54 protein-coding genes and 1 tRNA gene (1 of these 55 only partly in view) are annotated in these 57,671 nt (G+C 45.1%); 22 read left to right on the top strand and 33 right to left on the bottom strand.

Translation table 11 applies throughout. The annotated features are described in order from the left end of the window. The 8 genes from ACFSRY_RS04340 to ACFSRY_RS04375 form a co-directional block, all read right to left on the bottom strand. A partial coding sequence (locus ACFSRY_RS04340; protein WP_377503540.1) for an acyl carrier protein occupies positions 1 to 185 on the bottom strand: 185 nt, incomplete at its 3' end. 6 nt (positions 186 to 191) lie between these two features. Next, a complete protein-coding gene (locus ACFSRY_RS04345) occupies positions 192 to 3,611 on the bottom strand; it encodes an efflux RND transporter permease subunit (RefSeq protein ID WP_377503541.1) in 3,420 nt (1,139 codons plus the stop codon). Between the two features lie 23 nt (positions 3,612 to 3,634). Continuing rightward, positions 3,635 to 4,786, bottom strand: a complete 1,152-nt coding sequence (locus ACFSRY_RS04350; protein ID WP_377503542.1) for an efflux RND transporter periplasmic adaptor subunit — start codon at positions 4,784 to 4,786, stop codon at positions 3,635 to 3,637. Between the two features lie 35 nt (positions 4,787 to 4,821). After that, positions 4,822 to 6,189: a TolC family protein gene (locus ACFSRY_RS04355; RefSeq protein WP_377503543.1), complete on the bottom strand. Its 1,368-nt coding sequence runs from the start codon at positions 6,187 to 6,189 to the stop codon at positions 4,822 to 4,824. Positions 6,190 to 6,213: 24 nt separating this feature from the next. Beyond that, a complete protein-coding gene (locus ACFSRY_RS04360; protein WP_377503544.1) occupies positions 6,214 to 6,846 on the bottom strand; it encodes a TetR/AcrR family transcriptional regulator in 633 nt (210 codons plus the stop codon). A gap of 232 nt (positions 6,847 to 7,078) precedes the next feature. Beyond that, positions 7,079 to 7,822 (bottom strand): LytR/AlgR family response regulator transcription factor, encoded by a 744-nt coding sequence (locus ACFSRY_RS04365; RefSeq protein ID WP_377503545.1) that lies wholly within the window; start codon positions 7,820 to 7,822, stop codon positions 7,079 to 7,081. After that, entirely contained in the window at positions 7,797 to 8,843 is a 1,047-nt protein-coding gene (locus ACFSRY_RS04370; protein WP_377503546.1) for a sensor histidine kinase, read from the bottom strand. The genes ACFSRY_RS04365 and ACFSRY_RS04370 overlap by 26 nt, the downstream gene beginning before the upstream one ends. A gap of 24 nt (positions 8,844 to 8,867) precedes the next feature. Next, entirely contained in the window at positions 8,868 to 9,689 is an 822-nt protein-coding gene (locus tag ACFSRY_RS04375) for a LiaF transmembrane domain-containing protein (protein ID WP_377503547.1), read from the bottom strand. A 277-nt stretch (positions 9,690 to 9,966) separates the two neighbouring features. On the opposite strand from ACFSRY_RS04375, the gene pheS reads away from it, so the two are divergent. The 4 genes from pheS (at position 9,967) to ACFSRY_RS04395 (ending at position 12,558) form a co-directional block, all read left to right on the top strand. Continuing rightward, a complete protein-coding gene (gene pheS / locus ACFSRY_RS04380; protein ID WP_377503548.1) occupies positions 9,967 to 10,992 on the top strand; it encodes a phenylalanine--tRNA ligase subunit alpha in 1,026 nt (341 codons plus the stop codon). A gap of 92 nt (positions 10,993 to 11,084) precedes the next feature. Continuing rightward, the gene (locus tag ACFSRY_RS04385; RefSeq protein ID WP_377503549.1) at positions 11,085 to 11,942 is read left to right on the top strand and encodes a 3-hydroxyacyl-CoA dehydrogenase NAD-binding domain-containing protein; all 858 of its coding nucleotides are present in this window, start codon (positions 11,085 to 11,087) and stop codon (positions 11,940 to 11,942) included. Then, entirely contained in the window at positions 11,935 to 12,351 is a 417-nt protein-coding gene (locus tag ACFSRY_RS04390; RefSeq protein WP_377503550.1) for a hypothetical protein, read from the top strand. Before ACFSRY_RS04385 ends, ACFSRY_RS04390 begins: the two co-directional genes overlap by 8 nt. A 133-nt stretch (positions 12,352 to 12,484) precedes the next feature. Continuing rightward, a tRNA-Asn gene (locus ACFSRY_RS04395) sits at positions 12,485 to 12,558 on the top strand. Positions 12,559 to 13,392: 834 nt separating this feature from the next. On the opposite strand, the gene ACFSRY_RS04400 is transcribed toward ACFSRY_RS04395, so the two are convergent. Further along, on the bottom strand, positions 13,393 to 14,286 hold the full coding sequence (locus tag ACFSRY_RS04400) for an ATP-grasp fold amidoligase family protein (RefSeq protein WP_377503551.1): 894 nt from the start codon (positions 14,284 to 14,286) through the stop codon (positions 13,393 to 13,395). Positions 14,287 to 15,069: 783 nt separating this feature from the next. On the opposite strand from ACFSRY_RS04400, the gene ACFSRY_RS04405 reads away from it, so the two are divergent. Next, positions 15,070 to 18,891: an SBBP repeat-containing protein gene (locus ACFSRY_RS04405; protein WP_377503552.1), complete on the top strand. Its 3,822-nt coding sequence runs from the start codon at positions 15,070 to 15,072 to the stop codon at positions 18,889 to 18,891. Positions 18,892 to 19,263: 372 nt separating this feature from the next. Next, on the top strand, positions 19,264 to 19,434 hold the full coding sequence (locus tag ACFSRY_RS04410) for a hypothetical protein (protein WP_377503553.1): 171 nt from the start codon (positions 19,264 to 19,266) through the stop codon (positions 19,432 to 19,434). A 54-nt stretch (positions 19,435 to 19,488) separates the two neighbouring features. On the opposite strand, the gene ACFSRY_RS04415 is transcribed toward ACFSRY_RS04410, so the two are convergent. The 4 genes from ACFSRY_RS04415 to ACFSRY_RS04430 form a co-directional block, all read right to left on the bottom strand. After that, positions 19,489 to 20,097, bottom strand: a complete 609-nt coding sequence (locus ACFSRY_RS04415) for a sterol desaturase family protein (RefSeq protein WP_377503554.1) — start codon at positions 20,095 to 20,097, stop codon at positions 19,489 to 19,491. A gap of 99 nt (positions 20,098 to 20,196) precedes the next feature. Then, the gene (locus ACFSRY_RS04420; protein WP_377503555.1) at positions 20,197 to 20,706 is read right to left on the bottom strand and encodes a shikimate kinase; all 510 of its coding nucleotides are present in this window, start codon (positions 20,704 to 20,706) and stop codon (positions 20,197 to 20,199) included. Continuing rightward, the gene (locus tag ACFSRY_RS04425; protein ID WP_377503556.1) at positions 20,703 to 21,800 is read right to left on the bottom strand and encodes a BT_3928 family protein; all 1,098 of its coding nucleotides are present in this window, start codon (positions 21,798 to 21,800) and stop codon (positions 20,703 to 20,705) included. Before ACFSRY_RS04425 ends, ACFSRY_RS04420 begins: the two co-directional genes overlap by 4 nt. Before the next feature lie 31 nt (positions 21,801 to 21,831). Continuing rightward, on the bottom strand, positions 21,832 to 22,386 hold the full coding sequence (locus ACFSRY_RS04430; protein ID WP_377503557.1) for a DUF1599 domain-containing protein: 555 nt from the start codon (positions 22,384 to 22,386) through the stop codon (positions 21,832 to 21,834). 44 nt (positions 22,387 to 22,430) lie between these two features. Here ACFSRY_RS04430 and folP point away from each other — a divergent pair, with 44 nt between their 5' ends. Together folP and cdaA are read left to right on the top strand one after the other, a co-directional pair. Then, entirely contained in the window at positions 22,431 to 23,288 is an 858-nt protein-coding gene (gene folP, locus ACFSRY_RS04435) for a dihydropteroate synthase (protein WP_377503607.1), read from the top strand. Then, positions 23,285 to 24,133, top strand: a complete 849-nt coding sequence (cdaA, locus tag ACFSRY_RS04440) for a diadenylate cyclase CdaA (RefSeq protein ID WP_377503558.1) — start codon at positions 23,285 to 23,287, stop codon at positions 24,131 to 24,133. Before folP ends, cdaA begins: the two co-directional genes overlap by 4 nt. 7 nt (positions 24,134 to 24,140) lie before the next feature. Here the strand turns inward: cdaA and ACFSRY_RS04445 are convergent, their stop codons facing one another. The 3 genes from ACFSRY_RS04445 to ACFSRY_RS04455 form a co-directional block, all read right to left on the bottom strand. After that, a complete protein-coding gene (locus ACFSRY_RS04445; protein WP_377503559.1) occupies positions 24,141 to 24,341 on the bottom strand; it encodes a PLDc N-terminal domain-containing protein in 201 nt (66 codons plus the stop codon). 120 nt (positions 24,342 to 24,461) lie between these two features. After that, complete coding sequence (kbl, locus tag ACFSRY_RS04450) at positions 24,462 to 25,652, bottom strand: glycine C-acetyltransferase (RefSeq protein WP_377503560.1); 1,191 nt, start codon at positions 25,650 to 25,652, stop codon at positions 24,462 to 24,464. A gap of 33 nt (positions 25,653 to 25,685) precedes the next feature. Beyond that, positions 25,686 to 26,759 carry a hypothetical protein gene (locus ACFSRY_RS04455; protein WP_377503561.1) on the bottom strand — a complete coding sequence of 358 codons (1,074 nt, stop codon included), beginning with the start codon at positions 26,757 to 26,759 and terminating at the stop codon, positions 25,686 to 25,688. Positions 26,760 to 27,149: 390 nt separating this feature from the next. On the opposite strand from ACFSRY_RS04455, the gene ACFSRY_RS04460 reads away from it, so the two are divergent. The 3 genes from ACFSRY_RS04460 to ACFSRY_RS04470 all read left to right on the top strand — a co-directional run bounded on the left by ACFSRY_RS04460 (position 27,150) and on the right by ACFSRY_RS04470 (position 30,757). Continuing rightward, positions 27,150 to 28,133: an NAD-dependent epimerase/dehydratase family protein gene (locus tag ACFSRY_RS04460; protein ID WP_377503562.1), complete on the top strand. Its 984-nt coding sequence runs from the start codon at positions 27,150 to 27,152 to the stop codon at positions 28,131 to 28,133. A gap of 218 nt (positions 28,134 to 28,351) precedes the next feature. Continuing rightward, entirely contained in the window at positions 28,352 to 28,990 is a 639-nt protein-coding gene (locus ACFSRY_RS04465; protein ID WP_377503563.1) for a hypothetical protein, read from the top strand. Between the two features lie 312 nt (positions 28,991 to 29,302). Further along, a complete protein-coding gene (locus ACFSRY_RS04470; protein WP_377503564.1) occupies positions 29,303 to 30,757 on the top strand; it encodes a DUF4403 family protein in 1,455 nt (484 codons plus the stop codon). A 72-nt stretch (positions 30,758 to 30,829) separates the two neighbouring features. On the opposite strand, the gene ACFSRY_RS04475 is transcribed toward ACFSRY_RS04470, so the two are convergent. Further along, positions 30,830 to 31,591 carry a hypothetical protein gene (locus ACFSRY_RS04475; protein ID WP_377503565.1) on the bottom strand — a complete coding sequence of 254 codons (762 nt, stop codon included), beginning with the start codon at positions 31,589 to 31,591 and terminating at the stop codon, positions 30,830 to 30,832. Between the two features lie 157 nt (positions 31,592 to 31,748). On the opposite strand from ACFSRY_RS04475, the gene ACFSRY_RS04480 reads away from it, so the two are divergent. Beyond that, a complete protein-coding gene (locus ACFSRY_RS04480) occupies positions 31,749 to 32,711 on the top strand; it encodes a YihY/virulence factor BrkB family protein (RefSeq protein WP_377503566.1) in 963 nt (320 codons plus the stop codon). A gap of 73 nt (positions 32,712 to 32,784) precedes the next feature. Here ACFSRY_RS04480 and rlmN read toward each other — a convergent pair whose 3' ends face one another. Further along, positions 32,785 to 33,858: a 23S rRNA (adenine(2503)-C(2))-methyltransferase RlmN gene (gene rlmN / locus ACFSRY_RS04485; RefSeq protein WP_377503567.1), complete on the bottom strand. Its 1,074-nt coding sequence runs from the start codon at positions 33,856 to 33,858 to the stop codon at positions 32,785 to 32,787. A 21-nt stretch (positions 33,859 to 33,879) separates the two neighbouring features. Beyond that, on the bottom strand, positions 33,880 to 34,308 hold the full coding sequence (locus tag ACFSRY_RS04490; protein ID WP_377503568.1) for a thioesterase family protein: 429 nt from the start codon (positions 34,306 to 34,308) through the stop codon (positions 33,880 to 33,882). 129 nt (positions 34,309 to 34,437) lie between these two features. On the opposite strand from ACFSRY_RS04490, the gene mnmD reads away from it, so the two are divergent. The 3 genes from mnmD to ACFSRY_RS04505 all read left to right on the top strand — a co-directional run bounded on the left by mnmD (position 34,438) and on the right by ACFSRY_RS04505 (position 36,918). Further along, complete coding sequence (mnmD, locus tag ACFSRY_RS04495) at positions 34,438 to 35,115, top strand: tRNA (5-methylaminomethyl-2-thiouridine)(34)-methyltransferase MnmD (protein WP_377503569.1); 678 nt, start codon at positions 34,438 to 34,440, stop codon at positions 35,113 to 35,115. Between the two features lie 159 nt (positions 35,116 to 35,274). Continuing rightward, positions 35,275 to 35,607, top strand: a complete 333-nt coding sequence (locus ACFSRY_RS04500) for a hypothetical protein (RefSeq protein ID WP_377503570.1) — start codon at positions 35,275 to 35,277, stop codon at positions 35,605 to 35,607. 216 nt (positions 35,608 to 35,823) lie between these two features. Continuing rightward, positions 35,824 to 36,918, top strand: coding sequence for an endonuclease/exonuclease/phosphatase family protein (locus ACFSRY_RS04505; protein WP_377503571.1), 1,095 nt, complete (start codon positions 35,824 to 35,826; stop codon positions 36,916 to 36,918). Positions 36,919 to 36,922: 4 nt separating this feature from the next. Here ACFSRY_RS04505 and ACFSRY_RS04510 read toward each other — a convergent pair whose 3' ends face one another. Further along, positions 36,923 to 37,501: a 5-formyltetrahydrofolate cyclo-ligase gene (locus ACFSRY_RS04510; RefSeq protein WP_377503572.1), complete on the bottom strand. Its 579-nt coding sequence runs from the start codon at positions 37,499 to 37,501 to the stop codon at positions 36,923 to 36,925. After that, the gene (gene bshC, locus ACFSRY_RS04515) at positions 37,501 to 39,063 is read right to left on the bottom strand and encodes a bacillithiol biosynthesis cysteine-adding enzyme BshC (protein WP_377503573.1); all 1,563 of its coding nucleotides are present in this window, start codon (positions 39,061 to 39,063) and stop codon (positions 37,501 to 37,503) included. The genes ACFSRY_RS04510 and bshC overlap by 1 nt, the downstream gene beginning before the upstream one ends. A 259-nt stretch (positions 39,064 to 39,322) precedes the next feature. Between bshC and ACFSRY_RS04520 the strand changes: the two genes are divergently transcribed. Continuing rightward, the gene (locus ACFSRY_RS04520; RefSeq protein ID WP_377503574.1) at positions 39,323 to 39,703 is read left to right on the top strand and encodes a PH domain-containing protein; all 381 of its coding nucleotides are present in this window, start codon (positions 39,323 to 39,325) and stop codon (positions 39,701 to 39,703) included. Positions 39,704 to 39,791: 88 nt separating this feature from the next. On the opposite strand, the gene rimO is transcribed toward ACFSRY_RS04520, so the two are convergent. From rimO to ACFSRY_RS04565, 9 genes are all read right to left on the bottom strand, one after another. Next, on the bottom strand, positions 39,792 to 41,105 hold the full coding sequence (rimO, locus tag ACFSRY_RS04525) for a 30S ribosomal protein S12 methylthiotransferase RimO (RefSeq protein ID WP_377503575.1): 1,314 nt from the start codon (positions 41,103 to 41,105) through the stop codon (positions 39,792 to 39,794). 6 nt (positions 41,106 to 41,111) lie between these two features. Then, positions 41,112 to 41,645, bottom strand: coding sequence for a carboxypeptidase-like regulatory domain-containing protein (locus ACFSRY_RS04530; protein WP_377503576.1), 534 nt, complete (start codon positions 41,643 to 41,645; stop codon positions 41,112 to 41,114). 11 nt (positions 41,646 to 41,656) lie between these two features. Continuing rightward, complete coding sequence (gene ftsY, locus ACFSRY_RS04535) at positions 41,657 to 42,616, bottom strand: signal recognition particle-docking protein FtsY (protein WP_377503577.1); 960 nt, start codon at positions 42,614 to 42,616, stop codon at positions 41,657 to 41,659. 113 nt (positions 42,617 to 42,729) lie between these two features. Continuing rightward, the gene (locus ACFSRY_RS04540; RefSeq protein ID WP_377503578.1) at positions 42,730 to 42,882 is read right to left on the bottom strand and encodes a DUF4295 domain-containing protein; all 153 of its coding nucleotides are present in this window, start codon (positions 42,880 to 42,882) and stop codon (positions 42,730 to 42,732) included. A gap of 2 nt (positions 42,883 to 42,884) precedes the next feature. Then, positions 42,885 to 43,073, bottom strand: coding sequence for a 50S ribosomal protein L33 (rpmG, locus tag ACFSRY_RS04545; protein ID WP_377503579.1), 189 nt, complete (start codon positions 43,071 to 43,073; stop codon positions 42,885 to 42,887). 135 nt (positions 43,074 to 43,208) lie between these two features. After that, complete coding sequence (locus ACFSRY_RS04550) at positions 43,209 to 44,825, bottom strand: aminopeptidase P family protein (protein WP_377503580.1); 1,617 nt, start codon at positions 44,823 to 44,825, stop codon at positions 43,209 to 43,211. Beyond that, positions 44,825 to 45,064: a 50S ribosomal protein L28 gene (rpmB, locus tag ACFSRY_RS04555; protein WP_377503581.1), complete on the bottom strand. Its 240-nt coding sequence runs from the start codon at positions 45,062 to 45,064 to the stop codon at positions 44,825 to 44,827. Before rpmB ends, ACFSRY_RS04550 begins: the two co-directional genes overlap by 1 nt. 176 nt (positions 45,065 to 45,240) lie before the next feature. Beyond that, the gene (locus ACFSRY_RS04560) at positions 45,241 to 46,125 is read right to left on the bottom strand and encodes an arginase family protein (protein ID WP_377503582.1); all 885 of its coding nucleotides are present in this window, start codon (positions 46,123 to 46,125) and stop codon (positions 45,241 to 45,243) included. A gap of 18 nt (positions 46,126 to 46,143) precedes the next feature. Then, complete coding sequence (locus ACFSRY_RS04565; RefSeq protein WP_377503583.1) at positions 46,144 to 46,326, bottom strand: DUF5522 domain-containing protein; 183 nt, start codon at positions 46,324 to 46,326, stop codon at positions 46,144 to 46,146. Positions 46,327 to 46,474: 148 nt separating this feature from the next. On the opposite strand from ACFSRY_RS04565, the gene ACFSRY_RS04570 reads away from it, so the two are divergent. The 6 genes from ACFSRY_RS04570 to ACFSRY_RS04595 all read left to right on the top strand — a co-directional run bounded on the left by ACFSRY_RS04570 (position 46,475) and on the right by ACFSRY_RS04595 (position 54,261). Then, entirely contained in the window at positions 46,475 to 46,789 is a 315-nt protein-coding gene (locus ACFSRY_RS04570) for a hypothetical protein (protein WP_377503584.1), read from the top strand. Positions 46,790 to 46,932: 143 nt separating this feature from the next. Next, positions 46,933 to 48,174, top strand: a complete 1,242-nt coding sequence (gene rocD, locus ACFSRY_RS04575; protein ID WP_377503585.1) for an ornithine--oxo-acid transaminase — start codon at positions 46,933 to 46,935, stop codon at positions 48,172 to 48,174. 123 nt (positions 48,175 to 48,297) lie between these two features. Beyond that, positions 48,298 to 48,543: a putative signal transducing protein gene (locus tag ACFSRY_RS04580; protein WP_377503586.1), complete on the top strand. Its 246-nt coding sequence runs from the start codon at positions 48,298 to 48,300 to the stop codon at positions 48,541 to 48,543. 117 nt (positions 48,544 to 48,660) lie between these two features. Next, on the top strand, positions 48,661 to 49,632 hold the full coding sequence (gene hemB / locus ACFSRY_RS04585; RefSeq protein ID WP_377503587.1) for a porphobilinogen synthase: 972 nt from the start codon (positions 48,661 to 48,663) through the stop codon (positions 49,630 to 49,632). Positions 49,633 to 49,833: 201 nt separating this feature from the next. After that, positions 49,834 to 53,592, top strand: a complete 3,759-nt coding sequence (locus ACFSRY_RS04590) for a S8 family serine peptidase (protein WP_377503588.1) — start codon at positions 49,834 to 49,836, stop codon at positions 53,590 to 53,592. Positions 53,593 to 53,703: 111 nt separating this feature from the next. Further along, the gene (locus ACFSRY_RS04595) at positions 53,704 to 54,261 is read left to right on the top strand and encodes a hypothetical protein (RefSeq protein WP_377503589.1); all 558 of its coding nucleotides are present in this window, start codon (positions 53,704 to 53,706) and stop codon (positions 54,259 to 54,261) included. A gap of 59 nt (positions 54,262 to 54,320) precedes the next feature. Here ACFSRY_RS04595 and ACFSRY_RS04600 read toward each other — a convergent pair whose 3' ends face one another. The 3 genes from ACFSRY_RS04600 to ACFSRY_RS04610 form a co-directional block, all read right to left on the bottom strand. Continuing rightward, entirely contained in the window at positions 54,321 to 56,888 is a 2,568-nt protein-coding gene (locus ACFSRY_RS04600) for a DUF5916 domain-containing protein (RefSeq protein WP_377503590.1), read from the bottom strand. A gap of 305 nt (positions 56,889 to 57,193) precedes the next feature. Then, on the bottom strand, positions 57,194 to 57,571 hold the full coding sequence (locus ACFSRY_RS04605) for a co-chaperone GroES (RefSeq protein WP_377503608.1): 378 nt from the start codon (positions 57,569 to 57,571) through the stop codon (positions 57,194 to 57,196). A 17-nt stretch (positions 57,572 to 57,588) separates the two neighbouring features. Beyond that, a protein-coding gene (locus ACFSRY_RS04610) for a hypothetical protein (RefSeq protein WP_377503591.1) crosses the window boundary here: on the bottom strand, positions 57,589 to 57,671 show its 3' end. It continues 445 nt past the right edge of the window; the window shows 83 of its 528 coding nt (coding positions 446-528); its start codon lies off the right edge, out of view; the stop codon is at positions 57,589 to 57,591.

Raw genomic sequence — 57,671 nt, forward strand, 5'->3', positions numbered from 1 at the left:
ACCTCATCCGGAATGGTGATCTTAAAGTTCTTCTCCAACTCCAGAATTATATCCACTAAATCAACAGTATCAAAGCCAAAGTCCTGCAGCAATCTCTCTGCATACAAACGATCCGCTTTTATCTCTTTTGTTTTGCTAATGATACGGATAACCTCTTTCTCAATAGCGTTATTTGTAGCAATCATAGTAGTTTAAACTGTGTATTCTTCTCTAACTTTTCCGTTCAGGTGAAGCTCGCGCTGCTGTTGTATCTTTTTCTCTTCACGCTTCTTCTTCCCGATCAACTTATCTTTCAGATTCTCATTTAACAAATACATTACCGGCACGACCAGCAAAGTGATAAGAGTAGCAAAACTCAAACCAAAAATGATCGTCCAGGCCAAAGGCCCCCAGAAAGCAACACTGTCACCGCCCAGGAAGAAGCCGGCCTCAAACTCTCTGAACAGCGTAAAGAAATTCAGGTTCAAGCCTATTGCCAAAGGTATAAGACCAAGTATAGTAGCCGTGGCTGTAAGCAACACCGGGTTCAGACGTGTTTTACCCGCCTCTACAATGGCTTCTTTTAAGGTCATTCCCTCTTCCAGCAGCTTGTCCGTGAATTCCACGATCAGGATACCATTCTTCACCACGATACCAGCCAGCGCCACTATACCAACACCTGTCATTACCACTGATGTATCCATCCCGAAGATCGAGAAGCCTAACAGCACACCAATGATCGAGAACAACACCTCAGAGAGGATAATAAACGGCTTGGACACTGAGTTAAACTGTGTTACCAGGATCAGGAAGATGATCAGGAAAGCTGCAACCAGTGCAATTAACAGGAACTGCATTGTTTCCTGCTGCTCTTCCTGCTGCCCGCCCATTCTAACTTCATATCCCTCTGGCGTCTGGAAGCTCTGCAGCGACTCTTCTATCTGCTGCACCACTTCGTTCGGGTTATAGCCATCCAGCACATTAGACTCCAGGGTTACCATCCGCTTCAGGTTCTTCCGCTTAACACCACCATAAGTAGTGGAGTAATCTAAGGTAGCCACCGATGAAAGCGGAATCTGACGCACCTGACCGGAGTTCATGTCACGGTATGTGATACGCATATCCAGTAACGCATCTATGTTATCACGATAAGGCTCTGCATAGCGCACTTGTATCGGATACTCTTCTTCATCCAGCTTAAACTTAGATGCCTCTGCACCGAAAATTGCTGTGCGCACCTCCTGTCCAATCTGGCCGGTACTAATGCCTTCGCGGTTAGCACGTTCCCTGTCAATGTTTACCACTATCTCAGGCTTGCTGTCTTCCAGGTCGGAGCGGAGCTCTTCAATGCCTCCAATGCCTTGCTGGTCTATGTACTGCTCTACCTGCTTCGACAAAGCAATAAGTCCTTCGAAGTCTTCGCCTGCTATTTCCACAGATATTGGTTTACCAACCGGAGGGCCGCTTTGCTCCTTATCCACTGTAATATCAGCTCCGGGAATTCCCTGCACAGCCTCTCTGATCTGGGTCAGGTAGTTACTGGTTGAAACGTCGCCTTCACGGTCTTTATACTCAACAAAGGCAACGGTAACCTTTCCTTTGTGAGATTGTGGTGTTGCACTGCGGTCATTCTGGTCGCCGGCACCAATGGCTACGTTTGAAATTACCGATTCAACGTTCGGGTTATTTTCCCCTATCACATTATACACGCGCTTCTCCACAATCTTCGTAACAGAGTCTGTCACAGCCTGATCTGTACCTATCGGCATGTTGATGTAAGCATACACGAAGTTTGGATCGCCTGATGGGAAGAACACCATTTTAGGAGGATTGATGGCCGTTAAAACAACTGAAAAAATCAGTAAGCCGATCACTCCTAAAAATACGCCCACCGGCCTTTTACCTATCAACATCCAGCGCAACAACCTCTCATAGCCTGTCATGAAACGAGGCAGTATTTTGTTCTGGAAGCTATTGATCATGCCCGTGAACACAAACTTGTTAAGCAGCACCAATACCACAATGAGCATCACCAGGTTAGCTGTACCAAACCATCCGGTAATGTAACCGACAATAGCTATGGCAAAACCGATTGCGATCAGTACCCAGAAAGCCTTGCCTGAGCTTGGGCGACTCTCCGCATGCTCATCCTTCTTCATGAAAGACACTGCAAAAACCGGATTAACTATAAAAGCAACCAGCAGTGAAGACACAAGCGTTACGATAAGGGTAATAGGCAGATACTGCATGAATTTACCCACTATACCCGGCCAGAACAGCAGCGGGAAGAAAGGTGCAATAGTAGTTAATGTACCGGCCAGAACAGGTATGAATACCTCTCCGGCTGCCACCTTTGCCGCCTTTACAATACTTAAGTTAGTAGTATGATAGATGCGGTGCGTGTTCTCAATCACCACGATGGCATCGTCTACTACTATACCCAGGGCAAGCAGGAAAGCGAACAGCACAATCATGTTCAGTGAAATACCCAGGAAAGAGAACGTAAGAAAAGCCACGAACATGGATATCGGCACCGACAGACCTACGAAGATAGCATTGGTTGTACCCATAAAGAACATCAGCACCAACGTTACCAGCACAAAACCGATAATGATGGTATTGATCAGGTCGTTCAGGGTATGACGCGTCATTTTTGACTGGTCACCGGTAATCGTGATCTTCAGGTCTTCTGGCAATACAGAGCCTTCCATTTCCTCAATCGTCTCACGAATATTGTCAGATGCCTCGATCAGGTTCTCACCACTACGCTTGATAACCCTTAATGTAATTACAGGCGCATTATCCAGGCGGGCAAAACTTTCCTGCTCCTCAAATCCTTCTTTTACCTCGGCAATTTCTTTCAGCTGAATGTTCGCTCCGGACAGGGATTTCACTACAATGTCTCCGATTCTATTTGGGTCTACATACTGTCCTACCACACGCACTGATCGCTTGGCCTCGCCAACAGTTATGTTACCGCCTGATATAGTTATGTTCTCACGGGCAATGGCATTTGCTATATCATTGAACGTTACCTTGGCAGCCTGCATCTTGTACAGGTCCACGTTCACCTGCACCTCTTTATCCAGGGCACCTACAATATCCACACGGGTAATCTCCGGGAAAGCCTCCATCCTGTCCTGCAGGTCTTCGGCATACTGCTTCAGCTTATCCAGGCTGTAGTTTCCTGACACGTTCACAAACATGATCGGAATTTCGGAGAAGTTTACCTCCTGCACATTCGGCTCCTGGGTAAGGTCTGTTGGCAGGTCTACGCGCACTTTGTCTACAGCATCTTTTACCTGCTGTTTTGCCACCGCCACTTCTACATCGGTATTAAATTCCACGGTGATCATGGAGAAGTCCTGTACCGAGTTAGAGGTTACTTTCTTAACACCATTTATACCTTTAATCTCCTTTTCAATAGGACGTGTTACTAGGTTCTCCATGTCGGAAGGTGAGGTTCCGGCATAAATGGTACTCACAAAAACCGTTGGGATAACAATATCAGGGAAATTCTCTTTCTGAAGATTTATATAGGAGAATATACCCGCCAGTGTGATAATGATGGTTACGATATAGATACTCGTCTTATTATCGATAGACCAACTGGTTGGCTTGAACTGTTTCATAGTTTATACTTTAAAAGGCACTCTTACTTTTTCGTCAGGCTGTTGTCCTGCGTAAAAACAACAGGCTGCCCCTCATTTATATTCTGATATCCCGCCGTAATCACCTGATCGTTTGCAGACAATCCACGCAGCACCTCTATTTTTCCTTTGTAGCTCATACCCGTTTCTATTTCCTTTCTGGCCGCCACATAACGATCACCCTCTTTTTGGGCAACATATACATACTCTGTTTTCTCATCCTTCTGCACCAGGTTTATCGGAAGTACAATTGTGTCTTCGTTCTTGTAATCCTGGATGCGTACAACAGCTACCATGTTAGGGCGCATGTTTATGTCTTTAGCATCCTTCAGGCGCAGCTCTACGGTAAAGGTTCGGCTGGTAGGGTTAATATAATTTCCGACAACATCCACTGTCGTTTCTACTTCCTTGTTCAGGTCAGGGAAGTATATAACAGCTGCATCGCCTTCATTTATTTTCGCCTGGTAAGCCTCTGATACTTCAGCCACAATTTTTCCACCCTGTGTGTTCACGACACGGATGATACCCATACCCGGAGCGACAGACTCACCTGTGTTCGGCACCACCTCGTCAACAACTCCTGAGATAGGAGCCTTCACATTGTATTGGTCACGCTGCTGCTGCAAGGTGGCCAGACTACGCTCTAAAGCTTCTTTGTTATTCTTGGCTGTCAGGTATTGCATTTCAGTGCCAATCTTCTGATCCCACAGGTTCTTCTGCTTTTCGAAACCAATTCTTGCCAGTTCCAGCCGTGTTCTAAGTTCAGCTATATTCTGCTCCAGAACCTGTGCATCTATGGTAGCCATGGTTTGTCCTTTAGAAACACGGTCGCCACGCTCCACGCGCACACTTGTTAAAACACCCGGCACTTTTGCACTAACCAACACGTTCTGGTCGAAATCTACTTTACCCTGTACCTCCAGGTAATGGCGGAAAGTATCTTTATCTACAGCTGCTACACTAACCGGCACTGTCTTCTTTTCTGTGGCCACAGTCTTTCCTTCTGCTTTCAGATCAGCTTCCAGCACCTCAATCTGCTCCTGCAACTTAGCCTGCTGCTCTTTCAGCTCTTTTAACTGTGCTTCTTTATCATTACCACCGCAAGAGGCAAGACCAAGCAGGATAGCCATAGATGATATTCCTAGTATTCTTTTCATTTCAGTTTTAGCAATTAGGTAGTTCTTCAATAGTTTTATTTAGTCAGTAATGATCCGGTAGCTTTTTCCAGGTTTACTTTAGCAATCAAGGCGTCGTAAATAGCGGCGTAATAGTTTGTCTGGGCCTGGCGAAGGTCTGTTTCTGCCGTAATTACCTCCAGGTTGGTGCCTACACCCTCCTGAAACTTAATTTTAGCAACTCGTGCGATTTCAGCTGCCAGCTCCAGGTTCTCTTTCTGCGAATCCAGCACGCTTAGTGCATTGGTAAGCTCAGTAGATGACTGCTCTATCTGCAGATCTATGCTTTGGCGCAATGTTTCAAAGCCATACTTGGTGTTCTCCAATGCCAGCTTCGCCTGCTGTATCTGGTAGTGTTTGCGCAAGCCGTCAAAAATCGGCACTTGCAGCTGCCCTCCTACATAACCATACTCTAACCAGTTACCAGTCTTGGTTACCTCACTGAACTCGTTACTTGCAGCATTGTAGCCATAGCGCGCATTCAGGTATAGCTTCGGCAGGTAGCCTGACCGACGATTGCGCAAATCCAGTTCAGCCAGATCACGTTGCGTCTCAAGTATTGAGTATTCGATGCGGCTACCGTAGTTAAAGTTCTGTGGGGCAAGCTGCGCAATATCCACTTCTACTTCGGCAAGATTACCCGTTAACAGAATAGGCTGGTTCTGCTCCAGGCCTATCTGAAACTTTAGCAAGTCTTCACTTAGCTCCATCAGGCGTTCTGCTCTCTGCTTTTCAACCTTCAGGTTGTTAAGCGACACGCGCAGACGGTCTACGTCCAGCTTCTCTGCCACACCATTTTCAAACATTACACTTGTCTGGCTCAGCAGTGTATCCAGCCTTACCAGGTTCTGGTTGAGCAGTTCCATACGCTCACGATTAACCAGTACCCCATAATAGGCCTTGGCCACTTGCTCTGCAATTTCAATTTCGCTCTGCAAAGTGCTTTTGCGTGATAATTCAGTATAGGTTTTAGCGGCCTTCAATCCAATCAGATAGCTACCGTCAAATAAAAGCTGATTACCAGTTACAATGGCATTTGCGGTATAGGCGGGGGTGAAAGTAACCGGAACAAAGGTGCCTGGCGGTGGAGAGTTAGGGTTATCAGGATCCTGGAAGAACTCGGATGGCAGGAAAGACTGTTGCTGAATGAAGTTATCACCCACATCCAATGAACCATTGATCTGTGGTAAACCCATAGCTCTTATCTCGCCGACACGTGCTTTCGCTATCTTTTCTTCGTTACGGGTAGCTTTCAGGCTAGCGCGGTTTTGCAGCGCATAGTTTATACTTTCCTGCAGGCTAAACGGCCTAGCGTTCTGGTCTTGTGCGTAAGATGTGCCTAACAGCGCAAAGCAGGTCGCTATCAAGCTTATTGTCTTTTTCATAATTATAGGTAGTAGTCTGGTAGTTTATTCTTCTTCAACTCTATGCTTGAACTCGTTTATCATTTTGTGCCCTCTAAGCGTGGCCATCCCCAGCATATAATGCTCCAGCATGTCTATCTGCACCTTTTGAATATTAAACTCATGAGGAGGGAACAATTTGCTATCGTATGCCATCTCGATCATCCCTAAGCGCATGCGGCCCATTATCTCCACATCCAAATCGCCCCTGTACAATCCTTCTGCCACACCACGAAGAATGTTCAGCTTTATCTTGTCCAGGATAAAGTCATACTTGTGTGCTACCCAAAGCTGCCAACTGTCTCGGTGATACTTCTGGATATCATGGAAAATAGAGGGATGGACTCTTGCGATAACATGCTTTGTCATCTCCATAAGACCCCAAAGCTCCTCAATGGCATTTTTTGCGCCAACCATGGAGCATTCACAATCCTGCTCCAAAGACTGAAGAAAATCCCGACAGGCATCATACACTACTTTGTCTTTGTTGTCAAACCACTTGTAGATTGTCTTCTTCGACATAGACAAGTGCTGCGCAATGTCGCTCATTGACACGCTTTTGACCCCCCTCTGACAAAAAAGCTCAAATGCCCCCTGCAGGATCTTCTCTTTGATTTCTATGCTCTCTTCTGTTTCCATTGCAATGCAAAACTATGGAAACGTTTTCAATCACCAAAGTTTCCAATGTTATTTTTTAGTAACCAAAGCAGAGCCCACATGTTTTAAAAACTGCTCCTAAGCAGCAAGATTTTTCCCAACCTGTACAGCCGTTGCAGGGTGTAAAATGAAGCAAAGACGCAGTTGCGGGAGCTAAAGCCAGGAGGAAGTATAGGCAAACAGGGTGGTTAAGGCTAAAAACCATTTTATGGCATTACAGCCCCAGTACTGATCTTAACCTGGTATAGCCGCTTTTGCTTAAAGGTATTCTTATACCACTTTTTAGGAGCGCTATATGATTGTCTTTTTCAAGAGGTTCTATTCGGGTGAGTTGGGAGAGGGCAAGAATATAAGAACGATGTACCCGCACAAACTGGTCCGTAGCCAAGGTATCTTCGTAGTAGCTCATTGTTTTCTTTTTCAAAAACATACCGTCCTTAGTATGAATCTTCACATAATCGTCATAGGCTTCCAGGTACTGCACATCAGACACGGGTATGATTCTAATGTTGTTACCTGCTTTTACCACAATTCGGATTTGTTCTTCAGGCTGTTTGACAGGAATATCTGTTAACTGCTGCAGCTTTGACTCCGCAGATGCAGCACTTCGTTGCTCCTGCCACTTGTGTACAGCCGCATTAAAACGATCTTTGCTGAAAGGTTTTAGAAGGTAATCTACAGCACTGGCTTCAAAGGCTTTTAATGCGTACTCATCGAAAGCTGTTGTAAAAATCACCGCAGGAGCTTTATCTACCAACTCCAGCATTTCAAAGCCATTGATCTTGGGCATCTGAATATCCAGAAAAATAAGGTCTGGTTGGTGTTGCATAATAGCTTTTACACCCTCAAATCCATCCCCGCACTCCTGCACCACTTCTATAGAAGGATACTCCTGCAGGTATTCCGCCACTATGCTTCTGGCTAGCGGTTCATCATCTATTATCAGGCACTTGTTCATAGTTTTGTGGTATTTTGATGGTAGTGATAAAAGTATGATCCTGCTGCTGCGTGCGGAGCAGGTCCTGTCTTGCATAAAGTAAATAAAGCCTTCTACGCACGGAGCTAAGCCCAAAACCGGTGCCATGTTGTGGTCGTACTGTTTCAGGATCGAAAGGATTTTTAACCTGCAGCAATAGGTGATTGTCTTCAGCGGAGGCTTTTATAGTTATCTCAGTCTCACCAACTGTGTCGTAAAGGCCGAACTTAATAGCATTCTCCACAACAGGCTGCAGTAGCAGAGCAGGCAAGCGCATGTTCATTGTTTCATTTTGTACTTCAATGGCTGTTTTCAGGCGGTGCCCAAAGCGCACTCTCTCAATATCCAGATAAAGCTGAAGGTGCTTCAGTTCATCTGCCAGGGCCATTACTTGCTGATTGTCTTTCCTGAGGGTGCCTCGCAGGAAGTCCGAGAGTTGTTGAATCATAGTTCGGGCCTGCTCCGGCCTTGCTCCTATCAGAGCACTGATTGAGTTAAGGCTATTAAACAGAAAATGAGGCTGCAGTTGCTGGCGCAGGTTAAAAAGTTCTGCCTCGCGAGCCATTTTTTCAGTTGTAGCCCTTCTGTCTTCATCCTGCTGCCTGTTTTGCAAATAAAACCACATCCAGCTAAGCAGTAAGATCAGCAGCACCATCAGCCAGGAGTACACAAAACGTACCGGCAATGTCGTATCAACAAACTGCAGGTAATCAGCATAACCTGCATATACTTTACCAATCAGCCAATAGAAAACAGCCACACAGATGCCTGCCAGTGCTACACTCCAACCTAGCAGGTGCGCAGCTTCTCTTGCACTAGGTTGATAGTAACGCAGCCCTTTACTCGTAGCATACCCTCCTCCAACCAGCAACAGATTAGTCAGCAGGGCATCCGTTGTTGCTACTCCCCATGCCGTACCAAAGAACCTGAGCAATATAGTTTGCACCAGAACCCACAACAGGGCCCACCCCAGGTAAATGGATATGATTCTTAAAGAAGGCATACGAAGTCTGTTTATAACTCTTCCCTAGTAGCTTTTTATTTGCAGTCCGCCAAAGAAGGTGGTTCCTTTCAAAATCAACACTTTCTGCGGGTCATACCCACCAGGCATGATCGGTCGTTTATCATCTATTCCACCCAAAATGGCTACCATTTCAGATTTTACCTCCCAGTGTGCAGGCACGATCAGTGTAGTGCCTCCAAATATTTGAGTAGCCTCCAACACTACAGGCTGCTGCATATCTGCCTGTGTCATATTAAGCTCGGTGCCCCCAAAAACACTTACCACTTCTCCGCCCCTGAAATTTTTGGAAATTATGTTTTTCTTCACCCCTCCGAATACGGCAGTAGAGTCTACATAGTCTTCTGTGGAGGCATCATTGCCCAATCCGTAAGAGCCTGTATCTGGCTCGGGGGCAGCATCAGCCGTGTTCATGTGGTTGTGTGGTACAGGCCTTGGACGTGGCGGCATATAATGTGTATGGCGCCCCTTAGGCTTTAGCATAATCCAAAGGCCCAAACCTATCAGCAGTATTGGCCAGAAATAGAACTTAATGTTAAAGCCGGTTATCAGGTCATTTAACAAAAACACTGTGCCTATGATTACCAGTACCAGCCAGGCCGGTTTTCTAAAATTATGCCGGAAGCCAACGAAAAGCCCCAGAACGATCAGTAGCATCTGCCATGAAAACACCCATCCTGGCAGAAAAAAATAGTCCAGTTTTGTTGCCAGCACTACAAGTCCTACTACAATCAGTAGCAGGCCTGCCATTACTTTACCACCACCTCCACGTTGCGGAGATTCCCAGTTGCCGCCGTAGTTATTCATGTGTGATTCTTTATTTTCCATAGTTCCTTCTTGTTAATTTATATTTCAAAGGTACTCGATACAGCTATCCGCGTCTATAGGTAATAGGCCACCCCCAAGCAGAAGTCGGTAAACGAAGGGTTTTCGTCGGTAAACTTACAAACTATATTAAGGTTTTACTATGTATACTTGTACTGACAAGGCTACAGGCTGTATCAATCTTGTTCTGCCCCTCCTGCTAAGAGAAAGAGAACAAACGGAGGCAATTAGCCCATAGAAAATACGTAGATTTCCTTGGGTAATTTTATCTTTGCATATTATGGTGGAGAACATACAACGAGTAGCACAAGAAATAGAGGAAGCACAACTTACCAGTGCTGCCGAACTGGAGCAATTCCGCATAGCTTATATTGGCCGCAAGGGCCGCATAGCCGATCTTTTCAATAACCTGAAAGAGGTAGCACCTGAACAGCGCCGTGAGGTGGGTCAACAGTTAAATACATTAAAGAACCGCGCCCAGGAACGTTTTGACATGGCGCAGGAGCAATTAGCAGGTGCAGCCGACACAGCTGGTGACACCGGTTTTGATTTTAGCCTGCCTACTGTACCTAACACGCTTGGCACGCGCCATCCGCTATCACTGGTGCGCCGCGAAATTGTTCGCATTTTTGAGCGTATCGGATTTAATGTGGCCGAGGGTCCTGAAATGGAGGACGACTGGCACAATTTCTCTGCCCTGAACTTCCCGGAGAACCATCCTGCCCGCGAAATGCAGGACACTTTCTTCCTGAGCGAAAACAAAGATAAGCTGCTTCGCACCCATACATCTACAGTGCAGGTGCGCCTGATGGAGAATAACCAGCCACCGCTGCGCAGTATCATGCCAGGGCGTGTATACCGCAACGAGGCTATTTCGGCACGGGCTCACATGGTGTTTCACCAGGTAGAAGGCTTGTATGTAAATACAGGGGTTAGCTTTAAAGACCTGAAGGAAACACTCTATTATTTTGCCAAGGAAATGTTCGGACAAGGCACTGAGATTCGTTTCCGTCCTTCGTTCTTCCCGTTTACTGAGCCAAGCGCTGAGATCGATATAACCTGCTTTATTTGTAAAGGCGAAGGCTGCAACATCTGCAAAGGCAGTGGTTGGGTAGAGATCGGTGGTTCCGGTATGGTTGACCCTGCCGTACTCCAAAGCAGCGGCATTGATCCAAAAACATACTCGGGCTTTGCTTTCGGCATGGGTATTGAGCGTATCTCCATGCTGAAGTACCAGATAAAGGACCTGCGTCTTTTCACTGAGAATGATGTGCGTTTCCTGCGCCAGTTTGAAGGCGTTATTTAACTTAAAGCCATAAATAAAGGATGAGTGAATGTTTTGACGTATAACCGCAGCAAAGCATTCACTCATCCTTTTTACAGCAAATAATAAGAACTATGAAGCTAGAGGATATAAAGACTATAGGTGTAGTAGGAGCCGGAACCATGGGTCAGGGAATCGCACAAATTTGTGCGCAGGCTGGTTATACAACCCTGCTTTTCGACATTAATGCACAGGTGCTTAAAAAAGCGGAGGCCACAACTATAAAGAATCTGGACAAAGGGATTGAGCGCGGCAAATTAACACAGGATGATAAACAGACAGCCATTAGCAACCTTACCTTCACGGGTGATACGCTACAGTTGAGCTGTGACGTGATCATTGAAGCCATCGTGGAGCGCCTGGAAGTCAAACAGAGCATTTTCAAGGAATTAGCTGCCATAAACACACCAGACACTATATTAGCCTCTAACACCTCTTCTATTCCAATTACCCAGATAGCGGCTGCCGTTCCTCATCCGGAGCGTGTGGTAGGCATGCACTTCTTCAATCCTGCTCATATCATGAAACTTGTCGAGGTAATTTCTGGTGCTGCCACATCACCGGAGACTGCCGAAACCATTAAGCAGTTGGCTGAGAAACTTGACAAAACAGCTGTCATGGCAAAAGATTCTCCTGGTTTCATCGTTAACCGTGTAGCACGCCACTTTTATGTGGAGGGACTGAAGTTGTTGGAAGAAGGTGTGGCCGATGTAGAAACCATTGATAAGCTGATGCAGGCAAGTGGTTTCAGGATGGGGCCCTTTGAACTTATGGACCTGATTGGTGTTGATACTAATTATTCAGTAACGACCTCCATGTTCGAGGCCTTTCACTATGACTCTAAATTCAGACCGAGCCGCATACAGCAGCAAAAAGTTGATGCCGGGCACCATGGCCGCAAGTCGGGCAAGGGCTTTTACTCTTATGAGTAGAATATGGCCTCTGCTAGTGCTGTTATTCCTGGTAAGCGCTTGCAAAGACACATTTAACGGTCCTGCCATACCTGAAGTACCGGTAAGCGAGCAGATAAATGTGAGCAGCTTACAGTACCCTGCCCTCCGCCAGGATGGCGGCTATGTTTACCTTAACGGTGGCTATAAAGGAATTCTGGTTGTTCGGCAAAGCGCCAGCTTGTATACTGCTTTTGAGCGTGCCTGCCCCTACGACCCTACCGCCGCCTGCTCTCAGGTAAAGGTAGATCCATCTAACCTGTTCATCGTGGATGATTGCTGTGGTTCGCAGTTTAACTTACAGGGTGGTGTAATGGCAGGACCAGCCGTTTATGGCCTCAAACAATACAAAACATCCTTATCTGGCTCTGTGCTGTATATTTCTAACTAAAAATTTCCGTTTGATTTACAGCAGCTTATGGTTTTATAGAAGATTTTTTTTGCAACACACTTGCGTAGTAATCAAAACCGCCGTAATATTGCACCATCAATCAGCGAGAAAGTCGCAGATGATATGTCGAGATTCCTCCTTAGCTCAGTCGGTTAGAGCACCTGACTGTTAATCAGGGGGTCCCTGGTTCGAGCCCAGGAGGGGGAGCTTTAAAATCAGCCACTTACGAGTCACATCGTTAAGTGGCTTTTTTGTTTTTATACATTTTGCATGCTCTTGTATCTTTTTTACTACTGAAGGCTCTGTTTTACTCTTCTCTGAAGGAATTTTTTACAACTTGTAACAGTTTGATTAGTAAGCCTTTCTCACTAAAGTTACCCTAATACTCAAAAACTAAGCTTTATTACCAATGCCCTGTTTATTTACATCTTCTTATCAGCTTTTTGCAGGACACTTTAGAACCTGACATATAGAGTCTGTGGTTGTTCCATAAAAAATTAGTGTACAGCGTATGCACAGGAAGCTAACCTTGGAAGCTTCTACAGTTAGTTTCTCTCAAGTGGTTTTAGAATATGATTATTGCGTTAACCACTATTTATCCCCTATTCTGCACCTTAATGCTTTAACTGTGCTATGTTAATCTTAATGGCGCCTGGTGTAATTCTATGAAGACTGTGACTTGTGTAAGATTAAAATAAAGCATAAAGCTTCTCCTAGGGAGATCTGATATATCCTGGCTGCATCAAGATTTCATTAAGTTGCAGCTTAACCTACCTGCTGGAGTAAATTAGTCTAACAAAAACATTGCACACATGGAGCACCCAGTCAGCCTGAAGAAATTTGATTTACCTCAGACTCCGACCACTTAAAAACCAGCTCCTGAAACCCGAGCCTATGTTTTTCTTAGCAGATCATTCCTCTCTGACCCAGAGAACGGTCTTCTACAGTTGAGTTGTTGGGCAGGTAGACAGGCACGATGGCGGCCGGAATAAAGCTAAGGACAAGGCGCCCCGCTGCTTTGGTCACTGCTTCCCTGCCAGCTTAAACCGTGCCCTTGCAAAGTCTGTCCCAGTAACCGATAAACAGCCTATCAGCATAAGGGCTGAAGCCTTTACCCATACCGGGGGTAGGGGTAAACTCCCCGAAAACGGCTCCCTTATCCGTGGCATAGAAATCTATCCTGACAAAGATTCCATAGGAGCGGCCTAACTCCTTGGCGCGCGCTATGATTTCCTGAAGGCACTCAGGCGGTTGCTGATAGGTCGTCTCCGGATACAGAGTGTTCATATTCTCCAGCAGATCCCAACTCTCACTGTAGAAGCTAGTGAGTCCTTCCTTACGGCCCAGCCTGTTTATCACTTGTATGCAGGCCACCTCACCGCCGAAAGTATAAACTTTATAGTCATCGGGAATAGTATACTCCCCCTTCTCGCTTCTCACGAACTCCTCAATAAGAAACTCCAGGTACGGGTTTTGAGCTAAAGCCTTGCCCAGTGTCTCTGTTATCTCCTCTCTGGTGTAGGAGCGCTTATCCATCAGGTTGACCGAGTGGTCCATCAAAAAGACCAAGTTGGCAGAGTGTCCTACCGTTGGCCTTATCACATACTGCTGAGGTAGCCTGTCGAAGGGTATTTCTTCCGTCTCCCTTCCCTTCCAGTACAGCTGAGGCACCTGGCACCCGTGCTTCTTAGCAAACTCCCTAGAGTTGTACTTATTGCTCAGCTTTCTTTGCCAATTTTCAGAGGTCCGCCACTTCTCCATCGGATCGCTCGCATCCATAGGAGCGTTCCTGATGGTTTCTGCGTCCGGCGCCTCCCAAAACGTGCGGTGCCGACGCTTCATACGCCTGTAAAATTCTCCGTTGCCATTGCCATTAAGCACCTGGACAATATTCCGTAGCTTGGACTTGGAGGTATTAAGGAGGAATCGAAGCATAGTCGCTGTGCTATGATGTGTATGTGATAATCTAATGCCGACTCTCCGCTGCCGGAACCTTTACTCCTTGGCTAACGCCGCACATGGCAATGACACGGAATCTAACAGACAGACGTACAGCCATTATTAATAAGTAGGTACCGGAAACTGATTATCTGTGAATGCTCTGCAGCCTATAACGCATCAAAAGACAAATTGTTTATACAGACGTCGCTTTCCAAAATATACGGACACCCTCTGTTTTTCTCTCAAGAACGAACCGCCAGCAACTCATTACCCGACCAGCTATGCTCGTTTTAAAATATGTAAGTGGTTGTTGCAAAACCTTTTTGAGAAAGCCGTCATATTATTGAAACCAACTTCTTGTAGTTTTGCAGAGCAAGAAAGCTTTCAAAGATGAGAAGGAGCTACATTTCTTTACCTTCTAGAGGTTCAGGAGAGTCTTTTAAACTAGAAACAACTCCCTTCAATTGCTTGGATCTTAGTATTCATGCTCTCTCACATCTACCTTCTATAGCTCAACCTCCTGCAAGTTAACCTGTAGCAGCACAGGCAGATTACTCCCTATCACTTAGGCATAATTCACCCTTTCCTTTCTATCAATCACCATTTTCACATGTAAATAAGACACTTTTATATAAATTAATTTACATAAAGTCGTAAACTCTTATACTATTCACCCAAGACCGCACTACCTTTTCTACTCTTGATCGACACTGAGCCTGCCAATCCGGAAGGAGCTATTGCTGTAGTTAAAAATTTGAAAACCTGACCTTTATAACTATGAACAAACATCTACTTTCTCTATTATCCGGCTTGCTGCTCTCCTTTTTACCAGATTCCTTTGCCCAGCAACCTACTGAAGAGTGGTCAAAAAGATACAATGGTGTTGGAACTGAAAATATAAGCCCTATTGCCATAGCTGTGGATGCTGAAGGCAACAGCTACATTACCGGTACAACCCGCCACTCATATCCTGATTATGATGTAGCATCATCCAGTATAATCACATTTAAAATCTCACCTGCAGGTGAAAAACTATGGGAAAAGGTTTATAGAAAAGAGCAAACAACGCAGGCCACAGCCATCGCTGTAGATGAGCAAAGCGGAGTTTATATTACCGGGATCATCGGAAACTGGGAGGGCGAAAAGGACATAGTAACCATCAGGTACGATATAGCGACCGGAGAAGAAAGCTGGGTGCAACGCTATGATGGACCTGCCGGTGGCTCTGACGAAGTTCAGGACATTGCTACAGACAACAAAGGAGGTATATATATCACAGGTTCAAGTTCAAATTTTCCCGGGGGAATTGTTATTAGTGATTTTATAACTGTACGCTACGAAGCAGCTACCGGTAAGGAGGTTTGGGTGAAGCGCTATAATGGGCCTGCTAATGAAAGCGATGGGGCCAGAGCCATTGCTGTAGATGGAGGCGGAGGTGTTTACGTTACCGGTTATAGTTACAGGGAAAGCTCTACAACTTTTGATGCTACAAGTGATTTTGCCACAATACGCTATGATGCTGCCACCGGTAAGCAGATTTGGGTGCAGCGTTACGACGGTCCTACAAACGGAAATGATGCGGCCACAGCCATCGCTGTTGACAACATGGGTGGTGTTTTTGTAACTGGTACCAGTTCCGGGGAGAATACAAATGAAGACTTTGCCACAGTGCGCTACGATGCTGACACAGGAAAACAGGCATGGGTACAGCGCTACAACGGACCATCTAGCGGATTTACTAGATTAAGTGGTATCGCTGTAGATAACCAGGGAGGGGTTTTTATTACTGGTTCCTTCTCAAACTTCTCAAAAGGAGCTGTTATTGCTGATTATACAACCATTCGCTATGAAGCTACCACTGGTGAGGAAACCTGGGTGCAGCTTTATGATGGACCTGCTAATGGTTTCGATCAAGCCAATGCCATTGCTGTAGATAACAATGGTGGCGTGTATGTTACTGGTTTTAGTTTCAGTAAAGATTCTTCTTATGATTACGCCACTATTCGCTATGATGCTCCAACGGGAAAACAGGATTGGATACAGCGCTACAATGGGCCCTCTAACAGTAATGATGGGGCAAATGCCATTGCTATAAATAATAGCGGTTGGGTATATGTAACTGGTGGGAGCACCGGAGGAAAAACCATTAGAAACATTGCTACTATCAGTTACAACTCAGCCACAGGTCAGGAACGCTGGGTAAATAAGTACGCACTAGAAGGAAACTTATCTGATAAAGCAATAGCAATAGCAGTGGACGCAGCAGGTAATAGTTACATAACAGGCACTAGCAGTTATCAGGAGGATGAGGAGCCATTTAATGGCAGATCTAGTATTGTGACAATTAAATATTCCCCTTCAGGCGAAGAATTGTGGATAAGAATTTACAGTGAAGATTTTAATAGTAGGGCAAGTGCTATCGCAGTAGACAATAAGGGCGGAGTTTACGTTACCGGCTACACCCCCACTCTTTTTGGTGAAAACACCTTAAGTGATTATGTTACTATTCGCTACGATGCTGCCACTGGCGAGCAGACTTGGGTGCAGCTATATGATGGGCCTGCTAACAGCTATGATGGGGCCAGAGCCATTACTGCAGATGGTCTGGGAGGGCTCTATGTTACAGGAATTAGCTATGGCGAAGGTACTGGTAGTGACTACGCTACTATTCGCTACGATGCTGCCACTGGCGAGCAGACTTGGGTGCAGCGTTATAATGGGTCCTCTAAGAGCTATGAAGAAGCAACAGCCATTGCTATAGATAATAGTGGCGGCTTGTACGTCACTGGTAATAGCTCCGGATACGCCACTATACGCTACGAAGCATCCACTGGAAGAGAAATTTGGGTGCAGCGTTATGCAGGTGAAGGACAAAGTGATTATGCAGAAGCCATTGCTGTAGACAATGCTGGAGGAGTTTATATAACCGGTACGAGTTATCGTAAGGGTATAGGAGCGGGCTCTGATTTTGCAACAATACGTTACAATGCAACTACGGGAAAGGAAAGTTGGGTCGCGCGTTTTAGTGGAGAAGAAGACGGTCATTGGTATAACAGTAATGATATTACTGTTGATAATCAGGGAGGGGTGTACGTTACGGGCTACAGGTATGGAGACAACGACACTGATTTTACCACCTTGCGCTACAATGCTGCTACCGGAAAGCAACAGTGGGTAAGTTATTTTGATGGAGAAGACGGGAGCAGTGATCTGGCTAATGCCATTGCTGCAGATGATAGAGGATTCGTATACATTACTGGCTACAGCTTCGGTGGAGGCAGCATCAATGAATTCAGAAGCGTGTTCAGCACGGTTAAATATAGTGCGGCTGATGGAAAGCTTGTATGGGACGCTCAGACAGAGGGACAATCAGACCGCGCTGTGGCAATGGCATTGGATAAGGATAACAACATAATTATCACGGGCTATAGCTTCAGTTCTACTACACGCGAGGACTTCCTTACCGTCAAGTATAGCCAACAGGCGGAATGCCCTGTTCTTGCAGACGCTGCCATTAAGGGTAAACCTACTGCAGCGGTTAAAACCTCCGGCTCTGTCTACTCATTGGCAGCATCCGGAGCAAACAGCTTTACCTGGAGTATCACTGATGGCAATGGCAACTCCTACACAAAATTTACCGGCCAGGGCACCGGCTCCATTTCCGTTGACTGGCCCTCCTCACCGCAGGTCTACAAGTTGAGCGTTACCTACGGTGGCACTGACGGTTGCCCTACTAAGACAGTTACTAAATTTGTTCATGTCTTTGATCCTGCTGCAGGCTTTGTTACAGGCGGGGGCTGGTCAGATTTCCCTGCAAATGCGGCTTTCGAGCTCATGCAGAGAGAAGGTAAAGCCCACTGGAGCTTTGTAGCCAAGTATAAAAAAGGAGATGTTACAGAAGGAGCTTTCCTGCTCAAGGTTAACGACTATACCTTCCACAGCACCAGCATTAAAGATGGTTCATTGGTTATCGCCGGCGACAAGGCCTATTTCCAAGGACAGGGCACCCTCACGTACCGGAATAATTCAGGCAAGTTGATCTCAGATACCCGCAGCTTCGGCTACTTAATAGCAGCCATCGATGCACAGTACCTCCAGAAAAGTAAAGGACAGAAAAAGAAGAATTCAGACAAGCTCCGTATCCTGATCTGGGTAATAGATAAGGAGAAAACACAGGGGGCGATTGTTTTTGACAGCCAACCCGCCTGCTCTTCAGCTAACCTTGAGTACAATGCCCCAGCCTGTGATGCCATTGAGCAAGGTTCCATCGTGATTCATAAACAAGGTATGAAGCACATGAAGAGTGAAAGCTCGCTTATCGCCGGGGAAAACACAGAGTCAGAGGAGATGGTAGTATACCCGAACGCATTCTCTGATCGTGCAATCCTGAGCTTTAGGATAACAAGCAGTAGCGCCTATAAGGTGGAGCTTTATGACCGAAGCGGAGCTATGGTAAAGCAAGTAATAGCAGGAGTGGCTCAAGAGAACCAGCGCTATGAGCACGAAATTAACGCAGAGGGCCTGGCAAACGGACTTTATTTTGCACGCCTGACCAGCGGCTCACAGGTGTTGACAGTAAAGCTGGTCGTGCAGCGTTAGATGGTTGGTGTAATATAGGGGTTACTTTAACAAGAGCAATAAATACTTGTAAGGCAAAGGTAGCCTTCAACACAACTGCTTCTTCAGGAACACAGGCACCTGTTTTGTACAGCATGAATCGGCAGCAGTAAAACGCATTTAGTTGGAATACTACAGGAACACTGTTTCGCCGATTGATCTTTAGGGGGAGCAAAAAAGCCACTCATATGGGTGGCTTTTTGTTTCTACACTTCTCCTACCTTATCATCCCTATACTACGGCAGCTAACCTTTTTCCCAAATTTCCAGTAACACTAATATGGCGATATTTTCATATTAGCGACATACAGTCCTTTGAAATTTTTCGCCTTTGTTAACCTAAAAAGAAAAAACTATGAAAAACATAAAGCCTTACTTAATGGCCATTATTATACTGCTAACCTTTACACTTAGCAGTTGTGAACTTGTAGGAGACATTTTCGAAGCAGGTATGTGGACGGCACTCATAATTATTGTGATCGTGGTGTTACTTATCACCTGGCTGTTCAGGAAAATAAGAAGATAACGTAAAATGAAAAAGGAGCCTTTCGGCTCCTTTTTTTATGCTTGATAACTCATGTTACTTTGATCTTTTTGGCATTGTGCCTAATATATAATCCCAGAGCGGAGAAGATACGCCATACGCTACGTTAGGATCTTTGTAGTGGTGTATGCTATGATGGATCCATAGCTGCTTCAGGAAGTTCTTAGGAGGCGTATAGGCATGCACAGCATAATGCACGAACAAATACATAGCATACCCAAAAAGCATTCCCGCCACTACACCAAAAACGAACTGTCCAAAAATCAGCTTGAAAATAAAGAAGAAAGCAGAAGCATAAAGTATACTTACCACCGGAGGCATTGCGAGCCGCTTTTTATCTTTTGGGTATTCATGGTGGTTTCCATGAAGGATATACTGCAAACGCTCTCTGGTAGGCGTGCTGGTATCAATGTGAAACAAGTAGCGATGCGCCATATACTCTAAAAGAGTAAAAATAAACCACCCTAAAAAGAAGAAGCCAACTGCCTCCAGCACATTGATAAAACTGTACGTTAGGCCGTAATAAATAAGCCCAGTGGCTATAATTAAAAAAATGGAGATGGGTATCGCGATGTGCGTTCGGGTCATCTTCTCAAGAATCGGATTCTGGAAGAGCTGTGCACGTCCTTTGTGGTTAGGTTTCATAGTTGAATTTTGCTGTACTTTTTAATGCTGCAAAACTACTTATTTTTTAAACAGGTGCTACAGGTTGTTATGCCTTGTATAAAGGTATAACGGGGTACTTCAGTTATGGTTGAGTAGCTTTTGCAAATGTATTGCAGTGATGTTACTGCCGCTCACCCTATACCTCGCCCGCTCATAAAACCTGATTCTACCCTCTAATGTTTTGGTTAAAAAAGACTTAACTTCCTCCTCACTTTTTCCGGACAGTAAGGGTCTTAGTGCTAAATCTGAGGCCAACAGCCTATTAAATATTTCTTCAACGGGCACATCTAAGAAAATATTTTCCCCATGCGAGTTCAAGAAATCGATGTTGTCAAAGAAGCAGGGGGCTCCGCCACCTGTAGCAATCACCGCTTTATTATGTTGCTGCACCAACTCCTCCAGTGCCTGGCGCTCAAGCAGGCGAAATTTATCCTGCCCTTCGTCTGCAAAAATTTGTGGTATTGTCTTCTGTGCCCGCTGTTCAATATACTCGTCCAGGTCGATGAAAGGATAATTGAGCAGCTTTGCCAACTGCCCTCCCAATGTGGTTTTACCACTTCCCATCATACCTGTTAAAAAGACTCTCATCCCGCCAGCAGTTCCTGCACTTCGTCTATTTCTGGGGTGTCATTGTGGTGCCATTTCCCCTTCACAGTGCCGTCCTGTAGTAACAGGATGCCTGGGTTAGATCGAATGATAGTTTTAAGTACAGTACCATCACCGTAAAAGTATGGCACTGCTAGGTTAGCCTCGTGTCGGAAAACCTCAAAATCCTGACCGCTGCTGCTCGTCACTACCAATGGTGTTATACCTTGTTTTTCTGCTGCCTTTACTAATTCATTGATATCATCCAGGTTATCCTTGTCTGCCTTAGCAACATTATGCACAATGATGATCAGTTTTTTGCCGCTTAATACCTCCTGTGTGAAATCACCCTGATCATTCCATACATTGAAGTCTGTGATCTTAGGGCCGTCTTCAGGATTGATGGCTACCATTTGCTTGAAAGTGTAGCTCTGATCGGTTGGGTACTCCTCAAATTCCTGCTCTTCCCCATTTTTCGTCATGATATACTTGTAACGCAGCGGAGCAGAAGCCTGCATCAGGCTCGGAATATTGTTGCCAACTTTGTAAGCCCGGAAGTCAACATAAGGCAAGTGCTCATAAGCGTACCAGCCAATACCAACTGAAAGTATAGCCGTGAGAGCCGTGACTGTAGCGCCAACAGTGGGCCTTACCAGCGGCTCCAGGTATTTACGGGTGAACAGCAGGACCAGGATCATTATCAGCAGCACAATGTCTTTTGTAAATGACTCCCATGGTGTTAGCTTTATAGCATCTCCGAAGCAACCACAATCTGTTACCTTATTAAAGTAAGCAGAGTAGAACGTCAGGAAAGTAAAGAAAACAATCATTACCAGCAGTGCCACCAACACCTCCTTTAACTTCCAGCGTATGAGCAAGGCCACTCCAAGCACAATCTCCAGGGCACTCAGGAAGATGGAAAAGAACAGCGCAAAAGGCTCCAGTGATTTGAAGAAGGGGGCAATATCCACTGAGAACACTTCAAAGTATTCTTCCAGCTTAATAGCAGTTCCTACCGGATCATTTATTTTGATCAGGCCTGAGAAGATGAACAGCACGCCCACAAAGAGCCAGCAAAATTTGCTTATGTATTTCATCACTAAAATTATTGGAGTTATCTCTGCTTTTCTATTTTACCGGCTCCGCGAAACCTGATTTAATTAGCGCAAAAACAGCATAATTGATCATGTCACGGTAATTGGCATCTACACCTTCGGAGATCAATGTCTGCCCCTCATTATCCTCTATCTGCTTGGTCCGGTAAAGCTTCATCAGTATAATATCAGTAATTGAGCTCACGCGCATATCTCGCCACGCTTCACCATAATCATGGTTTTTAGCGGTCAGCAGCTTTATATTCTCCTCAATATGATGGGTGTACTCACTCTCTACTTCCTCTGCCGTCAGGCTTAGCGGTGCATCTTTGGGCAAGTTAAGCTGCATAAGCGCAATTATACAGTAGTTGATGATGCCTACAAACTCACCGTTGATATCATCTTCCACCATCTGTTTGCCCTTCTCCTGAATAGAACGGATGCGCTGCGCCTTTATAAAGATCTGGTCTGTAATAGAAGGCAACCTTAGTACGCGCCAGGCAGTACCGTAGTCCTTTGTTTTCTTCACAAACGTGTCTTTGCAGCGATTTACTACCTGATTATATTCCTGTAGTGTTTGACTAATCAACTTTTTAGATTTAATTTTAAAAATAATTGACTCAGATGCCAACGTTGGAAGCGAAAGATACGCTTTTTAAGAAAAAAACCACACTCTACTGCCGTGGAAAAATCCTCTCTCTGGACTTACCGCGGGTGATGGGCATCCTTAATGTTACTCCGGATTCTTTCTTTGCCGATAGCCGTCTTCAGTCGCTGGATGAGGTGCTGAAACGTGCCGCAACGATGTTGGCCGATGGCGCCGACATACTGGATATAGGAGGCTACTCCAGCCGACCCGGTGCTGCAGATATTTCAGTTCAGGAGGAGCTTGACCGTGTAGTACCAGCCATAGAAGCTATCCACGCTGCTTATCCAAATGCTATCATTTCCATCGACACTTTCAGGGCGCAGGTAGCTGAAGCCGCCGTGGCAGCGGGTGCCGCTATCATCAATGATATCTCTGGCGGAAATCTTGACCAGAACATGCATGACACAGTGGCAAAACTGCAGGTTCCTTACATTTTGATGCACATGCGCGGAACGCCACAGACCATGGCTACGTTGGCTAAGTATGAGGATGTAGTGACGGAGGTGCTCGATGAGCTGCAGCTAAAGGTATACAGCCTCAGACAACTGGGAATAAAGGACATTATACTTGACCCGGGCTTCGGCTTTGCCAAAACAATTGATCATAATTTCGAACTGCTAAAACGTATGGATGAATTGCGTATATTAGGGCTGCCTCTGTTGGCAGGTCTTTCACGCAAGTCCATGGTTTATAAATCGCTCGGCATTAATCAGGCCGATGCTTTAACAGGCACAATAGCTGTAAACACGATAGCGTTAACCAAAGGTGCCGACATTTTGCGGGTTCACGACGTAAAAGAAGCTAAGCAAACTATACAACTTTACACGAAAGCATTACTTTGATATTTTTATTCAGCATAGGGTTTTTAGAGATTGAGCTACTTGATATTATTGATATCCTGCTCGTAACAGTGCTACTGTACCAACTGTACAAGCTTCTTACCGGTAGTGTGGCGCTAAAAATCTTTCTGGGTTTGCTTTCAATTTACCTGCTGTACCTTGTAGTACGCGCCGCTGGCATGGAGCTGCTGAGTATAATACTTGGCCAGTTTATGGGTGTGGGTGTGCTGGCGGCCATCATCCTGTTTCAGCCCGAAATAAGGCGCTTCCTTTTGCTTATCGGTAAAACCACGGCCTTTAACAACGATCGCTTCTTCCGTGGATTTCCGTGGCGCCGGGAGCAGTCAGACAAGCTTAGTTTAACACCTTTTATTGAAGCCGCTAAGTCTCTTGCCGGTAAAAACACAGGTGCTCTGATCGTTTTTGCGAAAAGCTCGGAGCTGAAATACTATGCTGAATCGGGAGACCTTATTGATGCTATTATTTCCAAGCGTTTGCTGGTATCCATCTTTAACAAAAACAGCCCTTTACACGATGGCGCTGTAATCATATCTGCTAACCGCATAAAAGCAGCGCGCTGCATTCTGCCTGTTTCTGAAAATCAGGAAATTCCGGCTTCCATGGGTCTTCGCCACCGGGCAGCTATTGGCTTAACGGAGATTACAGATAGTGTGGTGCTAGTTGTATCAGAAGAAACGGGGCAGATTGCTTTAGTACGCAACGGGGAAGTGTACAGAAACCTTTCATCAGCAGATTTGCGGGTAAAGTTAAATCAGTTTCTGTTTGACACCGATCAGCGTGCCGCTTCCACTGCTACCCCTGCAGAAAAGTCTGTCAGCGCTGCTTAAAGAGCGACTATCTGTCCCTCCTTCTCCAGAAGTACCAGTAAGCCATCGGCCCTAGTAAGGGCACTATCCACAGCACCACCACCCAGTTCAGGCGCTGCGCAAGGGTGTAATGTGTTTTAAAGATCAAGTGAAAAACGCTGTATACTACCAAAAGATAGTTTGCCACTATCAAGACAACAGCTAAAGGAAATTTTGCAACTAATTCCATTGGTTACAGCTCCTGCTTAAGATATATTGTTCTGTCTGGATTATAGACATTCTGACAATTTATAAAAAGTAAAGCCACTCCCGCAACAGGAGTGGCTTTTATTATACTTTGGATATTATATTACTTGATCACACCAAGCTCTTTGCCAACCTCTACAAAAGCGGCAATACACTTATCGATGTGCTCTCTGTCGTGCACGGCAGATATCTGAACACGAATACGCGCCTGGCTCTTTGGTACTACCGGGTAGTAGAAGCCAATTACATAGATACCTTTATCCAGCATACGGGCAGCAAATTCCTGTGCAAGTGGCGCATCATACAACATTACCGGCACGATCGGATGGTCGCCTGGTTTGATATCAAAGCCAGCTTCGGTTATCTTCTCGCGGAAATACTTTGTATTCCACTCCAGCTTATCGCGCAACTCAGTGGTAGAGCTAAGCAGATCGAATACAGCAATAGAGGCACCAACTATGGAAGGAGCCAGTGAGTTAGAGAACAGGTAAGGACGTGAACGCTGGCGCAGCATCTCAATAACCTCCTTACGGCCAGAAGTAAACCCACCCATGGCACCACCAAGTGCTTTGCCAAGCGTGCCTGTAATAATATCGATCTTGCCCATTACATTATGGTACTCGTGCGTGCCACGGCCTGTCTTACCCATAAAACCGGTGCTATGGCAATCATCCACCATGATCAGGGCCTTATACTTGTCAGCCAATTCCACGATCTTGTCTAGCTGTGCTACAGTACCGTCCATAGAGAATGCCCCGTCGGTTACGATAATGCGGTGCTTTGCACCTTGCGCCTCCTGCAGTTTTGCCTCCAGGTCAGCCATGTCGTTGTGGTCATAGCGGAAGCGCTGCGCCTTGCACAGACGGACACCGTCGATAATAGAGGCATGGTTCAGGGCATCTGAAATGATCGCAGACTCTGCATCAAACAAAGGCTCAAACACACCACCATTTGCATCGAAAGCAGCCGCATAAAGTATAGTATCCTCTGTGCCTAAGAACTCCGATATCTTACGCTCCAGTTCTTTGTGGATGTCCTGGGTACCACAGATAAAGCGAACGGAGCTCATGCCGTATCCATGTGTGTCAATAGCCTCTTTTGCTGCTTCAATTACTCTTGGGTGAGCTGATAAGCCCAGGTAGTTGTTGGCACAGAAGTTTAGCACATGCTGCATTTGCGTGGTATCGATGTCCGCTCCCTGTGGAGTGGTGATAATACGCTCTTGTTTATACAAACCCGCCTCTTTTATTTCGGCAAGCTGCTGTTCCAGGTCTGGTTTTAATGTCTCGTACATAGTTTCGTGTATCGTTATTCGTTATTTACAAATTTAAACTGATGTTCCCTCATCTCCTTCAGCTTTAGGCGGCGGACGACGTATGATCGGCCTTGGCCGTGGTGGTTTCGAACGTTCCTGCTCTTGTGGAGCATCATCCTGGTTCGCCTCCTGTTCAGGCTTTACGTCCTCTGCCGGGGGTGCTGGCGGAGTCGGTCTTTTTATGATCGGCCTCGGCCTGGGCGGCTTAGGCTTCTCCTCCGGCGCAGTTGGTTGTTCTGGCACAGGAGCCGCTGCGGCATCAGGCTCAGCCTTTGGAGATTCTTCTATAGGTTTCTGCAATGCAGTTGGCCGCCTCATCACCGGCCTTGGGCGTGAAGTGGCAGGCTTTTCCGCAGAAGTAGTAGCCTCTGCTTTTGATTCTTCTTCAGTACTAGTCGCTTCTTCAGCTTCCTGCGTCTTTTGCAGCGCTGCTGGCCTTTTGATCACTGGTCTTGGTCGGGCGGGCCTTGCTGCTGCTTCCTCAGATGCTTGTTTTGCTTCCTGTTGCTCTTCTGCGGGCTTCTGAAGTGCTGCCGGGCGTTTTATTACCGGACGCGGCCTGGCAGGATTTGCATTCTCTTCTGCAGGTTTCTCTGCCTCTTCTGATGCTTTTGCTACCTCTTCTGCAGGAGGTTTTGAGATAACAGGCCGTTTAATGACAGGTCGTGGTTTTGCAGCAGCTGGTTTTACTTCCTCTGCAGGTTTTTCCGTGGCACCTTCCGCTACAGCCGGCTTTTGCATGGCAGCCGGACGTTTTACTACTGGCCTTGGCTTTGGAGTATTCTCTCCGGCTTCCGGTGTTTCCTGTGGAACAGTAGGTGTTGCAGCAGACGCAGGACGAGGGGCAGCGGCCCTTCTGGCTGCTGGGCGGGGTGCAGCAGTTGCCGGCTCCGGTTTTGGCACATCTTCTTCTGCCAGGTGGTAGCGTAGGCGCACATTGTTTATCTGCATTTTAACAGCAACTAAAAAGCTATTAGGATGCATTTGAGCATACATGTCACGCCATACTGCAAAGCGCACAGGATCACCTGCCTCAAAGGCTTCCTTATTAATCCTTTTTTTTACCAGGTACTCTTCGTACGTCATATTTTGGTTTATTCACCTGTCGCTTTTACTGCAATTTAATGTTTTTGATCTAATTGCGTCCTTCATTCCGCGATTCAGAACTGTGTGCCACACAAAGATAAGAAAAACCTTTGCCAGATGCAGGTGCAGCGTAGTGCTGCATTATCTTATCGTTAAATCTGTTCTATGGCCTTTCAGCGCTTAGAACGTAGGCCTACCTTTGTTCCAAGGTGAGTGAATAATAGTTAAGTTAGTTAGATTAGATTGATGAAAAGGTCTGCCAGACGGCAGGCCTTTTCTCATTTTAACCATCTCTCCTCACTTTGTTTGCAGGTGCCACTCATTCTTACAGGTTAAATTTTCACTATTGCACTGAATTCGGTTACTTTGTACAAAGAATTACAATTAACTATGGCAAACACAACTGACACTGTATTGGTGATAGGTGCCTGCGGGCAGCTTGGCTCTGAACTAACCCTGGAGCTACGTAATATGTATGGAGGAGCGAATGTAGTAGCGGCGGATATTGCGGCACCAAAGCAGGCTGATCTGCGTGACTCTGGTCCTTTCGAGAAAATCGATGTACTGGATGTAAAAGCAATGGGTGAGTTAGCCTCTAAGTACAAGTTCAAGCAGATTTACCACCTGGCGGCAGTACTTTCTGCCACTGGCGAAAAGAACCCGAAGTTTGCCTGGAAGCTGAACATGGACGGCCTCTTCAATGTACTGGACCTTGCCCTGGAGCAAAAGGTGGAGCGTGTATACTGGCCAAGCTCTATTGCTGTGTTTGGTCCAAGCACCCCTCGCCAGAATACACCACAACAAACCATCATGGATCCTAACACAGTGTATGGCATCAGCAAACAGGCTGGTGAGCGTTGGTGTGCCTATTACTTTGAAAAATATGGGTTGGATGTACGTAGCCTGCGCTACCCTGGCCTCATCGGTTACAAGGCGCTGCCTGGTGGCGGCACGACGGATTACGCAGTCGATATTTACCACAAAGCATTAGAGGGGGAGATATTTGAATGCTTCCTGAGCGAAAACACATTCCTGCCTATGATGTACATGCCGGATGCTATCAAAGCAACGCTTGACTTAGTACATGCTCCGGCTGAGCAGATAAAAGTACGAGACTCTTACAACCTGAGCGCGATGAGCTTCTCTCCGGAAGAGATCACAGCTTCTATTCGTAAGCACATCCCTGACTTTGAAATCGTGTACAAGCCGGACTCTCGCCAGCAAATTGCTGACTCCTGGCCACAGAGCATTGACGACAGCACCGCACAGCAGGACTGGGGCTGGAAGCCTGCTTTTGACTTAGATGCCATGACAGAAGATATGCTTCTTAACCTGAAAAAGATGAAAGATGAGCAGACACTGGCTCATCAGTAGCAGATGCACATAAAAACAGAAGAGACTGTCCAAAAAGGGCAGTCTCTTCTGTTTTTATGTGCTTACAGTTTTCTAGTGTCTAAACCATATACTTATCTCCACCTGATAACATCCTAAAAACGAAGCTCTAAGTCTGCCATTTTATTTTTAACTTTTATGGGTTTAATATCTTTATATGTTAATATATTTGATAGTTCTATAACTATCAAATATAAAAAATGGTAAACAAGCTTATTTTAACTGCCTTTGCATGCTGCATAACTTTATTTGCAAGTGCACAGAACTCAGAGGAGTCGTTTAAACCAGTTGCGGGTAACAAAACTCTGGAAGTTGGTCTCAACCTATACGGTAACACTTTTGGTCAACTAAAACTTCGCAAGTTCTCAACGGAAACACTTGCTTTTCGCTACAGTACAAGTGTCTCCTACAACTATAGTAAGCCTACCGAAGACGCGAGCAGTTACAGTTTGGGTATAAGCTTTGCTCCTGGTTTTGAAAAACACTTTTCAGGAACTAAAAGACTTTCACCTTATCTTGGACTTAGCGTTCCTCTTACTATTAAAACAAGCCATTTTGAAAGTGACAATGTAGAGGTAAAAGGTGCTGCTTCAGATAATGGCTATGACAGATCTTATTTTTCGATTGGGCTAAATGGTCTTGCTGGTGTTGATCTATATGTTGTAAAAAACTTTTACATAGGATTTGAAGCAGGCCTTGGCTTGAGTTACTTTAAGAATGGAGAAGTAGAAGTTAATTATAGAAGTGACTTTAGAAATAATCAAACTATTGAGGGGTACCATAGCATCAATTTTAACAGCTTTACAACCGGAGGATTGCGGGTTGGGTTTGTGTTCTAAATCTGTAAAGTTTTGCATCAAGAAAAGGCCGGCTGGTATCAATACTACCCGGCCTTTATTTTAACCAATCAGTCTAAAGCCTCCTCACTTAGGTGTAGCAAACACCTAAGTGAGGTCTTATATCACGTAACATTTACCGGAACGGCACTCTTCTAGACTGTGGCATCGTAGCTTCTGAAGAAGGAATAAAAGGCATGTTACTAAAGCTAAAGCAACTCATTTACAATTTTTTACGGCACAGCTCTTGCTTGTTATAGCTGAAATGAAAAAAGGTGTTTAACTTGCGCCGCTTTTATAAAATCAGCAAACAACGTGAAGAAATCACCTCTACAACTTATTGCTTTCCTGTTATTTATAGTGGTTAGCGGCTTTACTATTCAAGCCTGCTCCAGTACTGATAAATTAGCCACTGCAGCGCCTGCTGCTACCGCTACAGGCACTCCTATGTATAAGCCACAGCTTTCATCTATTACAGTACCTGTCTCCATCTCTATTGCAGCCATGGAAGATAAGCTGAACAAGGAAGTTGCCGGAGTATTGTACAAAGACACTAACCTGGATGATGATAACGTAGCTGTAACTGTATCCAAAAACGGCAGAATGGATATTCGTGCCGAAAAGGATAAGATATACTTTAATGTTCCGTTGCGCATTTATGCCAAAGGCCGGTGGAAATGGGACCCTTGCAAGCTCTGCCCCACTATCGACAAGACAGAGGACACTACTTTTGATATGATCATCAAGACCGAAAGCCGGATTGGTTTAACAGAAGACTATCGCATAAACACCATCACCAGCGGTGACTTTGAATGGGGTAACACGAAACCTGTGATTGAACTTGGCCCTTTGAAAATAGGTCTTGCCCGCTTTGTTGAGCCTGCTTTGCGCAACCAGATGTCTACCCTTTCTAAGCAGCTGGATAAAGAACTCCAAAATCACCTGGACATGAAGAAGTATGTAGCTGATGCCTGGCAGCTAGTGCAGGAGCCTGTAAAACTCGACGACGCGATGAATGCCTGGTTAACAGTTGTTCCTAAAGAAGTACGCATAGCTCCTTTACAGGCAAAAAACGGAGTTTTAAGTACACGATTAGGTATAACTTCCTTCATTACTGTTACAACCAATGGTAAGCCACTGGTGCAGATTAATAAAAACCTGCCTAAACTTATCGTTGACAGCCGCCTTTCAGATGATATTCAGATAGGCATGACAGCCAACATACCTTATGAGCATGCCAGCAAAATGATTCAGGAGCAGATTGCAAATCAGACGTATAAGTTTGACGATGGGAAAAGTCAGATTACTGTGAACGATGCTACTATAACTCCGGGAGGAGAGCAGTTAGTGTTGATGCTGGACGTAAACGGTAAAACAAAAGCAGGCTTGTTTACAAAGAAGATTGTGGGCAAAGTATACCTTCGGGGTACTCCTTATTATGATGCGGCCTCACATTCCATTAAAGTTCGGGATATAGACTATGACCTTGACACAAAAGACAAGCTCTTAAGCACTGCCAGTTGGCTGGCTAAGAATAAGTTTAAAGATATGATTCAGCAGCAGGTAAGCATTCCTGTAAAAGGCGAACTTGATAATGCCCGTAAGATGCTACAGTCTACTTTAGATAAACAGGGCCGTGTCCACAACTCCGTTTTATTGCGCGGAAGCATCAAAGACATCACGCCTGACAACATATATTTAACACCGGAAGGAATTAAAGCGGTAGTTAACGCCAAAGGTTATTTAACGGCAACAATAGATAAGCTGTAAGAATAGTTATTCTAATAGAGTAAGAGTAAAAAGAAGCGGCTGCCAGTTCAAGGCAGCCGCTTCTTTTTTACTCTATAATTTAGGGATTGGCGTTGGGCTATAGAACACTGCATCCGGAACAGCGTTTGGTACTGCTATATCCGTAAGCTCAAAGTCGCTTTGAGGATTACTGCGGTTGCTGGCTAACTTAATGCCTGCGTAGCTTTGGTAATCGCTCCAGCGGCGGGTAAAGGCTGGTTCCGCATCATTGTAATTTCTAAAAAAGGCCCATTGTGTAATTAAACCTTTGTCTTTGTCTACCCATAATTTATACTTATTCTGCGGTGTAAGCCCTACATTTTCAAATGTCATCTCCAGTACATCCGCTTTAGCTCCATCCATAGTCTTTTCCTCGCCCATATACTTCAGGCTCACCCCAGGGTCCTGAAGTTTGAAGGGCATTACCAGCCAATAAGAGTTGTTAATCCATAAAGCATAGGCACGCTCCAGCAACTTTTGTTTCTCGGCTTTGTCCTCTACTTCTTTTCCGGCCACATATACTTTACCATCTTTGGTTTGTGTGTCTAAAACTGCGACTAGACTGTCTTTTTCCCACCTGAAGCGATTATGATGTTTATCCCAAACCTGGTATTGGTTGTTGAATGTCCAGGCGAGGTAACGGGTATCGTTCCATGCCTTTTCGCCTCCCATGTTCTTCATCACCTTTCGGGCTATATCATTCGCTCTTTTGTCAGTGCTGCTGGCTGAGGCATTACCCTGACTAAAGGCAGGAGCCAAAGGGAACAGTAGCAGCCACAATAGCAGGCAAAACAGGTTATTTTTAGAATAGTACATTTTGATAATTTTTCTGGTAAAACTACTTGTACGCAATTTGGTTCAACAGCAGAATAAAAGTACTGCAAAAAGGACTATTACAAGAGCCTCATGGCATAAATTTTAACTTTAAGAAGTAGTCGACGTATCAAAAGCATCATAACTAGAAACCGCGCCTATGGCTGATTTTACAATAAAAGAGACCTTCCCATTATTCAAGAACTCGGCAAGTGAGTTCATGGAGAACAACTCCTTGCGTTTAGCTGCTGCACTAGCATTTAATGCTATTTTTTCCATTCCTCCGCTACTGATCATAATCATTCGTATTGCCGGAGCAGTGTTTGGAGATAAGGCAGTTTCAGGGCAGCTCTCGCAGCAGATCTCTAGCGCCATCGGGCCAAGTGCTGCAAAAGAAGTAGAGACAATTATTCAAAACGCCCAGATGAGCGAATCTGGCGGTATTGCTCTATGGATTGGTATCGGCACATTAATATTCGCTGCAACAACTTTCTTTGTAACCCTGCAACAGTCACTGAACACTATCTGGAACCTTAAGGTAAAGCCCTCTAATGGATTTTTACGCATGGTCAAGGAGCGTTTATTCTCTTTTGGCATAATCCTTAGCATTGCACTGTTGATGCTGCTATCCTTTGTGGTGAGTGCTGCTGTCTCTTTTATGAGTGACTATATATCGCAGCTTTTGCCTGGAGTCGGAATCTGGGTTATCAAGCTAATAGATTTTATCCTATCTGTAGGCATTATCACCCTCTTGTTTACGCTTATTTTCAAGTACCTGCCAGACGCCACCATAAGGTGGAAAGATACTTTGGTAGGGGCTTTTGTTACCGCCCTGCTCTTTACTATTGGTAAGTTTCTGATAAGTTGGTATATCGGCACCAGCGATCCGGGGTCCGCTTACGGTGCGGCAGGTTCTATCATCATTATACTTGTCTGGATCTACTACTCTTCACTTATCGTTTTCTATGGGGCAGAGTTTACCCAGGAGTTTGCGAGAAAGTTTGGGCAACGCATTCACCCAAAACCACATGCAACCTTTGTGGAAGAGCGGGAAGTGCATGAAGATCCGTATGATAAGAAAAGCGGAAGACCTCCTTCAGAAGGAAGATTTGACAAGGACTAAAAGATTTTAAACAAGAATCCCCTGCTGAGCTTAAAACAGCAGGGGATTCTTGTTTTATGAAATTAGGCGTAGCTTACGCCGTCTTCTTCTCTTTCACCGCCAACTGTCCACAAGCGGCATCAATGTCTTTACCACGGCTGCGACGCACATTTACCTGTAAACCTCGGTCTGCCAGGTAGTAGATAAAGTCCTGGAAACGATCTTCATCTGTGTTCTGAAAGTTAGCGTTCTCAATCGGGTTGTATTCAATCAGGTTGATCTTGCAAGGAATGATTCTGGAGAAACGTAAAAGCTCCTCTGCATCCTGTAAGCTATCATTGAAGTTCTCAAACACAATGTACTCGTACGTTACCATACGCCCGGTAACTTCATGATAGTGCTTTAGCGCATCTGTCAGGGCTTCCAGTGAATTTGTTTCATTGATCGGCATGATCTGGTTACGCTTCTCATCGTTGGCAGCATGAAGCGAGAGTGCCAGGTTAGCCTTTACCCCGTCATCAGCCATTTTCTTGATCAGCTTTGCTATACCTGCCGTACTTACTGTTATCCGGCGGGCAGCCATACCTAAACCATCGTGTGCCGTAATACGCTCAATGCTTTTCATTACGTTAGCATAGTTCAGCAACGGCTCACCCATACCCATGTATACGATATTAGTTAAGCCTTCACCATACTGCCGGAGGCTCTGTTCGTTAATACGCACCACCTGATCATAGATTTCAGCAGCATCCAGATTACGAACACGGTCCATGTAGCCTGTAGCGCAGAACTTACATGTTAAGGAGCAACCTACCTGGCTAGAAACACAGGCTGTCTTCCGCTCATTATGCGGAATAAGCACTCCTTCTACAACATTACTGTCGAACAGTTTAAACGCAGATTTGATAGTACCATCGTTGCTTATCTGCTCGGTAGCCACCTGCACAGAGTTAATAGCAAAATGCTGCTCCAGCTTCTCACGAAGAGCCAGGCTAACATTATTCATTTCAGCAAACGACCGGGCAGAGTGCTTCCATAGCCACTCGTATACCTGCTTTGCACGGAAAGGCTTCTCCCCCTGCTCTACCAGCCATGCCTTCAGATCATCCAGCGTCAGCTTACGAATGTCTTTTTTATCAATAATATTTATATCTGCAATCAAACTCATACTGCAAAATTACAAAAATACTTAGGCATTAGTTTCAATCTTTGCCTTTACTTCTGCCGGTAAGCTCATAAGCTTACGCTCCTGGTAATTAAAACACAACATGCCCGTTTTAGCGCGTGCTATTTCCTTACCATTTTGGTTCAGGATAAAGTAGGTGATGTCAAAGCCATACTTGTTCAGGTCATTGAAAGCCAGCTTTATAGTTAGTTCATCGCCATAGAAACCCTCTCCTTTGTACTCTATAGCTACATCAGCCATAATCATACTTGCTCCGGCTAAACTAAGCTCGCTCCAGCCAAAGTGCCCCAACAACTGCATACGTGCCTCGTGCATGATGGAAAGCAGAGCATCATTGCCCAGATGATTTCCGTAATTCAGGTCCGTTACGCGCACGGGTACTGTGGCTTCAAAATGAACATGTTCAGGTATATCAACTTTTACTCTTGCCATAACTTTATTTATAACTGCAGGATTTTATATGTTGCAACACATTTTTTGTCATTAATCGTTACTAATTAATCATTAATTGTTGCAGCCTGTTCTTTGCTTTGCTTACTTTTGTAAAGTAACATAAAAAAGATGCACCTCGAAATACGACAGACCAAAGACGGATCAAACACCCTTTATGTACCGGAGCTGAATGAACACTATCACTCAGTGCATGGGGCGTTGCAGGAGTCGCTGCATGTTTTTATAAAACACGGGCTGGAGGATGTGCTCCAGTCGAAAAAAGACATTAAAATTTTGGAAGTAGGTTTTGGCACCGGACTTAATGCCATACTTACCTATCCTTTTGCATTAGCTAAGAAAGCATTTATACAATACGACACACTCGAGAAGTTTCCGCTAGAGGAAGAAGTGGTAAACCAGTTGCATTTTGAAAACGCAATTCTAAATCCTGAACTCTTTGAGGTGTTTCAGCAGATGCATTCTGCTCCCTGGAATGAGCCTGTTGATATTATTCCATACTTCACCCTCCAGAAGATTCATGAAACACTGGAGGAGTTTTGTCCGCCAGACGCTTACTATGACATTGTTTATTTCGATGCTTTTGCCCCTGAAAAGCAACCAGAACTGTGGTCTGATGAAATGTTTGCAAAGCTTTATAAAGCTACAAGACCAGGTGGTGTGCTAGTAACGTACTGCGCCAAAGGCTCGTTTAAGCGTAGCCTGAAGGCTGCAGGTTTTGAGGTTGAAGCGTTACCAGGTCCTCCGGGAAAGCGTGAAATGACAAGAGGCATCAAGCCTGTCGTCTAAACCTGTACTACATAGCCATCTTAAAGCAGCTACATAACAAAGTATAATTATACCTGCATTGGGTTTCATTTAAAAACTTATTTGGCCATTGCACTTTAACTTTCTCTACAATATGTTATTTTGCATGTGCATGAGAAATCCTTTACATTTTTATTCCTGATGAAGACACAACTTAACAAAGCACTAAAGGCAGTTGGAAGAGGCATTGCCAAACCCTTTCAATCAAAGTATGAAGTAGTTTGTACGACATACCAGGTAATCCCCGGTTTGCCGGTTAGCAAAAACGAACAGAAACATACTTTTGAACGTGGGGCAGCTCTTGAAGCTAAAGAATTCTACACAAAAGTAGTATCTTCTGACATGACTAAAACAATGGCCCCTGTAGAGGTGCAGCTACGTAAAATCTACCTGAAAGGCACCACAGTTGAACAGGCAGAATTTGGGCCGGTGCAGCAACTGAGAACTATGGGCTCAGGTAAGAAAAAGAAGTAAGCCACCTTCAACTTTGGTTTAACACAGGAAGCCCTTCCCATCTCAAACAGGAAGGGCTTCTTGTTTGGTGAAAGGTAAGAAGCATGGCCCCCTTATAATCGTATTCTTCTATTTTCTGACTTTCAACCTCCCCTCCAAAATTCCGTACGTTAACCATACAATTAAGAATCTTCACCCATTTCAAATGGCTGCTTCACTACCTACTTATACTCTTAAATGAAAAAAGCAGCGATTGTTGTAATTCAGGCATTAGGCTCCTTCTCAATACTTGCCACTGCTTTACCGTTGCTAACCCTTGAGGAATGGTATGTACGGGTGTTTGATTTCCCGCGGGTGCAGCTCTTTTTCCTTGCATTGTTCTGTCTGGTTCTATTCCTGTGGCTGGGAAGCAGGAACCGGAAGCGGGATAAACTATTGATTGCTGGCCTTGTAGTTACTGTTGTCTATCAGGCTATACAAATCTACTCTTACACAATCCTATCGCCTGTGCAGGTACAACAGGCAGAGAAGGATGGAACACAGGAAGCTGAATTAAGCATAATGGTTTCAAACGTGCTCATGACCAACACTGAGCACGGCAAACTTATTGCACTCACTGAAGATAAGAACCCTGACATCCTGATACTACTGGAATCTGACTCTGTGTGGCAGCGGGCAGTAAAGTCTGTTACTAGCAAGTATAAGTATCGGGTAGAAATACCATTGAATAACACGTATGGCATGCACCTCTACAGTCAGTTGCCCCTGCGCCAGAAAAGGATAAGTTACCTACTCGACGAGGAAATACCTTCCATTAAAACTTTTGTAAAGCTCCGCAATGGCACCTGGGTAGAATTACATGCGGTGCACCCTAAGCCTCCGGTTCCTACCGAAGATCCTAATTCCAAAAAACGAGATGCTGAGATTGTAATGATAGCCAGGGACATTTCTAATTCAAGATATCCGGTTGTAGTGGCCGGTGACTTTAATGATGTTGCCTGGTCCAGAACTACGGCTCTCTTTCAGGAAGTGAGCAGTCTTATGGACCCTAGGATCGGCCGAGGGCTATTCAGTACTTTTAATGCAAACTACCCTCTCCTGCGCTGGCCCCTCGACCATATCTTTCACTCCGACCATTTTAAGCTTGTTCAAATAGAGCGGTTGCCAGACATAGACTCTGATCATTTCCCGATCTACATCAAGCTAAGTTTTGCTCCGGAAAATAAATATGAGCAGGAGGAGCCAGAGCCTGACGAGGACACGGATGAAGATGCGATAGAAACAATAGCAGAAGGTATGGAAGAAGCCAGGGAGGTGAAAGAAGAAAACTAAGCTGTCACTTCTTTTCAGGCCACAGTCCTTCTGGTGTTATCGCATAATTCATTGGTATATCATAAGGATTGCTATCAGCAATGAGCTCTACGGGAGGCTCTAGTGACAAACCAATCTTTAGCACATCTGGTCGGCAGTCTGCCAGGAAGCGGTCATAGAAACCTTTGCCGTAGCCAACACGGTGCCCGACTTTATCAAAGGCCAGTAAGGGGATCAAAACCACGTCTACATCTTCTGCATGTATAATATGAGCCTCCTGGGGCTCCGGAATACCCCATTCGTTCTCTATCAGCACAGCTTCATCTGTTAGATGATGATGCGTAAGCACGTTCTGCTCTACATCTGTTACCGGTACAGCTACTTGTACCTTCGGGTGTTCCCGGCGCAGTCGTTCGATGATAGGCCAGGTATCCACCTCGTTGTTCCTCGTAATAGGCAGAAATACATGCACTGTCTGCCCTCCCTCCAGCGGAAAGTACCTGAAAAAAAGCTCTGCGATCTGGTTGCTACGCAACTGAACTTCCTCGGCAGATAAGGCTCTCCTTTGCTGCAGCATCTTTTTGCGTAGCTCCGCTTTCAGCATTATTCTTCCTCAAGTATGGTAAATTTCAGATCGAAGGGGTCAAACGCCTCGATCAAAGCAGGTATAAAGTCAGGATTGTTAGTTTTATATGTTAGCAGGTTATCCTGACGTTCCTGAAGGCTTCCGTTCGGGAATAGCTTGTCTTTTAGGTTTTCCAGTTGCTTGAACGTCTGCTCGTGCTTGTTATCACGCGCCTTAGATAGCTTCTTTTCCAGCATTTGCAGTGCGTTGTGCGCCTTTTGTTCTTCGGCTCCCACCGCTTTTACCAGCGTTGGATCAATCTCCTTAGCCATTTCCTCTACCTCGGCAAAAGCGGCAGCTACTTTCTTTCGTTGTACCTCCAGGTTAATTTCCTCTTCGTGTATCTGGCTGGACAGTTGCTTTTTCAGATCCTGGTAATCCTGAAACAGCTCCTCTGGCTGTACTCCCAACTTATGCATTCGGTTTGCATTCCCTTTGTTAATATACAACGCAGAGTTACGCAACATCAGCACCGGGAATGCTACTTTGAAAGCTTCAAACAACTGTTTCAGCTGGAACCAATAAGCCACCTCTGCCCCTCCGCCGATATAGGCCAGGTTCGGAAGGATGATCTCTTCGTACAGTGGGCGCAAGATCACGTTCGGACTGAAACGCTCCGGGTGTTCCTCCACTTCCTTCAGTATCTCCTCTTTGCTGAAGCTGATGTCTGTGTTCAGTATCTTATACCTGTCATCTTCAATCACAATTCGTTCACGCAGGTTGTCCTTCAGGTAAAAAAGATTTATCTCTCTGGAATAGACCTGTGACTTGTATCCCTCCTGCTCCAACTCGGCGCTGGCTTTTTCGACAAGTTTATTTGATACCTGGTCTGTCAGTTCCTTTTTAACTACAGGTATAAATTCCTGTTTCAGCACCTTATCATCCCCGTCCACACTCACTAACCCATACTCACCGAAAAGGGCATGTGTAATGGCACGGGTAGCATCAGCTAAGTTTTTATTGTTGCGATAGGCATCTTCAAAGATCGGATACTTTTCTGGCAGTTGCTCCAGCACCTCTTCCAGACCTTCTATTGAGAATCTTCCAACTGCTCCAGCTTGTTCCGTTTCCCATGCATACCTTTTGCCAAACAGATTGAAGTAATTTATCTCGGCAAAATCATGGTCTTCGGTAGCCATCCAGTAGACCGGAATAAAGTTATAACCAGGATATTTCTCTTTCAGCTGCTGGCAAGTATTAATAGCCGTGATGATCTTATATATAAAATATAAAGGTCCTGTAAAGATATTGAGCTGATGCCCTGTAGTGACGGTGTAGGTAGTAGGCTCCTTTAACAGGTCAAGATTCTGCTGCACTGCAGGATGAACTTCTGAAACAGATTTGTACTGCTGCTGTAATGCAGCAAACAAAGTATGCCGTTGTTCTTCACTAAAATCTTTTTCTTTCAGCTGGGCTCCGAAAGCTTCCGGACTTGGAAAGTGATTATAAAATGGTTGCAGCTTTTCGTTACAACAGAGGTAATCGGTTACAGTTTGAGAAAACGCACCTGTAGCAGCGTAACCTATCTTCGTGATTTTCATAGTTGTTGATACTTCCATCAGCATGTCGGGCTTTGGATATAGCCCTTTAAACAGTTTTGCCTGAATTGTGTTGCAGCGAAAGCCGCTTTGCCACAAAGTAAAGGTTTTATTTTTTGTTATGCAGATGATACGACAGAAAGCAGGCTGAGGAGGATAAAGTGCCCGAATAGGTTTATAAGAATCGCTGTATTCTTTTGGCACTGTAAACTAATCTTTGGTCAGCCGTAAACACCTTTAAACTTAATCAAGCCAAAAAAATATGGGATTTTTAAGCGGTATGATGGGGCACGCATCTGAGGTGTCAATTGAAAAGATAACTAAGGAATTTCAGCCTGTTTTAGTTGATGACGAACGTATCGAACGTGCCTATAAGCTGATCCGGGACATGCTGGTATTTACCAACAAGCGTCTTATACTGGTAAATAAACAGGGCCTTACAGGTTCGAAAGCTGATTATCAAAGCATCCCCTATGGCAGCATTAAAATGTTCTCGAAAGAAAGCGCAGGCATTGCCGACCTGGATGCGGAACTAAAAATCTGGTTAACGGGAGAGTTGGAGCCGACTATTAAACAGGATTTCAGGAAAGGGGACAACATAAATGAAGCGTATCGGGTGCTGAGCAAGTATGTGTTGAAGTAAGTCTTTAATAAATTTTCCACTTCTGCTAAAACAGGAAGGCCCAACTTATAATCGTTGGGCCTTCCTGTATTTATATGTTATTAGTGATTTAGCTTACCACCTCGCCATACAGGTCAAAATCAGAGGAGTCAGTAATTTTCACGTTAGCGAAGTCGCCCAGGCGCACATAATTGTTATCTGCAGGAACAAGTACTTCGTTATCTACTTCCGGAGAGTCATATTGTGTACGGCCAACGAAATAGCCGCTCTCTTTGCGGTCAAAAAGGACTTTGTAGGTCTTACCTACTTTCTCTTCGTTCAGCTCCACAGAAATTCCCTGCTGTAGCTCCATAATGGCATCGGCACGCTCCTGCTTCACTTCTTCCGGCACATTATCCTCTAATGTATGGGAGTGAGTGTTCTCTTCGTGTGAGTAAGTAAAGATACCTAAACGGTCAAACCTCGTCTCTTCTACCCAGTCATACAGCTCCTGGAAGTCCTGATCTGTTTCACCCGGATGACCTGCTATCAAAGTTGTTCTTAAAGCTATGTCCGGCACACGCTGGCGTATGGAATCCACTAATTCAATCGTGCGGCGCTTGCTGATACCACGACGCATCGTTTTCAGCATGTTATCTGAGATGTGCTGCAGCGGCATATCCATATACTTACAGATATTCTCACGCTCGTTCATCACATCAAATACATCCATCGGAAACTGCGACGGATAAGCGTACTGCATTCTGATCCACTCTATACCGTTTACATCAGATAGATTACGAAGCAGGTCAGCCAGCTTGCGCTCACCGTAGTGCTGCAGTCCATAGTAGGTCAAATCCTGAGCTATCAACACCAGCTCCTTTGTACCCATACCCGCCAATCGCTTAGCCTCCTTTACCAGGTCTTCGATCGGACGATCAACGTGCTTGCCGCGCATCAGCGGAATGGCGCAGAACGAGCAGGGACGGTTGCAACCTTCGGCAATTTTAAAGTATGCGTAATGTGACGGAGTCGTAATTAAACGCTCCCCGATCAGCTCGTGCTTATAATCAGCTTCTAATTTCTTAAGCAGTTGTGGCAGCTCCAATGTACCGAAGTAAGCATCTACCTGTGGAATCTCTGCCTCCAGAGAATCCTTGTAGCGCTGTGAAAGGCAACCTGTCACATACAGCTTATCTATCTGCCCTGCTTCTTTTGCATCCGCATAGCGCAGAATGGTATCGATAGACTCCTGCTTGGCGTTATCAATAAAGCCGCAGGTATTTACAACGATTATGTTGGAATCATCTTTGTCAGACTCGTGTGCCACGTCAATTTCATTAGCACGCAGCTGCCCCATCAGTACTTCCGAATCCACCAGGTTTTTAGAACAACCCAAGGTGATTACGTTTACCTTATCCTTCTTTAGCGATCTTACTTTCACGTAGTATTAATAACTTGCTTGATAATTGATCAGAAACTCAACGTTTGTTACCTGCCCCTTCTTTACCTCAACCGGATAGATATTCATTTCACCGTCTAGGAGGTTTGCAAAAAGTCCCTTCTCTTCTTTCGAAAACAGACTGTACTTGCCGGGCTTCAGGCTAACTGCAAAGTTGCCGTTAGCATCTGTAACAACTTGAGTAACTAAATTAGTTTGAATGTTGGTGTGAAAAACACCGTCTGTGGTTTTTGTCTGATTGCTGTTGGTAAGCTCATAGATGTACAACGTGCGCTGCACGCCTCTGCCTTTGCTTGGCGGAGCATCAGGAGAAGGCATTTGGTTTCCTGCCTGCCACAAAACCTGACCTTTGATTCCTTGCTCAATTGGAGCCTGGTCCTGCTTCCCGGCAGTACCTGTTATTTTCTGCTGCTGTGCATTTGCCTGTTCCATATTGTTTTGAGGATCTGACTTTTGAGCAGATTTTGAGCCGTTGCAAAAAGAAAGCAGCAAGGCCATTGGCAGAAGCAGGAACTTGCCCATAGCTTTATGTTTTATTTACGTGAAAAGAAAGACTCTACGAATTCGTTTTTGTCGAATAACTGTAAGTCTTCAATTTTCTCGCCAACTCCAATGTATTTTACCGGGATTTTGAATTCATCTGATATTCCGATCACCACACCACCCTTGGCTGTACCATCCAGCTTTGTGATTGCCATAGCGGTAACATCTGTAGCTTTGGTGAATTCACGAGCCTGTATAAGGGCATTTTGTCCTGTACTTCCATCCAGCACCAACAGCACCTCGTGCGGCGTGTCCTCCGTTACCTTCTGCATCACACGCTTGATCTTTGAAAGTTCGTTCATCAGGCCGACTTTGTTGTGAAGACGTCCGGCAGTGTCAATAATAACCACATCAGCATTCATTTCCACGCCTTTCTTCACCGCATCATAAGCCACAGAGGCCGGATCGGTGTTCATGCCGTGCGAAACAACAGGCACTCCTACGCGCTCCCCCCAGATGATCAACTGATCTACGGCAGCGGCACGGAATGTGTCGGCAGCGCCAAGCACTACCTTCTTACCTGCTTTATGGAATTGTGCAGCCAACTTACCAATAGTAGTTGTTTTACCCACACCATTTACACCTACTACCATGATCACATAAGGCTTTATACCTTCCGGCAGCTCAAAGTTTGCTCCGTCGCCGGCACGGTTCTCTTCCAGCAGAGCGGCAATCTCCTCACGGAGGATCCGATCCAGTTCATCGGTACTCACATACTTGTCGCGGGCTACGCGCTTTTCAATGCGATCGATAATCTTTACCGTTGTACCCACTCCAACATCGGCATGTACCAAGATTTCTTCCAGCTCATCAAGCACATCCACATCAACCGTGGATTTACCAACAACGGCTTTGCTTAGCTGTCCAAAGAAGCTCTGCTTGGTTTTTTCCAGTCCTTTGTCGAGTGACTCTTTTTTCTTCTCTTTACTGAAAAAGTCAAAAATGCCCATACCGATTTATTTTGTAAGGATGTAGACTTCCGGTGATACGGTAATATACTAAAAAAGTCCCAAAATTGGGACTTCTTCATGTTATCTATCTATGTATAAGTAGAGTAGGCTTATTACTTTTTAAGGTACTCCTGCACTTTGTCAACAGGTACCATCTCTTCTTTAAAGCTATAAGCACCAGTCTTTGGTGATCTAACAGCTTTAATCACTTTTGCCCAGTCTTTACCTGTGGCGGTTTTTAGGGTTGCAACTACCTTCTTAGCCATGGTTATTTAATTTCTTTATGTACAGTTACTTTTTTCAACACTGGATTATACTTCTTAAGCTCAAGACGCTCAGGAGTATTTTTTCTGTTTTTGGTAGTGATGTACCTTGAAGTTCCAGGTGCGCCAGTCGCTTTGTGCTCTGTGCATTCCATGATTACCTGGATTCTATTACCTTTTGCTTTTTTAGCCATCTCAACAGTAAATTTTTATTTAGGACTGCAAATATAAAAGCTTAAATCTCTAATTACAAACAAAGTAAAAACTTTCTTGTAAAACTCTTGCAGTTGGCTTCTCAACATTTACACAGAAGCGTAACCAACAGGCAACTAGTCCAGTTTCGGGAGAACAAAACTGTCCAGTGCACTTGGCTGCGCCATTGTCTTCTCGATGTCTGCAACGGTGCGCGGAGCCATTTTTGAAAGGTTCTCCCAGCCTTTGTCTGTTATCAGGATATCATCTTCAATCCTAACGCCAATGTTCCACCACTTTTTATCGCAGGGGCTGCCTTCAGGAATGTAAATTCCGGGTTCTACCGTAATTACTGTATTGTGCTTAAAAGCACCGTAAGAACCTGGATCGTGAACGTCCAGGCCCAGGTAGTGCGAAGTACCATGTGGGAAGTAACGCTGCACTTCAGACTTGTCTTTTATTATACCGAGCTTTAGCAGGCCGTTGGCAATTACTTCTTCAGCTGCTTGATGGGGTGCCATGAAGTCATTACCTACTTTACAGGCGGCGAAGGCTGCCTCCTGTGCCTTGTAAACCAGCTCATAAATTTCTTTCTGTTCTTTGGTAAACTTACCGTTGGCTGGCATGGTACGGGTAACATCCGCAGTATAGCCTTTAAACTCTGCTCCTACGTCCATCAGCACCAGGTCGTCGCCTACAGTAGGTTTCTTGCTGTCTATGTAGTGCAATACACAGGCATTTTTCCCAGCCCCAACTATAGAAGGATATCCTACATGCTGCGCTCCATACTTTTTATGCACAAATTCGTGTATACCCTGCAGTTCCATCTCCGACATCTTTGGGTGCATGGCTTTCATCACCTCTATCTGCCCCATGGCAGAAATAGCAATGGCTTTACGTAACAGCTGTAACTCCTCCTCTGTTTTCACCTCACGCAGGTCTTCCATGGCACGCTTTAAGGAATAAGGATCAAACTTACCTTTTGGAAAGGCAGCTAACGCTTTCGCCTGGCTAGAGGCATCGTTGGCTTTAAGGTAGTTGTTCAGGTAGTTATCCTGGCGCAGCGAGGAGTTAGACTGCATCAATTGCCTTAGGTATCTTTTTACCGCCTCTGGCTGTGCCGCCCCCTGCTCTCGCACTGCACTATACAGCATATTACGCTCGGCATTAAAATCTGCCGGCACTTTAGCCTTTTGCTTAAACTGCTCTATTAGACTGTACAGGTCAGCCTCGTCGTTGGCATTATCGCGCACATCGCTGGGCAGTTCCTTAAATAATATGTGCTGAAGAGCGGCAGTATCGAGTTTAAGAGCGGCAAAGGCTGTGTTGGGCTGCGTAGCAATGCCTGTAGCTGTGGCTGCGCCCTCTACCCCAAGGCGTTCGCCGTTCCAGAGTTCCTCCTGCGGGTCGCGGGGCTGCACAAATAAAACTTCGTAAGCCTGTTTACCACCTATATTTTGCGGCTCTGAAAAAAGCACCAGTACCGAGTTTGGCTCCTTGTACCCTGTCAGGTAATAAAAATCAGGATCGGGATGGTAATAGTAGTCTACATCGTTGGCCCGGTTGCGAACGGGCGAGGCAAAAAAAACAGCAACGGAGCGAGGCGGAAGCTGCTTGCGCAGTTGCTCTCTCCGTTGCTGGTGAAATGTTTTATCTAAAGTATCAGATGGCTTATCCGGCTTAGTGCGTACCTGAGCCGTGGCAGCTGCAACAGTTGCCCAAACCAGTAGTAAGCACAGCCGGAAGGCTGCCATTAGTACATGATATAGCCTTGCTCTACTGCTTTCTTCAACACGGAAGAAATACCATTCTTGTTGATAGTTCTAAGTGCAGAAGTAGAAACTTTTAGCGTTACCCAAGCATCTTCTTCCGGGATGTAAAAACGCTTCTTCTGAAGGTTAGGGTAAAACTTACGCTTAGTCTTATTGTTAGCGTGAGATACGTTGTTACCTACGCGTGGTCTTTTACCTGTTAAATCGCAAACTCGTGCCATCTTGTATTTTCTTCTAAATTATTTCAATAGGGGTGCAAATATCTACAAAAAGATACAGAAATTCAAAAGCATAGAAAATATTTTTCCTCTAAATGTGTATTATGTCTCAAGGAGGCGCATTTTTAACACATATTTTATACTTTTTTATTCTCTGCTGTAGCGCATTTCACCTGCACCTAGGCGCTTACTGCTCCAGCCAATCGAGCCTGACTAGTCAGTCCGGCACCTAATACTTTTGCAAGCAAGCTAATCAGGCTGCGTGTGTTTTCCCCATCAATATCCTTTAGGGCAGAGAACTCTGTAATCTCCATTCCTATACAACGAGGGTCTGACACAAAACCTGTTAGCAACTCGCAGCATTCAACCATCGACAAACCTCTCTCACTAGGCGCATAAGCAGCCGGCATCTCTAACCTACCAACGCTGTCAACATCAAAATGAACAAGTATCTTAGCATCACCAGGGATTTGTGCAAGTACTGCCTTCATGGTTTGATCAACTTTGTCTTGTAACTGATCAAGCTTAACACAAGTGATCCCATAAGTTTCAGCAGGAGGCTCCTGGCAGGCTAACACAGTTATTTGCTCCGGGATTAACGATGCAGGTTTATTCCAAAAGCTGTTCTCACAACTTAAAAACCACAATCCCATACCTGCTGCGCCTACACACTTGTTGGGGTCCGGCTTAATAACGTCCACATGTGCATCTACTACCAGGATAAAAAGCTTATCCCCGTACACCCTTCCCAAGTAATCTGCAACACCGGCTATCATACTGCAGTCACCACCAAGCAGCAGATTAAACTTATTTGGTGCAAACCACTCTTTGGCTTGATCTGTAATGGCCTCCCACACCATACGGGGTGCGGGCCAGTTACGAACCGGAGGCACATCATGGCGGGGCAGGCAAGAAGGCATAGCGATGTCTCCCCAATCAGAAACTTGCAAATCCACCTGCTCCAGCGCTTCCTTTATTCCATATTTACGCAAGACGCCCGGAGTTTCGTCTGTTCCGGGATATAGCGCACCAGCAAAAGAAGGAACGCCGACAAGTTGAATCATACTATTGTGCTTTATAGTCTACAAGATTTTCTTTGGGACTTCCTTTTGATTTGACTCCCGCTTTTCATTAAAGCCATAAGGGCAATTTTTACAAGCATTCTTGCAGCAGTACCCACGCTTCAGCAGGTATTTAGCCGTCAGCACCATCAAGCCATGCTCGTTGAAATAAAAATCCTCCCCCTCTGTTAGTTTCTGGCTCACGCTGTAGTAGTTGGTTTATTACAAATTACGGCATTTACCCAGCATCCGCCAAAACTCCTGTAGCCAATACGCGACCTAATATCGTACAAAGCTGTATAGCTACGCCAACTGTGGTGCTTAAATGTCTTTCATTAATTCCTTTATGCCTATGCCTCGCTACCAAACTTTCAGCGAAGCCATCAGCGCTATGCGCGACCGTGGCTTCATAAATACATTCAGCATTCAGCATAATGAGTTGTTCTGCTCTGAACTAGACAAAGCCATTCCTCCTGAACAACTGACACTTGTAGAGCAGCACCAGGTAGCATCATCTGGCACCTCACCGGAGAAGTGTGAGATCTACGGATTCCGCACCGACGACAATGCATTGGGCCTTATGACAAGCACCTACGCAGCTTATGACCCGGAAGGATTTCAGGCCGTCTTTAACCGTTGCAGGCGGTCAAACAGCCCGCACAGTTAGCCTGTATTAACCATACGGTTTTTTAAGTAGCGCCTATTTCATTAAATTTACAACTATATACTACTGAATCTGTAATAATATAGCCCCGCTTTGAGAGTGCAGGATAAGGCAGAATTATTCAGAAGAACTTGTTAAAGAAAACTATGAGTACACAGACAATTACATCGAGCCAGCAGGCTATGAACACAGAGCACGAATTCGGTGCTCATAATTATCACCCGCTACCTGTGGTGCTAAACCGTGGCGAAGGTGTTTACCTATGGGATGTAGAGGGCAAGCAATACTACGACTTCTTATCGGCCTACAGCGCCGTTAACCAGGGTCATTGCCATCCTAAAATCATAAATGCGCTAACGGAACAGGCAAAGCAACTGACGCTTACTTCACGCGCTTTTTATAATGATAAGTTAGGTATAGCTGAGAAATATATCTGCGAGTACTTCAACTACGACAAAGCCCTTTATATGAACTCTGGTGCCGAGGCAGTGGAGACAGCCATAAAACTGGTGCGTAAGTGGGGCTACATGAAAAAAGGCATTGCTCCGCATAACGCTGAGATTATTGTGGTGGAACATAACTTTCACGGCCGCACAACCGGCATCATTTCATTCTCCACTGACCCGGATTCTACCAAGGGCTTTGGCCCCTACATGCCGGGTTACAAAGTCATTCCTTACAATGATATAGATGCACTGGAGAAAGCTTTGAAAGAGAACCCGAATGTTTGCGGATTCCTGGTAGAGCCAATTCAGGGCGAGGCAGGCGTAGTGGTTCCAGATGAGGGTTACCTTGCTAAAGCGCATGCCCTTTGTAAAGAGTATGACGTGTTGCTGATGGCTGATGAAATCCAGACTGGCATTGGCCGTACTGGAAAACTGCTTGCCAGCTACTATGACGATGTTCGTGCTGATATTCTTATACTTGGCAAAGCTCTTTCTGGTGGTGTACTTCCTGTTTCTTGTGTACTTGCAAACGATGATATAATGCTGTGCATTCAACCAGGGGAGCACGGGTCTACATTTGGAGGTAATCCTCTGGCTGCTGTAGTAGCCATAGCCGCTTTGGAAGTTATTAAAGAAGAAAATTTAACGGAAAACGCTCATGCCCTGGGTGAAATATTCCGGGATCGTATGCACCGCCTGATGGAGAAGCGTCCGGAGACCGTAACACTGGTACGTGGAAGAGGACTGTTAAACGCTATTATAGTTAACCCAAACAAAAAAGGCCAGACAGCCTGGGATGTATGCGTGGAACTTAAAAATAAAGGTTTACTGGCCAAGCCAACACACGGCGACATTATCCGCTTCGCGCCGCCGCTGGTGATGACAGAAGAGCAACTCCATGAGTGCTGCGATATCATAGAAGAGGTAATTATGAACTTCTAATTTATAAAGAACAATTCGATGAGGGGGTGAGGCTAAGCTTCACCCCCTCATTTTTTCTTAAGCAATACAGGCAAGTTTTAGCCTGACTGTGACACCTTACTTGAAAACTCAAAGAATACGACCATGCCACATCAGGAAGCATCTAAACCAGTAGTTATATTTGCAGGAGAATTTCACCGTGCCGCGGTTATAAAGAACATGCTGGAGAATGATGGCATACCCGTTTTCGTAGAAAATCAGCTCATGGGAAGCATTGCTCCCTGGCAGGTATCTTCTGGTGGCATCAGCCCTGTTAGGTTGATTATATCTGAACAAGACCATGATCAGGCGCTAAGGCTACTGGAAAAATTTAACAATGCCCAGGAATAGCTACTGCCCTAACCGTTCAGCTAATTGCAATTAAAGCCCCCCAACCTTCTAATTCCCCCGCTTTCACCGTACCTTTGCAACACTTGAACCAAACTATTTCTGAAAAATATTTTCATTATGATCAGAAGACCAAGACGTAACCGCCAGAACGAGGTGATTCGAAATATGGTGCAGGAAACAAGCCTGACACTGAACGACTTTATTTTCCCTCTCTTTATTATAGAAGGACAGAACAAACGTGTAGAGGTAGCCTCTATGCCAGGTATAAACCGTTTTTCTATAGATACGCTTTTAGAAGAAATTGACTCCTGCGTAAATCTAGGGGTAAAAGCTTTTGCTCCCTTTGCCAGCATACCTGACCAGTTAAAAGATAAGTATGCTTCTGAAAGTCATAACCCTGACGGACTATATGCCAGGGCAATACGTGAGGTAAAGAAGAACTTCCCGGAAGTAGTATTGATGACAGATGTGGCGATGGATCCTTATAGTTCTGATGGCCACGATGGCATAGTGGAGAATGGGGAAATCCTGAACGATGAGACCCTGGAGGTATTGGGCAAAATGGCTTTAATACAGGCACAGGCCGGCGCAGATATTGTTGGCCCTTCGGATATGATGGATGGTCGTGTGGCACACATTCGTAAAGTGCTTGATGGCAATGGCTATCATAAAGTGGGGATCATGAGTTATACTGCCAAGTATGCAAGCGCATTTTACGGCCCTTTCCGTGACGCCCTTGACTCTGCCCCTAAAAAAGGAGATAAAAAGACGTACCAGATGAACCCGGCCAACAGCCGGGAGGCACTGGTAGAGGCGGAACTAGACACGGCAGAGGGTGCAGACTTCCTGATGGTAAAGCCGGCACTCGCGTACCTGGACATCATCAAAGCCTTGCATGAAAGCTCTCACCTGCCTATTGCGGCTTATAATGTAAGCGGAGAATATGCTATGGTGAAAGCAGCCGCTGAAAAAGGATGGCTTGATGGTGAGAAGGCAATGCTGGAAAGCTTACTGAGCATAAAGCGGGCAGGTGCCGACGTTATTCTGTCTTATTTTGCTAAAGAATATGCGCAATCGCTAAAAAAATAATTTCTACTAATCATCAAATCAAAAAGGTGCACCAGTTATTTCTGGTGCACCTTTTTGATTTTTGCACTTTGCTGTGTGCCTGCTGCAATTCATAAAGAGCCAATGAAACTGAAAAATAGAAGGTGAAAATTTGAACTGCTTTGTCTTTATCATCATTTTGTTCTAAATTGAGAGACTGTAACATCTACCCTACTACTTTTTATGAGAAGATTAAGCCTTTGGCTTGTTGCTGTTTCTCTGGCAACGGCCTCAACTGCATTTGCTCAACGTGGCCAAACCACTCGTGCAAATGTTAAGGCCCTAGACCGTATTGCCGTTTCCGCAGAAAAGGATTACCAAGCCAGCCGATCCAAAGCACTTGCACTCGCCAAGAAGAATGGTTGGGTTGTCGAGAAGACGTTCTCCGACGGCTCCCATATTGCCTTACAAGGCCTGGATGCCAAAGGCATGCCGATCTATTACGTCACCTATAATAACACAAGAGCTGCAGCTACTACCGGTACAAATGAGGTTTGGGCAGGAGGCTCCTTAGGCCTTGCACTTAGTGGCGCAAACAGCGCTGTAAGCCAGAAGCTGGGTGTATGGGATGGTGGTCGTGTAAAGGAATCACACCAGGAGTTAAAAGATCGCGTAACTCAAAAAGACAATCCTTCTTCCACGAATGAGCATGCAACACACGTAGCTGGTACCATGATGGCAAAAGGTGTTAATTCACTGGCTAAGGGTATGGCATTCGGAGTTACAAAACTGATGGCTTACGACTTCAATGGTGACGTAGCCGAAATGGCCGAAGCAGCAAAGGATTTGCTTGTATCAAATCATTCTTACGGCACTATTTCCGGATGGCGCTATAATTCAGAACGTAAAGGCACTTCTGAAGATCCGTTCTGGGAATGGTGGGGTGATACTGACATCAGTTCTATAGAAGATTATAAGTTTGGCTACTATAATGAAACTGCTGCGAAGTGGGACCAGATAGCTTATAATGCACCGTATTACCTGATTGTAAAATCAGCCGGCAATGACCGTAGTCAAGTAGGTCCTCAAAATGGGCAACCGTACCACCAGCGCAACAGCTCAGGCAAATTTACAAGAGTTGAGTCTCGTAGTGCAAACATGAGCAGCAATAACAGCTATGATATAATCTCTACTTACGGTACTGCCAAAAACATATTAACAGTAGGTGCAGTCAACCCTATCTCGGAAGGTTACACCACTACTGAAGATGTCGTAATCTCTTCCTTCAGCAGCTTTGGGCCGACTGATGACGGCCGGATAAAACCTGATCTTGTTGGTAATGGCGTTAATGTTCTATCTACTTCTGATAAAAGTAACACAGCTTATACTACCTTAAGCGGAACGTCTATGGCAGCTCCGAATGTATCTGGTAGCCTTTTACTTCTGCAGGAACATTACGCTAACCTTAAAAACGGCAGCTTAATGCGTGCCGCCACATTAAAAGGTTTAGCCATACACACAACAGATGAGGCTGGTACAACGCCGGGACCAGATTATATTTTTGGCTGGGGCCTGTTGAACACAAAGCGTGCTGCTTCAGTTATTTCTAATCTTGATAACACTCATCTGATCCGGGAGAATACACTAGCGCAAGACCAAACTTTCACGCACCAGGTTATAGCATCCGGAGCTGGTCCGTTAGTAGTTACCATTTCCTGGACAGATCCAGAGGCAACTCCTCTTTCTATAAATTCTGAAGTAATAAATAACCGTACCCCGCGGCTAATTAATGACCTGGACGTTCGTGTTACAAATGGCGGCACAACTTTCCAGCCCTGGGTATTAAATCCTCAATCTCCGGCAAGCCCTGCTACAACCGGTGATAATATACTGGATAACGTGGAGCAGGTAAAGATCATGAATGCCGTGCCTGGTGAGACTTACACTATTACAGTAAGACATAAGGGCTCCCTACTAAAAGGGCCTCAGGCATATTCTATGATCGTGAGCGGAGTTGGAGGCACAGAAGCCTGTGAAAGTAAGCCATCTTCGGATGCAGGAGCAAAGATCACCTCCTTTACCTTAGGAAACCATACACAGGGCTTCGGGGAAGGCTGCACTACTTACCAGAACCTGACTTCAAATGTACTTCCCTTGGAACTAGGGCAACAGCAGCAGCTACGTATTGGACTTGGCTCGTGTGGTGCAGATGCCGCAAAAATGGCAAAAGTGTTTGTTGACTGGAATGGCAATGGCAGCTTTGAAGATGCAGGAGAAACTGTAGCTGTGTCTGAAGTCATAAATGGCACATCCGCTTTTGAGACCACCATTACGGCACCTTCAAATGCAGTGATTGGTAATAAGGTCCGTATGCGTGTTGTTGTACAGGAGACATCAAATGCAACGAATGTTACAGCTTGCGGTACTTATACCCGTGGTGAAACACAGGATTACCTGTTACAGTTTGCGAAGCCACAGAAAGATATCGCCCTAACGGCAGTTATGCCAGTTGGATCATCGCTTTGTGCCAATCCTACGCAGAAGGTACTTGTAAGCTTACAAAACCTTGGAGCCTCGGTGCAAACTAACATTCCGGTAACCATCAGCGTTCGTAAGAACGGTACGGAGATAAAACAGCTTTCTGCTACCTATTCCGGGGAGTTAAAAGCATTTGCAAAGGCTGAGCTCCTATTAACTGAGTCTTTTGCCACAGAGGAAGGAGCTACTTATGAGCTAATTGCTCTCTCAGGCCTGCAGAATGATGCAGTAGAGGCAAACAACAGGCAGGTACGAGCCTTTACGGTTGGTACTCCTCTGTCTGCTCCTACTGATGCCTCTGCATTCCGTTGCGGTACAGACCCGAATTACACTTTATCCGGAGGAGGCAATGGTGCTATCTACTGGTTTAATTCTGCTACAAGCACACAGCCTGTTGCTGTTGGCAATCAAATTCAGGTACCGGTTAGCCAGGTTGGCAGTAAACTCTTTGCAGCGTTCAATACTTTTGAAGGAACACTTGGCGCACCAAATAAAGAGTTTGCAACAGGAGGAGGATACAATGCCTTTTCACCGGATGTGCTAGTTACCACAAAAGCACCAGTACTGCTGGAAAGCGCACGCTTGTACATTGGACACAGTGGCAAAATCACTTTTACAGTGTTTAACGACCAGGGAGCTCCCGTATCAGCGAAGACACTTTATGTTACAGCAACCAGATCCACCCCGGCTCCAGGTCCACAAACCTACGACCCTAATGATCAGGGCGCAATCTACTACCTGGGTCTTGAGTTACCAGAAGCAGGAAATTATAGAATTGCTATTTCTTATGAAAACGGGGCTACTATTTTCAGGAACAACGATGGTGTAAAAGGATATCCTTTCCAGGCAGGTAATGTAGTATCTATTACAGGTAACACTGCCTCCACTACTTCAGAGTCCTTTTACTATTACTTCTACGATATGAAAGTACGTGCTCTTGGCTGCCCAAGCCCTCGCATAGAAGCTGCTGTAAAAGGAGGAATACCTCTTGAAAAGCCATTGGTAAAGCGCGATAAGCAGACACTGGTGTCTAGTGCCGCAGAAGGTAACCAGTGGTACAAAGACAATAGAGTAATCGAAGGAGCTACAGGCAAAGTGTTTACACCTTTAGAAAGTGGTAACTATTCTGTTATGGTTTTTAAAGATGGTTGTGTTTCTGATATGTCTCTTGCTTATACCTTCTCCTTTAAAGAGGGGATCCGTGAACTTGGTGTGGCGCCTGTCATTTCACCTAACCCAAGCACAGGCCGCTTCAGAGTTGAACTAGAAACAAGCCAGCCAGAGGATATTTTATTTGATGTGACGGATATGTTAGGGAATTTGATCCTGACCAGCACAGTCACCAACCATAACGGCCAGTATGAAGGCTTTATTAACCTTAGCTCTTATGCTTCTGGTTTATATGTCCTTCGTATCCGCCACGGTGATAAGGTGTACTCTGAGAAGATACTTGTACAACACTAGTCTTAAAGCTTTTTATATTTTTGCGTAAGAGCCCTGATTTACATCAGGGCTCTTATTTTATAAACTTTATAAAGCAGTCATTCTTTCAAATTTAAACTCTATCCTATGTATATGAAGCACCTTTTGATCCCGGTTTGCCTACTCCTGCTGATGGCTTGCAGCAAACCCTTGTACCAACTAAATAATTCCCAGGAGTCGTTTTACAAAAGCCTGAGCAAACACTGTGGCAACTCATACGCAGGCAAGGTTGTGTTTCCGGCTGATGATAAGGATCCTTTTGCCGGCAAACTTTTGACGATGCACATAAGTACCTGCTCTGATACAACTATTCGCATTCCTTTCCATGTTGGTGAAGATAAGTCAAGAACCTGGGTGATCAGTAAAACGGAGCAGGGCTTGCAGCTAAAGCATGACCATCGACACAAAGATGGCACTCCAGATGAAGTAACAATGTATGGAGGTGTTGCACTTGCTACAGAGGAAAAGCTGGAACAGCGCTTCCTGGCTGATGCTTACACGGCACAACTTATACCAGCAGCTGCCACCAATGAATGGACCTTAGCTCTAAGCCCTGATGGCCGCACGTTTAGCTACATTTTAAAACGTGATAACCAACTCCGCTTTCGTGCTGACTTTGACCTTACACAACCACTAAAAACTATAAAATAATAAACCATAAAGCCCCGACTGAATAGTCAGGGCTTTATGGTTTATGGAAAAATAAAACGTTATGATTTTTTCAGCTTGCTCTTAAGGGTTAAGTAGTCGAGATAATATAAGATCTTAAGAGAGAAGGTGTTGTTCTGGGGCGCAGACAAGGTGCGCGAGAAGTTATCGAAATACTGCGATTCAACCTGGCTACCTCTTTCCGAAATTGCGTTTTTCCAAACAACACTGATTTCACTGCCAGGAGCAAACCACCAGGAATAAACCACATCTACATTAAATGCATTGTAGTTAATATTATGATTTCTGTCTTCAAACCGTCCTTTATATCCCTGCGGATACACATCAGGCTCCAGCTGGCCAGCTAACGCTAAATTGTAAAAACGATCATACTTTGCACTAGACCAGTAATGACGCGCTCTCAGCGACAATGACATTCGATTGTTAAAGATGTAACTCCCCGAAATGGTATTTGAGGTGGTCAGAACATCGCGGAGCCCAAATATGACCCTACGCTCTAGCTTATCATCATTCTCCAGGTCAGGGTCAAAACTATTTGCATATCCGATATCATCAAACCTCATGTTGCGGCTGTAACTATAGTTGAAGGACAGCTGATTGTTAACCCGGTAACGTGGCGAAATAGCATAATTAAAAGTTTTACGCTCGTTCTCATTAAACACGCGGTAACTTGCATTTACATCCAATGCAAACTTCTTACGATAATCCGTAGATACCCAGGCTCCCACATTGTTGTTTGCAGGAAAAACATAGTGCCTGTTGTCCACTCGTGGCTCGAAGAAATCATTTGTTTTTACAGGCTCTACTTCTAACCAGGCACCTGCATTCCAGAAATTCTTAAACGTTCCGTTCACATTGCTATAAATCACAAAATTCTGAAACGCATCCGGCTCATACCTGCGTTCATACACAGCACCAACGTTCGTATACAGGTTTAGCATCTTCCAGAAGGGTTTGAAGATATTGTACTGCAGGTGAACCCTCTCTTCAACACTATTCGGGGTAAATAATAAACCCAGATCATTTGGGTTATATGTATCTGATTCTACAGTATGACTAAAGTTATAAGTAAAATTACCACTCACCTTACCAACTCCTATTCTATACATATACCCTAAATCTGTTTCTTCGGAGAAGTAGCGCTGGCTAAGAGCTGCCTTACCATTGATAGCGTACTTATTCCCTTTATTTGCCAACCTGAAAACAACACCTGTCAGGTTAGCATCATAGGTACTGCCCTGGCGCATTACGTTTGTATTTACCAACGTAACATAAGAGTTATTTTTCAGCGACTGGTCCAGCACTGTGATGTTGTAGTTCGTGAGCGGCTGTGTTTCTACTTCTATTCTTTCACCCTCTCCATTTTCTAGTGTGGCATATTGGCGGCCTACTACTGCGTTGAATATACCAACTCCTAAACCAGACTGCGTACGACCCGACACCTTTGTACCGTTTATCATTTTGGTCTCAAGTGGGTTTTCAATCACTTCATATCCAGCATATTTCACTTTGGTATCGATATCGTAATTTACAGGGATGCCACCAATACGACGTGAATAAAAGAAGTCCCCCTTATTAAACAATTCTGTTCCCTCCATAAAGAAGGGTCTGTTCTCGTTAAACTGCACTTCAAACGGGGTGAGATTAAGCACCTGGTTATCAGATTGCACCTGGCTAAAATCCGGAATAAGCGTCATGTCAAGTGTAAAAGCATCGTTGATCCCGTACTTAAGGTCCATCCCACCACTAAAGTTGAAATCCTGTTTATAGCTTACCTCTTCGCTTCCTTCTTTAAAGACAGGATAACTGTTTGTGATACCTGATAAATAAGGGGTAAAGGACAAGCGTAAGGGAGCTTCTACATTTTCGATACCTGTAAGCTTACCCCATTGGTTTACAAAACCATTATTTGCAGGGTCTACATAGTTCCAGAAAAACCCTTTGCGCGTGGATTGCCTGTTGCGCATAAAGTTCAGCCCCCAGAGTTGCTCGGGCTTACTGCTGAAACGGATAGCAGAATAAGGAATTTTCAATTCAGCTACCCAGTTTGTGCCTTCTAAACGGGCACTACTTTCCCACACAGCATTCCAACTAAAATCTTCACCGTTGGATGAATACCGGGCATCTAATTGAACACCTGCAGGAGTAACAAAAAAGCCGAATCCGTTAATTTCATCATTGTATGTATCCAAGAAAACGCCAAACCAATCCGTATTACCTAAATTGTCACGACGGCCCAGCTCCATAAAAATACTGTCTTGAGAAACATCATGCATGATAGCTCCTACATAAATAGCTGCATCATCGTAAAGAATTCGCACCTCTGTCTTATGCTTTTCCATTGGCCCTGGTGTTGGGCGGTTCTGAATGAAATCAGTAGCTATTTCAGCGTTCTGCCACACTGCTTCATCGAGCGCACCATCTATTTTGGGTGCCTCTGCTATGCGTAGTGCTTTTAATTTTTTTTGAGGATAGTTGTACTCTTTTTTCTGCTCCTGTTCTTTCTGCTGTTCTTGTGCAAAAACGTCAGAGGAGAAGCAGGAGGAGAAAAAAAGCAATAAAGCGAGTAGCTGTCGCGTATAAAGCGTCAGTGGTAATAGTTTCTTCATAGTTTTTGTTTGTGCGGTAATATAGCTGCTCCGACTTTTGCTCATCAGATATTAAATAGATGAGCTTAGAACCAGAATAGTTGCTTTTGCACTAAACATTTTTTCAAGTCAGTCTTTGCCTTGCGAATACACGCACCGTGCCAAACTACGAAAGTTCCTTTTGCAGAGACTTGAACGCCAATTTGGAAAATCCACGGCGTTTGAGATGCACGATAATGGACAATCAAATGCCCGATATCGGGCAATAAGAAAGGCGTCCCTGTACTGAGACGCCTTTCTTATTATTTTACGCTTTCGCTACAGAGCTATAGATCTTCCTCCCGAACCAGCATCAGCACAGCAGACTGCGGTACTATAAAGTACTTCTCGCCCAGGTAATTTATTTCGATTGCATCACGTTGCAGGTAAATGGCCAAATCTCCTTCTTTAGCCTGAAGGGGGATGTAACGCACCTCTTCCTCTTCCTGCCCCCAGGGTTCCTCATCAAATCCATAATCGGCGGGAATAGGATAGCCAGGACCTACCTTCATGATATAGCCTTCCTGTACTTTTTCTTTAGCCTGCACACCAGGAGGCAGGTACAGGCCGCTCTTAGTCTGATCACGCGCTGTTTTTGGTTTAATCAGCACGCGGTCTCCAACTATGATAATTTTCTCCAATGTATTCTTTTCAGAAATTCTCATCGGTAATGTATGCATTATTAAAATGGGTTTGCAGTTACCTTAAAGCGCATCTTTGCCTTAACGGTTACATCATTCGCAACAGCCTTGGCCAACGTGGCAC

Source organism: Pontibacter locisalis (genome assembly GCF_042684605.1).
Classification (GTDB): domain Bacteria; phylum Bacteroidota; class Bacteroidia; order Cytophagales; family Hymenobacteraceae; genus Pontibacter; species Pontibacter locisalis.

What these genes read in the sequence shown, in the direction of transcription:
- ACFSRY_RS04345 (WP_377503541.1), bottom strand. Translation starts at nt 3,611, where the DNA reads ATGAAACAGTTCAAGCCAACCAGTTGGTCTATCGATAATAAGACGAGT.
- ACFSRY_RS04350 (WP_377503542.1), bottom strand. Translation starts at nt 4,786, where the DNA reads ATGAAAAGAATACTAGGAATATCATCTATGGCTATCCTGCTTGGTCTT.
- ACFSRY_RS04355 (WP_377503543.1), bottom strand. Translation starts at nt 6,189, where the DNA reads ATGAAAAAGACAATAAGCTTGATAGCGACCTGCTTTGCGCTGTTAGGC.
- ACFSRY_RS04360 (WP_377503544.1), bottom strand. Translation starts at nt 6,846, where the DNA reads ATGGAAACAGAAGAGAGCATAGAAATCAAAGAGAAGATCCTGCAGGGG.
- ACFSRY_RS04365 (WP_377503545.1), bottom strand. Translation starts at nt 7,822, where the DNA reads ATGAACAAGTGCCTGATAATAGATGATGAACCGCTAGCCAGAAGCATA.
- ACFSRY_RS04370 (WP_377503546.1), bottom strand. Translation starts at nt 8,843, where the DNA reads ATGCCTTCTTTAAGAATCATATCCATTTACCTGGGGTGGGCCCTGTTG.
- ACFSRY_RS04375 (WP_377503547.1), bottom strand. Translation starts at nt 9,689, where the DNA reads ATGGAAAATAAAGAATCACACATGAATAACTACGGCGGCAACTGGGAA.
- pheS (WP_377503548.1), top strand. Translation starts at nt 9,967, where the DNA reads ATGGTGGAGAACATACAACGAGTAGCACAAGAAATAGAGGAAGCACAA.
- ACFSRY_RS04385 (WP_377503549.1), top strand. Translation starts at nt 11,085, where the DNA reads ATGAAGCTAGAGGATATAAAGACTATAGGTGTAGTAGGAGCCGGAACC.
- ACFSRY_RS04390 (WP_377503550.1), top strand. Translation starts at nt 11,935, where the DNA reads ATGAGTAGAATATGGCCTCTGCTAGTGCTGTTATTCCTGGTAAGCGCT.
- ACFSRY_RS04400 (WP_377503551.1), bottom strand. Translation starts at nt 14,286, where the DNA reads ATGCTTCGATTCCTCCTTAATACCTCCAAGTCCAAGCTACGGAATATT.
- ACFSRY_RS04405 (WP_377503552.1), top strand. Translation starts at nt 15,070, where the DNA reads ATGAACAAACATCTACTTTCTCTATTATCCGGCTTGCTGCTCTCCTTT.
- ACFSRY_RS04410 (WP_377503553.1), top strand. Translation starts at nt 19,264, where the DNA reads ATGAAAAACATAAAGCCTTACTTAATGGCCATTATTATACTGCTAACC.
- ACFSRY_RS04415 (WP_377503554.1), bottom strand. Translation starts at nt 20,097, where the DNA reads ATGAAACCTAACCACAAAGGACGTGCACAGCTCTTCCAGAATCCGATT.
- ACFSRY_RS04420 (WP_377503555.1), bottom strand. Translation starts at nt 20,706, where the DNA reads ATGAGAGTCTTTTTAACAGGTATGATGGGAAGTGGTAAAACCACATTG.
- ACFSRY_RS04425 (WP_377503556.1), bottom strand. Translation starts at nt 21,800, where the DNA reads ATGAAATACATAAGCAAATTTTGCTGGCTCTTTGTGGGCGTGCTGTTC.
- ACFSRY_RS04445 (WP_377503559.1), bottom strand. Translation starts at nt 24,341, where the DNA reads ATGGAATTAGTTGCAAAATTTCCTTTAGCTGTTGTCTTGATAGTGGCA.
- kbl (WP_377503560.1), bottom strand. Translation starts at nt 25,652, where the DNA reads ATGTACGAGACATTAAAACCAGACCTGGAACAGCAGCTTGCCGAAATA.
- ACFSRY_RS04455 (WP_377503561.1), bottom strand. Translation starts at nt 26,759, where the DNA reads ATGACGTACGAAGAGTACCTGGTAAAAAAAAGGATTAATAAGGAAGCC.
- ACFSRY_RS04460 (WP_377503562.1), top strand. Translation starts at nt 27,150, where the DNA reads ATGGCAAACACAACTGACACTGTATTGGTGATAGGTGCCTGCGGGCAG.
- ACFSRY_RS04465 (WP_377503563.1), top strand. Translation starts at nt 28,352, where the DNA reads ATGGTAAACAAGCTTATTTTAACTGCCTTTGCATGCTGCATAACTTTA.
- ACFSRY_RS04475 (WP_377503565.1), bottom strand. Translation starts at nt 31,591, where the DNA reads ATGTACTATTCTAAAAATAACCTGTTTTGCCTGCTATTGTGGCTGCTA.
- ACFSRY_RS04480 (WP_377503566.1), top strand. Translation starts at nt 31,749, where the DNA reads ATGGCTGATTTTACAATAAAAGAGACCTTCCCATTATTCAAGAACTCG.
- rlmN (WP_377503567.1), bottom strand. Translation starts at nt 33,858, where the DNA reads ATGAGTTTGATTGCAGATATAAATATTATTGATAAAAAAGACATTCGT.
- ACFSRY_RS04490 (WP_377503568.1), bottom strand. Translation starts at nt 34,308, where the DNA reads ATGGCAAGAGTAAAAGTTGATATACCTGAACATGTTCATTTTGAAGCC.
- mnmD (WP_377503569.1), top strand. Translation starts at nt 34,438, where the DNA reads ATGCACCTCGAAATACGACAGACCAAAGACGGATCAAACACCCTTTAT.
- ACFSRY_RS04500 (WP_377503570.1), top strand. Translation starts at nt 35,275, where the DNA reads ATGAAGACACAACTTAACAAAGCACTAAAGGCAGTTGGAAGAGGCATT.
- ACFSRY_RS04505 (WP_377503571.1), top strand. Translation starts at nt 35,824, where the DNA reads ATGAAAAAAGCAGCGATTGTTGTAATTCAGGCATTAGGCTCCTTCTCA.
- ACFSRY_RS04510 (WP_377503572.1), bottom strand. Translation starts at nt 37,501, where the DNA reads ATGCTGAAAGCGGAGCTACGCAAAAAGATGCTGCAGCAAAGGAGAGCC.
- bshC (WP_377503573.1), bottom strand. Translation starts at nt 39,063, where the DNA reads ATGAAAATCACGAAGATAGGTTACGCTGCTACAGGTGCGTTTTCTCAA.
- ACFSRY_RS04520 (WP_377503574.1), top strand. Translation starts at nt 39,323, where the DNA reads ATGGGATTTTTAAGCGGTATGATGGGGCACGCATCTGAGGTGTCAATT.
- ACFSRY_RS04530 (WP_377503576.1), bottom strand. Translation starts at nt 41,645, where the DNA reads ATGGGCAAGTTCCTGCTTCTGCCAATGGCCTTGCTGCTTTCTTTTTGC.
- ftsY (WP_377503577.1), bottom strand. Translation starts at nt 42,616, where the DNA reads ATGGGCATTTTTGACTTTTTCAGTAAAGAGAAGAAAAAAGAGTCACTC.
- ACFSRY_RS04540 (WP_377503578.1), bottom strand. Translation starts at nt 42,882, where the DNA reads ATGGCTAAGAAGGTAGTTGCAACCCTAAAAACCGCCACAGGTAAAGAC.
- rpmG (WP_377503579.1), bottom strand. Translation starts at nt 43,073, where the DNA reads ATGGCTAAAAAAGCAAAAGGTAATAGAATCCAGGTAATCATGGAATGC.
- ACFSRY_RS04550 (WP_377503580.1), bottom strand. Translation starts at nt 44,825, where the DNA reads ATGGCAGCCTTCCGGCTGTGCTTACTACTGGTTTGGGCAACTGTTGCA.
- rpmB (WP_377503581.1), bottom strand. Translation starts at nt 45,064, where the DNA reads ATGGCACGAGTTTGCGATTTAACAGGTAAAAGACCACGCGTAGGTAAC.
- ACFSRY_RS04560 (WP_377503582.1), bottom strand. Translation starts at nt 46,125, where the DNA reads ATGATTCAACTTGTCGGCGTTCCTTCTTTTGCTGGTGCGCTATATCCC.
- ACFSRY_RS04570 (WP_377503584.1), top strand. Translation starts at nt 46,475, where the DNA reads ATGCCTCGCTACCAAACTTTCAGCGAAGCCATCAGCGCTATGCGCGAC.
- rocD (WP_377503585.1), top strand. Translation starts at nt 46,933, where the DNA reads ATGAGTACACAGACAATTACATCGAGCCAGCAGGCTATGAACACAGAG.
- ACFSRY_RS04580 (WP_377503586.1), top strand. Translation starts at nt 48,298, where the DNA reads ATGCCACATCAGGAAGCATCTAAACCAGTAGTTATATTTGCAGGAGAA.
- hemB (WP_377503587.1), top strand. Translation starts at nt 48,661, where the DNA reads ATGATCAGAAGACCAAGACGTAACCGCCAGAACGAGGTGATTCGAAAT.
- ACFSRY_RS04590 (WP_377503588.1), top strand. Translation starts at nt 49,834, where the DNA reads ATGAGAAGATTAAGCCTTTGGCTTGTTGCTGTTTCTCTGGCAACGGCC.
- ACFSRY_RS04595 (WP_377503589.1), top strand. Translation starts at nt 53,704, where the DNA reads ATGAAGCACCTTTTGATCCCGGTTTGCCTACTCCTGCTGATGGCTTGC.
- ACFSRY_RS04600 (WP_377503590.1), bottom strand. Translation starts at nt 56,888, where the DNA reads ATGAAGAAACTATTACCACTGACGCTTTATACGCGACAGCTACTCGCT.
- ACFSRY_RS04605 (WP_377503608.1), bottom strand. Translation starts at nt 57,571, where the DNA reads ATGAGAATTTCTGAAAAGAATACATTGGAGAAAATTATCATAGTTGGA.